Genomic DNA, 51,116 nt, shown 5'->3' on the forward strand with positions numbered 1-51,116 from the left:
GCTAACTCCTTAATTCCTATGTCAACGCCAATGGTCTGTCTGTCTGCAAGTATAGCAGGTTTTTCAACTTCGTATTTAACAGAAATAAACCCCACCTCTGGTTTAGAGAACGCAAGGAATCTAAATTAAGTGGTTTCCGTGAACCAAGAATCTCACAGGCTTTAGCCGCTGAGAGTGTCAATTGATGCTTTCCTATCTTACAACTATGCACGGATTGTCAGTTGTCATTAGGAATAAATATTCCCCCTGCCCCTTGCCAACTGCCTTCTGCCTGTTACCTAATTTACTAGCTAATGCGGGTTCTCTCACAGATTGCTGTAAAAGTTGGGTATAGAGTTCATCTAACTGACTCGCTACACCATGCCAGCTAAATTTATTAATAACACGCTTTTTAGCAGCTTTTCCTAATTCTTGCTGCCATGCAGGATTGCCCAGAATCCGATCAATAGCGTGGTTAAAAGCTGGGACATTTTGCGGTGGTACTAATAAACCAGTTTCTTCATTGACAACGGTAAATTGTAATCCACCGACATCACTAGCGACTACAGGTGTACCGCAGGCCATAGCCTCGATAGCTACCAATCCAAAGGGTTCATAGTGGCTAGGAACAACACAAATATCCGCGGCGGCGTAATAAGCTGGCAATATCTCCCGACTCAAACAACCGGGAAAAGAGGTACATTCATTCATCCCTAATTCGTTGACAATTCCGGTAAGGCGATCGCGTTCTTTTTCATCACTATTTCCCGGTGTGCAACCACCACCAATAATCAACTGCAATTGTTTGGATTCATAAAACTTAGATTCTCGCATTGCCCTGATCAAGGTTTCTATGCCTTTGCGGGGGTCAAATCTACCTACATATAACACCACTTTAGCTTCTGGATCAATTCCTAAAGTAGCCCTGGCAGCTTGTCTTTCCACTGAACCAAACTGCTGAATATCTGTCCCACAGGGAATAATATCAATTTTGCCTTTTTGGGAAACAAGCGATCGCATATGTTCCAGTTCTTGGGGACTGGTAGCCACAATTCTTTCCGCTGTTTCCAATACTTGTTTTTCGACTATTAAACGTTGACTAGCCACCAAAGGAATATTTTCTATGGTGTTATATTTAATCACCCCTAAAGAATGGTAGGTATGAACCTGTTTAGTTCCTTGTCTTTTCTTTAGTTCCATCCCTACCCAGCTAGATAACCAATAATTAGTATGCACTAAATCATAATTAATCCCAGCTTCTTTTTGAAATTCTAGTAACTGAAAGACGAAATCTGGCAAATATTGAAAACCCTGATCTCGTGGCACAAATTCCACCGGACCTGCGGTTAACCGAATAGTCCGACAATTAGGGTGATGTTGCACTATCCTTTCCTGATCAGCACTGACTCTCCGACTAAACATATCTACTTGCCATCCTAGCTGTGCCAGGGTTTCACCCACTTGGCGGACATAAACATTTTGTCCTCCTGCCTCTTCTCTGCCTATTTCAATTGCTGGATCGCCATGAACTGAAATTAAAGCAATGTGTTTTTTAGTGGTAGCTTTCATAAATTTGTTGTGTTCCTGATTTTAACAAGATAAAAGTGAGTTTTCAACTTGTGCTTATTAAACTGAAATCTGTGTTTTTCTGGGGAAATTTGCATAACTAATATTTATTCTATTTTAATTATTACCAAAATATTGGTTAATTTTCCCCACTTTCTATATTTATGTTTAATACCTTCGATAGATATTTTTCTCTATCTTTTTATGGCGACAAACGAATATTATCTATCATGATATATGAGTTAATTCATGATAAAACCTATCTGAAGTAGCAAAGCCACATCCTAAGTTAGATATTTACAATTCATTATTTACAAGGTTCAAGCAGTCAAAATTATTTCCATGAAAGTAAATACATCAAAATTAAATTGCTGAAAATATTACCTTAATTACCATCATTTTCAAAAGCACTGATTTAATCAAGACAAGTGTATTAGCTTATACTATTCCTACATTGTCAGAATTTTTGTTAATTTAGATACAGTTTTCCTAAAAAATCACAAATTTTGTGTAATTGCACCGTCAAACCTCAAAAATTGCCAAAACAAACAGTGCAGATAACCTGATGTGGCTACCTGCACTGCTTGTTGATTGGATTTGAAAGAAATTTCTAACCGCTGAAACTGATATCGAAGCAGCTTCAAGAATTACTCTCAAAGCACATTGATTGAATAGACAATCTAGTTGGTAGTTTGTGCTTCCAACATCTGTCTGAGCTTTTCTAAATCCGCTGCCCAACGGGGATCTGGACGAAAAGCTTCGTTATCAACGTTACCAACAGTCTCACGCGCACCACCACCACCACCACGGCGAGGTTTTTTAGTTCTCTCCCGACGGTTGCCTTCTTTGTTGCTGCTAGGAGCGGGGGAACTACTACCTTGGATGACTGGTTTAGGGACCTGTTGTTGTGGTTGTTCGTCCCCTTCCTCACCTTTAGTCCGTGGTAAAGCTTTTTCTAGCTTAATGGGTGTATCTTTGAACATTTGACCATTATATTTTTCAATAATTTGATCGGCTTGTTCGTCATTGTTCACCGTTAAAAACCCAAAACCACGGCATTTGCCTGTTTTACGGTCTTTAATTAGTTTAGTGGTGACAGCATCGCCTTCTTCTGCAAATACAGCTTGCAAATCTTGACGATCAATTTCTTCCTTGGGCAAATTTCCTATATATAGGCGAATGGACATGGAACATACCTCCAAATTGGGATTAAACAGGGCAAGACAAAAACAATCAATTGGCTTTGGTTTTTGAATAGATACTATGGACTAAAAACTGCCACAAACCAATTTCTGTAATCCGATAGTGTAGCGTGGCGTAAGTCATGCTATCAACTTATAGAATACAGTTTTTTGTTGGGATCAAGCTTATTTGCCACGAAAGCACTTATGCACTCGTGGGCTAATATCACTTTAATTTTCGGAATTGTTAATTTAATAGCCAACTATCCACCACAGTAAATTCATTCTTCTTAATTCTTGCCCGCAGAACAAAATACCATTGCTTAACATTATCATGGTATTTCCTACGTAGCTAGTTCCGCAGAAACTTTTCCGCCAATAGCCAATAGTATGAGCTTATCGTAACATAAAACACATTTTTAAAGCAAGAGGCAAAACAGGCAGGGAGCAGGGGGAATATTTCTTCCCACTAACAACTGTACGGGCGAAGCATTTGGAGAACTATTTTTGGCAATGACTGATAATTTATCTTCCAAATGCTTCGCCCCTACTGACAACTGACTAATATCTAAGAACCTGTGAGCATAATATAAGCACCCCAGGCTTGGGCAACAACTGCGATGACAGTGGAGCAGATAGAATGAGGGCTATTAATTTTTTTGCCACCTTTAGTTTCTAAAGTTTGGATATCAATCCAAGGAGTTGTCCCCCGTCGTAACCAACCTGTAACAGTGATTTGTCTGCCAATCAAGTCTTGAGGATTGAATGACTTTCCTAACCAGGGAATATGATGTAATTTCATTAAACCTTGGCTAGATTGCAGGATTAGGTCTTGTGCTAAACAATTGCCAATACCAGGGCGGCCTAATAGCTTACCAGTAAACCGAACTCTAATGCTATCAATTGGTAAAATAGCGGGATTTGCTAAGAGGTTGGTAAAGTTTTCATCTTTTTGAACATTGACAGGTGTAATATCGGGAAATAAAGCATTTATCCGCATAACTGTGCCAATGCTAAAGCCAATCAACATACAACCTCCGACAAAAGACCAATTATCATATATCCACTTGAGGTTTAACAAGTGTAAGGTGTATGCTGTTTGCCAAATTAACCAAGTTAGACAGGCAAATACAACACCGAGGGGGATTCCCAACCAAGGGGCAATTTGTAAATAGAAGGATTGGGGCTTGATGAGAATGGGTTGTGATGGCTTTGTTTGATATAATTCGGTGTCTAAATGCCAATGACGGGCTATTTGACAAAGGCGCTCGATGCGATCGCCTATTGTTGGATGACAACTATTAATTGTAAACCATTGCCGATAGGGATGAAAATTTTCCCACTTTAAAAATGATTCAAAAGGTAGATGACCGGCGGTGCTACCTAAAATTATGCTGTGTTGGTATGCAACTGGCGAGAGGAGATTCAGGCTTTCTAACTGCCAACAGGTTTGTTCTTTGAGGCTGATATCATGGGCTACACCAATGGATATTTTCAGTAAAGCGCGAATTAGTCCATTAGGATTACCGGTGATTTCTGCGGCCAGGCGATCGCTATGGTAAAGCCGCAATTGGCAATTAAGTAAGGCTGTACCCGTGAACAGACACCAAATTGCATAGTTGATGGCTGCTAAAACTGTACCTGGCCAACGCCAAATTTTACTGTCATGTTGATTTCCCCAAGCTGACACTTGCTGATATATTCCATAAAATGGCATGGCCACGAGTAAAACTAGGGACATGACCGCAAAATCCCAACGCCCAATTTGTCCTAAAGATAAAGCATAGATGGCAGCTATTTCGTCATCTGCCAGTTGTTCTAATAAACCTTGACTAACAGTTATTCTCGCTGTGCGGGGGAGGTTGCCATAACTGATAATCATCGGGGCGGAAATTGGTAAGATTCTCAGTTGAGGGGTTGACCAGTGCCGCTGTTGGCAAGCGCGTTGTAATACTCTGGGTGTTTCCCGGCTGTAGGAGTTTAATTTCTCTTTGGTTAACTCTTCTTGACCGGAAAATCTTGTTAGTACCCAGTCGAGCAACCAAGGAGACGATGCCATGAAGATGATCAACAATCCTAGCATCAAGGAACTAGGATCGCTATATAAAATCTGGATGGGTTCTAAGTAGGGCAGTTGATAGAGAATTTGATTGATTAAACCCAATACTAATTTAAGCACTTCTCGACAAGTCCAAAACAATGCCATGAATGTTCCCAGAGCAAGTAGTCGAGAGGGAATGATGTTAGGCTTGCCTAGGGGTTGCCACACTTTAGCGCGTCTAGCATTGCGCCAATAAACGTTAACGGGTTTGATAGTGTTGTTACCATCATTACCAGTATAAGCTGTTTGTAGCTGTGGTTGGGCAGGATTTAAACTAGAAACAAGTCCAGTATTGGTTTTATGGGATTTTTTCTTCTGGTTTTTGCGTTTATGCAGGTGTTCAAGAGCAAGTGTTGCCCACTCTTGAACTTGGGGATTACTATTAGCAATCAGATTTTGACACAGAGCGATCGCCTTAGAGACTTCACCCGTGCGGGCATAGGACATCACTAACCCAACTTGCGCCTGTAAACAAATCCTTTCTTGACTTTGATCTTTGGCTAGTGGTTGAAGGTTAGCGATCGCTGTGTAGTAATTCCCCTGCTTGAGAGCAGCTAAACCAGCCTCTAAACATGATTCAGCGTGGGAAGGCATACAAACTTTGGTACTCCAATCTGTTCTAAGTGACAAATAGCACGCTTATTGAGATACCCTGACAACGGACAACGGACAACGGACAACTGACAACTGCCTCTAACTTTCTGCTGATTGTTGATGGGAAAAGACGGGAGCGATGGCACTTAATTTCAACTCTGGATGATCACCCTCCAACTGTTGACAATTCCATTCATTGCGGAATAACAATACTGGTCGTCCCATGCTATCTTTAACAGTAGTGGTATTGAATAAACGTCCCACCTGCTTTAAAGCTTCCCAACCACCTTCAACCCAACGGGCGACACTGTAAGGTAATAAATCGAGAATAGTTTCCACACCATACTCATTTTCTAAGCGGAACTGGACTACTTCAAACTGCAATTGACCAACCGCTGCTAAAATTGGCTCCCGCTTGGCTTCATCGGTGGAGTACATAATTTGGACAGCACCTTCTTCTCGCAATTCGGAAACGCCTTTTTGAAACTGCTTAAATTTCGATGGGTTGGGGTTTCTCAAAGTAGCAAAAAGTTCAGGTGAGAAATAAGGAATTCCCTCATATTCTAATTTTTGTCCTGTGTAAATTGTATCACCAATTGCGAAAACACCTGGATTATTTAAACCAATCACGTCCCCTGGATAAGCGACATCAATAGATTCTCTTTCTTGGGCAAATAGTTTTTGCGGACGTGATAGACGGACAACTTTGCCAGTTCGAGCGTGATTTACTGTCATATCTTTTTCAAACTTGCCTGTGCAAACCCGGACGAAAGCCACCCTATCTCGGTGTTTTGGGTCCATGTTGGCTTGCAGTTTGAAAATAAATCCGGTAAATTCTGGATAGGTAGGAGGAATATCGCCGACACTGCTGCTATGTGTACCTGGTTTGAGGGCAAAGTCAAGGAAGTTCTTGAGGAATAATTCCACCCCAAAGTTAGTCATGGCACTACCAAAAAATACTGGGGTCATTTTGCCGGCGTGTACTAAGTCTAAATCTAGTTCTGGACAAACTCCTTCTAAGAGTTCTAACTCGTCTTTAAGTTGGTGGTATAGTTCTTTTTCTAGTAATTCTTCAAGTCGCTGATCGCCTATATTGAGGATAGTTTCCTTTGCTTCTTTACTACCATGAGAACTGCGCTCAAATAAATGAATTTGCTGCTGTTGGCGGTCAAATACGCCTTTAAAGCGATCGCCCATCCCAATAGGCCAATTCACTGCATAAGTCTGTAATCCCAATTCTTTCTCAATTTCATCTAACAAATCTATGGGTTCTCTGCCCGGACGGTCGAGTTTATTCACAAAGGTAAAAATTGGGATACCCCGCATTTTACACACTTCAAACAGTTTCCGCGTTTGGGGTTCTAAACCTTTAGCCGCGTCTATCAGCATCACCGCATTATCGGCTGCTGCCAAAGTCCGATAGGTGTCCTCACTAAAATCTTGGTGTCCAGGAGTGTCGAGTAAATTAATTTGACAGTTACGATAGGCAAATTGTAATACCGTAGAAGTTACGGAAATCCCCCGTTGTTGTTCCATTGCCATCCAGTCAGAAGTTACTTTGCGCTGGTCTCTGCGGGCTTTTACTGCTCCAGCTTCGTGAATAGCACCCCCGTATAATAATAGTTTTTCTGTCAGTGTGGTTTTACCAGCATCAGGGTGAGAAATAATCGCAAAGTTGCGACGCTGTTCCACCGCTTGACCTAATTCTGCTTGCAGTTCAATGGACATATCTGTAATTTCTTTGTAACTTCACTAAATGTAATCTTTTTCAGGACGGGGGAACAAATTTATAAATTCTCTAGCAGCTTTCAGTAAAACCCTTTGAATATAACGCTCTGGGATTAAAATTAGGATCTGATTCAAGTGCATACTGCTATATTAATTCTTGCCGTTAATTCAATCTTAATCTGGTTTATGTCAGACGACGCTATCAGAAATTTATGGGTGAGATAGTTGACAAATGCCGGACTTTCCCCTATTATAAGAGTATAGTGGAAATCCGTGCGCCCATATATATAGGGGTTGAATTTTTCCGAAAGTATTAATCTCTAAATTCACCGAACATAGGCAAAAACCTTGTGAATATCAACTGCTCCATGATAGAAATGTTGATAAATAACCATTTCATGCAACAGTGATCTAAAATAGAGTTTCACAGACAATGTCTTGAGATTTTTAACAAATCTACAACTGCAAATTTTGTGTAACCAAAAAAACAAATTTATTCTAGCTATTGCAATTCCATGAAAGCAGAAGTGATTGAATTAATAACAACGGTTTTCCATGTTTTACAAGTTAATCTGCGGTGGATGACTTGGAATTTATTTTTGGCTTTTATTCCTTTAGCTTTGAGTGTTTGGCTATTTCGCCGTCAGCGCAGTGGTTCATGGGTTTGGTGGCTAGGATTTTTGAGTTTCTATGCTTTTTTACCAAATGCGCCTTATCTATTAACTGATGTCATTCATTTGATAGATGATATCCGGCGAGTTCAGTCAATATGGATGATTACATTAGTCTTAATTCCTGTGTATTTTGTCGTCATTTTTGGCGGATTTGAAGCTTATGTTATATCTTTAATAAATTTGGGTTACTATTTACATCGAACGGGTAAAAGTCAATGGATTTTTCCTGTTGAGTTGATTACTCATGCTCTTTCTGCTATCGGTATTTATTGGGGAAGATTTTTGAGATTTAACAGTTGGGATTTTATTACTCAACCAGATGCCATAATCACAAAAGGTGTAGAAGAAATTCTTGGTAAACAACCCTTGATAATTATTACTCTCACTTTTATAATCCTTTGGGGTTTGCATTGGTTTATGAAACGAATTACTTTGGGTTTTCTTAATAAGGGTGTTAATTCACAAATAAAATAAATGATCATCATATTCACAATATTAACTAATGACATTAAATTAAAATCAAATATCCCCGACTTCTTTGAAAAGTCAGGGATCTATTTTTTGAATATTTAAGATTAATCGTATAATTTAGGATTTAGAATAGGAAAGCAAATATAAACAGCTATAAAAAGTGAAATTGGTTAAACAGCGATTAGATACATTATTAGTAGATTTGGGATTATGTCCCTCCCGTCAGCAAGCACAACGGCTAATTCAAGCTGGAGAAGTGACTGTAAATCAACAAATGGTTGATAAAGTCGGGACTGAAGTTGATATTACCGCAGAAATTCAAGTTAAAGAACGTCCTCCTTTTGTTTCTCGTGGTGGTGAAAAACTGGCTAAGGCTTTAAAATTTTTTGAGATTTCTGTAACTGACAGGATTTGTTTAGACGGGGGAATTTCTACAGGTGGCTTTACTGATTGTTTATTACAAGCCGGTGCAAAACAAGTTTATGGTGTAGATGTTGGTTATGGACAAGTTGACTGGAAAATCAGAAATGATCAACGGGTAATTTTAAAAGAACGGACGAATTTACGTCAACTACAACCAGAGGAATTGTATGCTGAAAATGCCATATTTCCTGATTTGATAGTTGTGGATGTTTCGTTTATTTCTTTAACCAAAATTTTGCCGGCGGTATGGCAATTAACACAAGCTCCCAGAGAGGCTATATTGCTGGTAAAACCACAATTTGAGGTTGGCAAGTCTCGCATCGGCAAAAAAGGCGTTGTCCGCGATTCTGATGACCAAGCTGATGCAATTTTTAATGTTATGAAAGGGGCATTAGAATTAGGATGGAAATATCAGGGTTTAACTTATTCACCCATAACAGGACCTGCGGGAAATATTGAATATCTTTTATGGTTGGGAATGGACAGCGAAATAATACCGCCAACTTTAGCAGCAATTCAAGAAATTACTAAACAAGTAATTCAGGAGTTTGGGAAAAAATGATGAGTATCAGTATAGGCAAAAAAAGTTGTGAAAATTGACAAATTAAAGCTATGATTTATTACATCAACGTAATATAATAGAAAGTGAGTTGGGAAATAGAATATACGAATGAGTTTGATATTTGGTGGCAAACTCTTAGAGAAGAGCAACAAGATGATATTGTCAGCGTTGTTCAACTACTTGAAGAAAAGGGAACACAATTACCCTTTCCTTATTCATCCGATGTCAAAGGTGCAAAAAACTCTCACCTGAGAGAGTTACGTATTCAAAGTCGTGGTAAACCAATCGGAGTATTTTATGCTTTTGATCCGCGACGAGTGGCAATTTTACTTATTGGTGGAGATAAAACAGGAGATAAGCGATTTTATGAAAAATATGTTCCCATAGCAGATCGTCTTTATGAAGAATATCTCCAAGAAATTAGTCGGGAGGGTTTAATATGACAGGACATAAAAAGTTTAGCAATCTTACTAAAGATTTCTCCGCAGAAAGAAAAGCCAAAATTGCCACTCAAATAGCTAAATTAAAAGAAGAAATGGCATTAGCTGAATTACGCCAATCTTTAAAAATATCTCAAGCTCAATTAGCTGAAAAGTTGCAAATTAAACAACCTGCTATTTCGAGATTAGAAAATCGTACTGATATGTATGTTAGTCATCTGCGAGAAGTTATTGAAGCTATGGGAGGAGAGTTGAAAATAACAGCAATATTCCCTGATGTAGAAGTAACAATTACTAATTTTGAAGATTTAGCGATGGATATTGATGAGTAGGAGTTAAAGATAAAGAAAAAACTGCGATTTTTTAACTTTTAGAGTTTTGCTAAACTAGAAATAGGTAGAAAACAAGGAAATATAAAGCTATGACAATTGCTAATTTATCAAGTCCTCAACAATACACACTTAATATTGAACCGGAAGGACGTTTAACTTTACCCCAAGAAATCCAACAAATACTTAATTTAGAATCTGGAGACAGATTAATTTTAACTCTTGAAGATAATGGTACATTACAATTAGTCAGTGTTAAACAACAAATTAAAAAATTAAGAGGTTTATTAAGAGATAAATCACCTGATAGAAATTTGGTAGATGAACTTATCACTGAACGTAGACAGGAGTATTTAAGTGAATAAATCTGTGTTAGATGCTTCTGCCTTTTTAGCTTATCTTAGAGATGAACCAGGAGCAGAAATTGTAGAAAATGCCTTAATTGATGGGTGCTATATCAGTATTATTAATTGGGTAGAGGTATTATCAAAAATTGTTGATTTAGGAGAATCACCAGAGGAAATTATTAGACGATTAAGAAATGAAGGATTATTAGAAAATAGTCTCGAAATTATTCCTTGCAATGAGGAAGATGCTATAAATATAGCTAAATTTCGAGCTTTAACAAAAAGTGCAGGATTATCATTAGGAGATCGTGCTTGTCTTGCTTTAGGTAAACGCTTGAATTTACCTGTATTAACAGCAGATAAAGTCTGGACTAGTTTATCTCTCGGAATTACTATTAATTTGATTCGTTAAAGTTTATCATCATTTGACAAATACTTTTTAACAACTGAAAATTTGGAACTGTGTTCAAACCAGTAATAAGGTGCGTTACATTTCATTAACTTTAGTAATAGCCAGAAAAATAGACTCGTTGCCCTTCTTCAGCAGCTTTCATGATTGTGGAAAACCTGCTCTGAATTTCCTCTTCACTCAAATCTGACTTTAGCTTATGTTGTAAATTGTTAATTTTCTTATTCTTTGAGCGTCGATCAATTTTCTTCTTTATTAGTTGATAACGATGGTCTAATAAGTAGAGTGGATGCATATAAATATATTGCGTATCAAATCTGACTACGTAATGGCTTTTGGGATCAACATAAGCAAATACAGCAGGATGGTATGTTAGGGTATGAACATTTCTATTTTGAAGAGTTTGTTCAAAAAAATGGATAAATTCATCCCAATCATCTTTTTTATCTAAAAGTTCTAACTTAAATAAAATAATATCTGTTTGAAACTTTCTATATTCGGTTTCGCTTAGATAGTTATCTTTCTTATAAATTTCATTTAATTTTTCTAGTTTTTCAACAACTATTAAGCCATCATCATAGCTTCTAGTTGAAATTACTATTGCACGAACATATATCCAATAGCGAGAAAATAAAGTCTTGAACTTGGCTAGAGAATCACCCAAATCAACAATTTGAGTAGCAAGAGTTAGCTTCATAAACTGAAATTCCTGATAAAAAGCTCTATCAATAGTTATTGATCGTTTTCTTTAATCTCTGATAAAATTTCTGCTTTAATCTCAGCTTTTAACTTTTCTTTAAATGATTTTAAAAACTCTTCATCTTGCAAAAGAGCTAATAATTCTGCCTTTGCTAATCCTCGTATTTTTGCATTTTCATTGGGATAATATTCTTCTTTGTGTGAATCTGAAATAAATTCGTGCCTGGTGAATGACATAGTTTTATACCCTTTAAAAAATTAATCCTTATCCTAATATAGTAGGATGCAATAAAAACAATTTTTTTAGCAAATTTTTATTTTTCTTGCTATTGAAAATGTTAAAATTACCTTCATACACTTCATACAAGGGACTTACATACCAAAGTTGCTAAACTCTATTCTGAGATAGTAGCTATAATATCCAGAAACTTAGCTGCAAAATCTGGGTGATCTTGTATAAGCACAAAACAATTACTATTAATATCTGGGCTAGGTGTGATAATTTTTTCGGCTTCTATTAATTCTCTTATACCATCTATTTTTATTAATTCTTCAAACTCAGATTTATCAACTATTAAATCTGATATTTCATCTATAGCAAATAAATAAGTTGATTTTTGATTTGATTTATTTTTTGGAGAATCAATATAAATAAATTGCCAACTTCCATCTTTTAGCCTACAAATATCTTCGTGTTCTATAGAAAGTAGTTGTCCCCCTAAAAAGCGTCCTCCTGGAAAAGGATTATTTTGAATATTTTGCTTTATTTCAATTGTTTGAGAAATTTTAATCTTCATTTTATTTTTTGGTATTTTAGTGATTACAGTAAAAACTTTACAGCATAGATACTATGTTTATTCCTCAACTTTCTTCTTTTCTTGGTAAACAATAAGCTTCAATTCTGAACCATCATCTCTTGTTTTATATATCGGAACATCTGCATCTGCAAAATTGATATATTCAATTTTCACTTTGTAGGGGTAATTCAATAGTTCGCTTAAAGCTTTAGAGATAGTCTCCTCTAATTGGCTAGTAGAAACGCTCTTAAGAGAGCATTTATTTCTTTCTTCCTTTATTCTACTATCTTCAGCAATCCAATCATTGTAATCATCGTTATTAGATAGATTATTATTCAAACTCATACGTTTTGGTACTCACTTATTTCAGTAGTAATTTTACTAGTATAACAGATCAAATGCTGCACGAGTCAGATTCAAGAGTTACATAAACAGATGTAGAGTGCGTCAGATATCAAGAATCAGTTTATTTACGTGATTTATACTGTCTGACGCACCCTAATAATGTGCTAATACCATTACCGATTTGCGTTCAGTGTGGAGACTGAACGCAATTTAGTATTAGTCTTCCTTACGGACACCCTTAAAAGGTTCACCATTCTGCTTTACGTCCATAAACTGTCCGGTTTCAGCATTACGCTTTACCCATTGTTCGGTTACAGGGTTGTAAGTTTGGCTGCGTTTGTCCACAGCACCACGACGATAACCGTTACCTGTATTCTTTGCCATATCTTTATCACCTCCTGGTAGTAGATGTAAAAAAGGTTTTTCATTATCTAGTATAGTATAAAAGTATTATATCAAAAGATGTAGAACAGACCTTAAGCCTCAGTAATATTTCAGAAAGAAAAAGCAAAATTTATAAATGCTTAATAATAGGTCAAATATTGAGTTATTAGTTATACTAAAATTCTCTCAACCAAAACCTGATTCATAATTTGCTGCTTCAACGAATCCGCCGCAACTGAAGCAATCATTTCCCAATCTTCTGCTGTCAACATTACCCCAAGCAGTTCGCGCAACACCTGATGATTAGAAATAAACTCTTCACCAAAAAGTTCATCCCTCTGCAACACAGTTTGAATATGTTCTTTAACAGTAGATGTAGGTAGCCTGAATCTTTCCAGCAACTTCTCTCTTGCGGTAGCAGATGCTATAGAAGTCGCAGTTCCTAAATTCCAATCTTTGAGCAACAAACGCACTTCTCGATTCAACGAAATCCGCAAAGTTTTTAAGCGATAAAACAATTCGGGATTAAGTAATAGTTGACTAAAACCAGAACCCCAATCTAAACCAGCACTAATATTACCCCCTACTTCTTCCTCAGCTTGGATGCTTTTTCTCAACCATTCTTCATTAAGTAATAAATCCATCGGGGTTGCTAATTCTTGGTTAGAGGCGAACGGAATATAATTAGATTCTTGCTGACTCATTACTTACCCTCACTGCTTTTGTTATAAGAACGCCATACACCGTACTCAAAATAAACCAGATCATCGTAATCTTCATCCTGACCCAAATCTAGCATTCCTTGATTATCGTAGAATTTTTCCGTTCCTGGTAAAGAATGCAAGCCTACCCTACCTTCATAACCTAGCTCGAAACTGCGGGTTCGGGCAAATACTAGAAATAGACTCCCAACACCTTTGTATCGTGGTGGGCGTTGGACATCCTGGCGATTCCAAGGTGCTGTAGCAATTCCATCAATATATACTAAGCGTTTACCCTCTGTGATGCGTGATCCGTGCATCTGAGTTTCCATCAGCATCAATCCTTGGGTTTCACCTTCGCACTCAATGGCATAACCTTCACGGTTTGAACTGCTGGCAATAAATCTCAGTTTAAACTCCCAGTCCCAAAATTTATCAGCTTGTACGTATAAATTTAGTCGGCTTTTCCACAGCGATAGATAATCATCAACGTGCTTTTGTGCCAGTTCCACTAAATACGCATTTACAAAAGTGCTATCGTCACCACGAATTAGCTGAACTTGCAGTTGCACTCGTTACTCCTTGTTGGTGAAAATGACTGTGGTAACAAACTAAAATAGTATCATTAATATAGGACTCCGGTTTGATTCCTGATAGCGTTCACGTAGTGTGCCGAAGGCATAGCGTGGCGTTAGCCATATTTTCCTGCGTAGGAAGGCAAGAGGATTTGAGAATATGAAGGTGTACCGAGTTTTGTATGGCTACGCCACGCAAGCTATCAAAAATCAAATATGAGTTCTATATTTAAATAAGAGAAGTTTATCTTATTTCTTTAAAATGAGAATTGCTGCCGATCTATATTAAAGATCGTAAATCAAACACTCCAAAGCATCTGGATACATTTCACAGTATTCTTCTAAGGCTGTTTTGCGGTGTTTTGCTTGTTTTTGATGGGCTTTTTCTGCTTGTAATTCTTCGACAATATCCCAAGCTACTGCACAATTAGCGGAATTATTACCATTTTCTGTACAGGTTGTCCGCGCTTCTGTAATGGCTTCAAGAATTGCTGCTTCAATGGGTTTTGGCTCTACCGCTCCCTTTATGATATTTTCGGTAAAATATCCCTGAAACCCCTACACCGATTGGATTTGAGGTTTTAATATTTTCAATTTTGGATATATTAAAAGGATGTTTGATCATAAGGGGAACGGTAGAACCTGGGTTTTTTACCATTGATAACTTCGTTTAGGGAGACCATGATCATGTTACCTTTTTTGAGGGAGATAAAGGTTAATTAGGAATTTTAAGGATTGCTAATGAAGAGAATTACTCATAGTTGGTAAACTCTTTTTCAGAGTAACAATTCAAATAATTATTTTTAGTTAATTTATATACTTTTTGATTCTATGATGATATAATCATGACTTAATTATTCACTAATGGAGTTTTAGCAATGCTAAATTATTAAATAATCCAAATATTTTAGTTATAATTTAAACAGAGTATCTGTAACTTATAATTATGCGTGAATTAGCACTTCAATCTCAATCTTTACGTGAAGCCTGGGAACAAGGGTTACAAGAAGGTTTAACTCAAGTTGCACTCAATATGCTACAAGAAGGTATTGATTTATCTCTAGTAGCTAAACTAACTAATCTACCACTTGAAAAGATTCAAAATTTGCAAGTTAGTAATGTAGATGATTTGGAAATTTTAGTAAAAGATTTTCTTGAGTTAAGTGAATCATCACTCAATAAAGTTTGGCTTGAACCAGAAGAAGACGAAGCTTGGAAGGATTTATAGAATTTATGCTTATGGAAAAATTTGCTAAAGGTGACGTTATCTCTGTACCTTTTCCATTTTCTGACGCATCTGCTACTAAAAGAAGACCTGCCTTGATTATAGCAGAATCAGATAGTAATAATATTATTCTCTGTCCTATTACCAGTAAACCAGGTAGAGAATATGAAATTAAGTTAGAAGACCAGGATTTTATGTTTGGTAAACTTAATTTAAGTCCCTGTTATATTCGTCCTAACATCATTGCAACAGTTGACAAAAGTAATGTTATTAGGAATATCGGAAAATTGAAGGATGAAAAAATAAATCAAGTTATTTCTACAATTATTGAAATTCTGCAAAAGCCATCTGAACCCTCACATAAACCTCCAGCAATAAAAGCATGGGAAAGAGGCAAAAAACAAAAGTCATGAAATAAAGTTAATTTTAGGTGATCAAACTATATTTCAAAACTCACCAAAATTACCGCCTAATTCTTGCTGTAAGCGATACAAAATAGTATTTTTATCAACTTGTGACAAAATTTCCTGAATGACGGTATTAGCGCCCAATTGTCCCCAAGTACAGCCTTTTTCTAGATATAACTGGGCGGCTTTACCGACTGTATAAGCACCATAACCGGCAATTCCACCTTGGGCGAACTGACAAGTCAGCGCTTGCGCTATCGCACTCCCGAAAAAAGTAGTAATATTAAAGGGATTATCACCACTAGCTATGGCTGCGGCACTTTTACCTAAACCTAATATAAAACTACTGCCAATTTCACTTAATAATAAACCACCAGAACTAAATAAAATTGTTTTTAATAATTCACTAGCTTCATAGCCAGTCATGGGTAAACCATACAATTTAGCTAATGCCCGAATTAAGGCTAAATCGGTAATTAAACCACCTATTATATCTAAGAAAGCAATAGGATTTAAACCAATGGCTAGGGCTTTATATTGGCTAAACCTCCAAATTATATCTTCTGCTTCTTTTTCGCGGATATGAACGGTTTTTTGAGCGATATTTTCTTCGGATTCTCTAGCTTGAATAAGTGCATTTAAAGCTAAAAGAGATCGTCCTTCTCGATTTAATATATTTAAGATTGTTTGCTTTAATTCATCTACTTGCGGTGGTGGTGTTTCCCATTCAGAAGTGATGCTTCCATCTGCATATTCTACTCTCACTTCCATTGGTGCAGGTTCAGCCGATATCATGACAATTTCATCAGGTAATAATGGCTGATTTTGGATATTTCCTGCCCCTAATTGTTGAAGATTTTTATAAATTGCATTTTTATCTGTATCGGGATATAAATCAATTTTATTAAATACTAAAATTAAGGGTTTTTGTGCTTGACGTAATTCTAATAATCCCTGATATTCAGTTCTCGTAATATCCCCAGAAACCACAAACAAGATTAAATCAGCTTGACGCGCTACATCTCTTGCCATTTGCGCCCGTGAATCGCCTTCAATTTCATCTAAACCGGGAGTATCAATTAATTCAACTAATACCTTATCTCCTGGTTTCCAAGGTACAGAACGCGGCCATTGAGTGACACCATTTAGGGGTCCGGTTTGCAGAATTTTTTCTCCTAATAAAGAGTTTAAGACTGCTGATTTTCCCCGACTGACTAAACCAAAAGCGGCAATTCTGATGACATTGGCATCTAATTTATTGAGTGTGGCATTTAAGGTTTCTATTTCTGGTTTTAGCAAACTTGCTAATTCTGGATTTGCTGCCATTTGTCCCGATTTACGGAGATATCCATACCAAGATAATGCTTGTCTAAGACTAGCACGGGCGCGGTTTAAATGAGTTTCTTGTAGGTTACGATTCATAGGATTCTGGATTTTGAATTTCCAGATACCCGACTTCTTTAAGAAGTCGGGTATCTAATTAATGCCGACAATTTGCGGTTCGGGTATTGGTTGTCCGTCTTCTAAATAAGATGAAATCAGCATTTCTAAAACTTCTTGGGCATTTTTCAAAGCCTCTTCATAAGTGTCTCCATGAGTACAAGGCTGCATGACATCTGTAAAATCTGGTAATGAAACTACATAACATTCATCTTCCTTAGACCATTGAATAACAATTGTATATTTCAGTTCTCTAATTTTTTTGGGCATATCTAATATAATATCATTGTCCTAAATATGCTTCTAAAACTTTGGTATTATTTTGGATTTCTGTAGGGCTACCAACGGCTAGATTTTGTCCTTCAGCTAATACCCAAACTCGATCACATAAGGACATAATTACGTCCATGTTATGTTCAATAATCAAAAATGTCATGCCGTCGTGACGATTCCACGCTAAAATGCGATCGCATATGTCATCAATTAATCTGGGATTTACGCCAGCAGCAGGTTCATCTAGCAATATTAACTTAGGATCAGTCATCAATGCCCGACCGATTTCTAAAAGTTTCCGCTGTCCCCCAGATAAACCACCGGCATAATCAGCGGCTTTTTTTTCTAAGCCTACAGATTCTAACAAAAACATTGCCCGTTCTTTTAGTTGCTTTTCTTCCTTAGCAATAATGTGGGGTTGAAATTGCACTTGCCAAAAATTCTCACCAGTTTGTTTTTGCGCTCCCAAAAGCATATTTTCTAATACTGATAACTTCGACAAAACCCGGGCAACTTGAAAGGTTCTCACTAATCCCTGTTGGGCAATTTGGTATGGTTGTAATTGATGAATGGGTTCACCATCAAAAATCACTCTCCCTTTATCGGGACGAATAAAATTAGAAAGTAAATTAAATAAAGTAGTTTTCCCAGCCCCATTGGGACCAATTAACCCAGTAATACTACCTTTGATAACTTCGATATTCGCTTCTTGAACTGCTTTAATTCCGCCAAAATTTTTACAAAGTCCAGTTGCAGCTAAAAGAGGTAATTGGGGTGATTCGATATTATTTACCATTTTTAGGTTTTTTGTTGGTTTTTAATTATTGTTATCAAATAAAAATTGTCGGAGTTCATCAAATTTCATCCCTGTAAAACCTCAGCGACAGTTAACTTTACATCACTAAATAGAGGCGAACAAATCATATCATCCCCGCTATATACTTGCTCCTCATAAAAACCCTCCACCCATTCTAAAACCGTCACTTTTTGCCCAATTGGATCAACAATCCAATACTCAGTAATTCCCCGCGCCGCATACTCAGAACGCTTATAACGATAATCACGATTTTCCTGATTTGGACTCACTACCTCAACCACCAACAAAGGCAGCGGCATATCCATTAAAATCAGCGAGCGTGTAGCCCCCTGCATCACCTGAGCTAATTCTTCAGAAAACACCACCAAATCAGGAACACGCACCCCCACCTGGCGACTATTCACAGCAATTTCTGTTTTCATACTCAAGCGGTAATAGGGAATACCCAATTGCAGAAAATAGGCAACTAAAAACATTGCTATGCGCCGATTTATCTCACTTTCTAAAGGCATAGGAATTAATTCTCCATTATCTAATTCATATAAATTATCTGTCCCATCGTCATAATTAAGAAATTCCTCAAAAGTCATCTTGTTAGCAGTTGCAACTATCATGGCTATTCCTCCCATAAACGGCTTGTATCAACTATTTTAACATCACAAATTTCTAATTATTTACCAAGAGTCAGTTCCTCCTTTTTCCCTAAAATACCTTGAGGTCGCCAAATCATCAATACCATTAACAGTAAGCCAATAAACATGATCCGAAACGCACCAATCCGTTCTACATCTAAAGGGACAATTTTGGGTAAAAATTCCCTAGTGAGGGCATCATAGGTAAAGAAAATGACTGCACCTAAAATAGTTCCTAGATTGTTGCCAGAACCACCTAAAATTACCATAATCCAGGCATCAAAGGTAAGTTGGGGTTGGAAGTTATCGGGGTAAATTGCGCCTAGTTGCCAAGCAAAAAATGCTCCAGCAATCCCGGCAATTGCCCCACCTAACATTAATGATTGTAGTTTATAGGAGAAAACGTTTTTACCTAATGCTTTGGGAACTTCTTCATCTTCCCGGATAGATTTTAGCACTCTTCCCCAAGGCGATCGCACTAAAATTTCTAACCGCCAAAAGACAAAAGCTAAAATTAACAATATGAACAACATTAACCCGGCTTTGGGATTATAATTATATAGTCCAATCACACCAGAAATATAAATTGCCCCAGTCAATAAACCTAAAGCAATTCCGACTATTAACCGGGAAATAAATTCTTGTTGAATACTACTATTTCTAACTATATTATTACTTGCAGAAATTTGAGCAGTTCGCACCCAACGCCATAGAGAAAATAATGTGATTCCTGCTAATAAAGTTAATACTCCAATCATTACCAAACGCAAAAATAAATTGGGAGTTGTTGATAAAGGGATAACATAACTTTGCACACCGAAAGATCCCGATGTCCACGTATTACCTACAGGCAAATCCTGGTTATTGACTATTAATCGAATTAATTCACCTGTACCAATAGTGACAATTGAAAGATAATCTTCGCGTAACCGCAAAGTTGCAAAGCCAATTACTAAACCTAGCATTGCGGCAACAACTGCTCCGATTCCCGCCGATAGCAGTAATGGTACGCCCTTGAGACTTAATAAAACAGTTGTATACGCACCCAAAGTCATGAAAGCAATATGACCAAAGTTAATTAAACCCGTAAAACCCCATTGGAGATTGAGTCCTAGTCCGAACAGGGCGAAGGTGGCGGTAGAAATGGCGAGAAAAATCAGGTATTCGATCATAATTTAGCTAGTTGTCATTGGTCATGTTTGAGTTGTCAGTTATCAGCCGTTAATGTAACGCAATGTAAACTGAAACCCCTCTATATCCGTTATTCTATTAAAAACTGTATAAGACAAAGCAGGGATCGCCAAAAGCATACATTAAACTTGTGTTTGACCAACACTTTATTTGAGATTTCCCTATGGATTCTAGGGTACTTTGGCAACGATACCAGGACTGGCTGTATTTCCATCCAGGATTAGGACTATATCTAGATATTAGTCGAATGAGGTTTGATGATGGGTTTGTGGCATCATTGCAGCCTAAGTTTGACAAAGCGTTTGCGGATATGGCAGAATTGGAAAAAGGGGCGATCGCCAATCCCGACGAAAACCGCATGGTAGGACATTACTGGTTGCGGAATCCAGATTTAGCCCCCACCCCCGAACTCACCCAAGAAATAGTTCAAACCTTAGAACAAATCGAAGCTTTTGCCGACCAGGTACACACCGGGGCAATTCATCCCCCCAAGGAATGCCGCTTTACAGATATCATTTCCATTGGTATTGGTGGTTCAGCCTTGGGTCCCCAATTTGTCACCCAAGCCCTATCCCCCGACGTACCACCCCTACAAATTCACTTTATAGACAATTCCGACCCCACCGGAATTGATCGGGTTCTTGCCCAACTTGGCGATAAACTAGCCACCACTTTGGTATTAGTCATTTCCAAATCTGGAGGCACACCCGAACCTCGCAACGGCATGATTGAGGTTAAACAAGCCTACACAGCCAAAAAATTAGACTTTGCTAAATATGCAGTCGCTATTACCGGACAAGATAGCAACCTGGATCAAGTCGCCAAAGCTGAAAATTGGTTAGCCCGGTTTTCCATGTACGATTGGGTAGGTGGACGTACCTCAGAAATGTCCGCTGTCGGGCTAGTACCTGCGGCATTACAGGGCATAGATATCCGTGCCATGCTGTCCGGGGCAAAAGAAATGGATGATGCCACCCGCGTCCCCAATCTCAAAAACAACCCAGCCGCTTTATTAGCCCTTGCGTGGTATTTCTCTGGAAATGGCAAAGGTGAAAAAGATATGGTAGTCCTCCCCTACAAGGACAGCCTGTTGCTATTTAGCCGCTATTTGCAACAACTGATCATGGAATCTTTGGGTAAAGAAAAAGATTTAGATGGGAACACTGTATTTCAAGGGATTGCAGTTTATGGTAACAAAGGTTCTACCGACCAACACGCCTATGTGCAACAGTTGCGCGAAGGTGTCCCCAATTTCTTTGCTACCTTAATTGAAGTTTTAGAAGATCGTCAAGGAAAATCCACAGAAGTTGATCCTGGAGTCACTTCCGGTGATTATCTCTGTGGTTTCTTGTTGGGAACTCGTCAAGCATTGTATGAGAATCACCGCGATTCGATTACAGTCAGCATTCCTCAAGTTAATGCTCGCACAGTTGGCGCGTTAATTGCATTGTATGAACGGGCTGTGGGTTTATATGCCAGTTTAGTAAATGTCAATGCTTATCACCAACCAGGTGTGGAAGCTGGTAAAAAAGCCGCTGCTGTGATTCTGGATTTACAAAACCGAGTTTTAGAAGTGTTGCAAACTCAGAAAAAAGCACTTTCTATTTCTGAACTTGCAGATATGTCCGGCGCTGCTGAGGAAGTGGAAGCAATTTACAAAATTCTCCGTCATTTACACACTAATAATCGGGGTGTGGTGTTAACTGGTGATTTAGCTAAACCAGGAAGTTTAACTGTTTCTCTCGGTTAAAAATTTAGATCCCCTTAATTTAGATCCCCGACTTCTTAAAGAAGTCGGGGATCTTGTTTTGTGGCTATAAATTATCAAAAATATTAAAAGTATCATTAGATAGAGATAAAAAAATAACATATTAGGTAAATATGATAGATACGCTAATAACTTATTTAAGCCAGAAAAAAGAATTTTTAATAAATTCAGTAAATTCAGGAGATTAAATTATGTCCAATATTGTAAAAATATCCAAAGAAGATATTATTTATCACCTCAAAATATCTTGTCAAATCCCTAGTTTGTTAGAAGCGATCGCTACCAGAACCATTATTACACAAACTGCTAAAAAAGAAAATATTACCATCGAAATAGCAGAATTACAACAATCCGCAGACAGTTTACGATTAGTTAATAATCTACTTAAAGCAGAGGACACATGGCAATGGTTACGAAAACATTATCTTTCCTTAGATAACTTTGAAGAAGTAGCAAATCTCAATCTCCTATCAGCAAAATTAGCCCATCATTTATTCGCTGAAAAAGTTGAACCATTCTTTTATGCTCACCAACTTGATTACAGCGGAGCAGTTACCTATGAAGTCATATTAGATGATGAAGATCTAGCTTTAGAAATATTTTATGCTCTTCAAGAAGGAGAAATTAGTTTTCAAGAAGTGGCTCGTCAATATATCGAAAATCCCGAAATTCGTCGCGCTGGAGGATATCAAGGTATCCGCAAACGTAGTGATTTTAGACCAGAAATTGCTGCCGCAGTTTTTGCAGCTAATCCCCCAGAAATTATTAAACCAGTGATTACACCCAAAGGAGTCCATATCATTATAGTTGAAGAAATTATTGCCCCCGAATTGAATGAACAAATGCGCGTAGCAATTCTCGGAGATTTATTTACCAATTGGTTAAAAGAGCAAATTAATAAATTAGAAATTGTTGCCACATTAGGAGATGAAATAAATTCTCCTCCTTCTCCCATAGAAATGTTTAGTGAAGCTAGTTAAAATTGAAAATAGTTAGATCCCCGACTTCTTAAAGAAGTCGGGGATCTGAGTGAGTATCATCCATCTAAAGTAGTATAAATATCTTTTGAATCGGGATTAAGATAAGGATATTGTAAATTAATTTTGTGCAATGCAAATTGTTCCAAAATAGCTTTCATACGACTTTCAGGATGATTATTCCCCCCTTGCCAAGCAGCAATTAAACCATTAGCAATCATTTGACAACGATTAGTCCCAAAACTTTCTTTTTCTGCCAGTTTATTAGTTGGTTCTTCAGCACAACCTAATCCCGGTGCTAGTTGCTTAGTAAATAACGGTACTTCTTGAGAAAAACTAGCTTGATTTTCTAAATATATCTTTTGTAAAATTGGGTAAATAGTTTTATATTCATGTTTACTAAAATAAAGCACTGCTGAATCATACCGGCTATATTCATCAGGAGCATATAGAGCTTTAAATGAGAAAGCAATGTGCATATTATTGAATTCTCTAGTCACATTATCCATCACTGATACCGCCCCATCAGGTGATACATTAAAGTAGATTCTAACAATATCTTGATTATCTTGAGTGCCTAGATTAGATACTGCCATATAAAACCCATTTTGAACTAGATTTTTAGGCATTTTGATTGCCACCAAATCACCAACATTAGCTGATTTATCAATTTCTGATAAATATAGATCTCGCTCAATATGCAAAGTCAACCCATTTTTTTGGACTGCTAAACAACCATCTTCTTCTCCATTAACTACTAACCAATTTTTACTCCAATAACCTCCACCTGTATTACTCGTATGGAGTCTTTCATAAAATGCCAAATCCATGCCAAATAAGCTATTATTACTGAGGTTATTTATTTGATTGTCATCACCAAGAGAATCATGCCAAGAACCATTGTAATAAGCACTATAGAGAAAATTACGTAAGTGAATACGCAAATGCTTCTCTTGAATATCTAAGGATAGATTTTTAAACCGAGCGATTACTGATTCTGGCAATTCTAATAATTTGTAATCTGGATGCTTAATAGAATAAAATGATTTAATTTCCAGATAATCAACAATATTTTGCAGTGCTATTTGTAGTTCTTTTGGAAGTTGAAAAAGTTGATTATAGATAGAATCTAATACTTGCATATAAGCCTTCCTTCTCTAAACAAGAGATAAATTTTTAGCAGTTATTGTTGACAATTCCATCCCCAAAATTGTGGGAATAGATGCTTGAGGACGACATAATAAACTCTTAGCAACTTGGAGCATACAAATACCTGAATTATCAAAGGTTTTTTCATGTTGAAGTCTAGCTTGAATAGCTCTAATTAAAGCTAAACCGCTAAACTGCATCACTAATTGTAAGAAATCTGGACGCAATTCTAAAATCTCTGGAAAAGCAGTTAAATAAGCATTAACTAATGTTGATAAAGAAGGTTGAATCATTGATAAGGGAATTGCAGCTAAACGCAAACATTCCTCCATTGGTATGGTTTTACTAGAGACTATGCTATATAACCAAACTTGCAGATAACTAGCAATTATTGTGCCTAAATCATTAGCAGGATCTCCCCAACTGCCTCTTTCCCAATCAATTAATCGGATGATATTTTCATTTTCAGGTAATTTATCTTCTATTTCTATTTCCCAGTTCAAAGATACAAGAATATTATTAAGTTTGAGATCATTATGGGTGAGACAAGCAGGAGTAAAAGCTTGATTTAATTGTGTAATTGCTTTTCCTAAATTATCGTAACGTTGATAGAGAGTAAAAAACTTTAAACCATCAGCCGGAAGTTGACCAAATATTTCTGGTGTAATTCTATCTAATCCTTTGTTAATATTTTGAGATTTCAAAGAATTTTCAAAGAACTTTTGATAGTTATTATTGTCTATTGTCATGCGATGAATAGCTGCAATAGTTGTTCCAACTACCTGAGCAATTTCCTCCGGAAATTCCTGATCTTTGGCGTAAAATTCAGCTAAGTCTTGATATTGATTTAGATAGTTAAAAACAATGATAGAGTTTTCTAAATCAAAATGAATTGCTTCTGACAAAGATGCTCGTAAATGAGTTATTTCTGGGAATTTTTGCCAAAAAGCATGAACTCTCCACTCATCTATAAATTCACCTAAAGTTTTACCATTTTGATCATAACGCTCTTGTTTTACTAATAGTTGACGACCATCTGATAAAGTGATTAATAGGTTAAAATTTTTAGCAGATTTTAATTCGATTTTACTTAGGGACTCCTCTTGTGGCTGACAAATTTTGTTTTCAACAAGGTAATTGAAAACATTTGCAAAACTTATTAAGAATGGCATGATTTCAAATGATAATAGTATGTGTGTGTAAAATTGCTATTGCTCAGTTAATTTCAGTTTTAGTAAAATCATTAACTTGATAGGTTGAAAATTATTTATTTTCTAAATGTCTTCGTTAATAGTGAAATGGCATCTATAGCATAAATTATTAAGACAAATTCTAGAGCCTTAACGCCATAATTAAGTATTTGATTAGCATTATTATATTCACCTCCAAATACAGATACTGCGTCCAAATTACTTAAATTAATAATAAACTTTTTTTCATCAGTATTCTCTAGATTAGAAATCCTAATGTTTGCCATTTCTTACCTCTAGAAAGATTCAATTTTTGTGTACTGCAATTTTATTAACTATCCAGAATTATTAGTAATCAATCTCATGTAAGTAACATAGATTAGTTTTTACTTTTACTCCTGGATAGTTATATCGGCTTTGTAGTTGACTACAAAGCCAAGTAATTAGTGGCCGTAGTGAGAATCATTGCTGAAGGATTTAGCGATATGCTTAATACTAGCGATCGCATAGCCATCAACTAAGAATTCTAGATATTTAACACCAAAGTCACCATAAGCACTAAAACCGCTGAAATCACCACCACCACCATTGATTGATACAGAAGCTGCATCATTCAATTCATTAAGATAGCTTTCAGAATCTGCAAATAATTCAGAACCAGTTGTATTTAGTTGAGAAAGGGTAATAGTTGCCATAATTTCCTCCAAGAAGATTTGTTTTTGTAAGTTAGAATTTGTGAGTCGGTTAAGTTGGTGTTTCCTTAACCGTTACTCCTATTTTTATTCATAAAAAATAGAAAAATCAAGGCTTTGAACCTAGTAAAAAAGACACAAATATCTGAATTCTGTCTTTTATAAAAACTGCAAATTATGGAATTAACCTCCATAAGAAATCGTGTATCTTCAGGTTAATAAATCTGAAAACACACGAAAATAAGTAAAATATTGAATTTTTTCACAGCAGATATTAAAAATCGAATTTGCTTCTTAGGCTATCTGTTGTATCTTTGAGGCTGATTTTCCACTTTTCCATACTACTGTCTAGTTCTTTGAATACTGTTGAAAGATCAGTTGTATTGGTTATATTGGTTGTTGGCGGATTTATTCTGTCTTTTCTCATCACGTAACCACCTTTAAGAGTCTTCATTTCCCAAGGTGTTAGTTGATCCAGAATCGGTTCTGCAAGCCTAATTTCTAATTCAGAAATTGTAATTCTCATTGTTGATTCACCTCCTTGAATGCTCCATTTATATGGAATCAGGCTATAAATTTATCCTGCTCTTATATTCTGGAATAGTATCTGACAAAATAAATGATTTGAAACTAATTTATTAGACAGAATCAAGGGTATTTTGTCTATGGAAACAAAAAAAGCAAAGGAAGTTTCATAAAAGTAACTTCCCTTGCCTTAGATGAATTAAAAACTATAAACCTCTATCAAAAGATTGAAGTTTATCAGTTAATTAACCAACAAATGCTAACCGAGGTGCAACCGCAGCAGGACGTTCTACACCTTTGAGGTAAGCAAGAACGGTATCAGCATCAGATACTTCAAAAGGATCACTACCACAGTTATCTTCAAAACCTGGTTCAATGAACATTTTTTCAATTTCGCCGTTATTAACAACCATTGCATAACGCCAAGAACGCATTCCAAAACCGATGTTAGATTTATCAACTAACATTCCCATTTTGCGGCTAAATTCTCCACTACCATCTGGTAACAAGAAAACATTTTTAGCGCCTTGTTGTTTGCCCCATTGGAACATTACAAATGCGTCATTAACTGACAAACAAATGATTTGATCAACACCTTGCGCTTTGAATTCCTCAAACAGTTCTTCATAGCGAGGCAAATGAGTAGAAGAACAGGTAGGAGTGAAAGCACCAGGAAGCGCAAATAATACTACTTTCTTACCGGCAAAAATTTCTTGTGTGGTGACATCTTTCCAAGTGTAAGGATTTGGTCCACCGATAGATTCATCCCGCACACGAGTCTTGAATACTACATTTGGAACGTGAGTAATAGCAGTCATAAATACCTCTTTTTTAGATGGAAGATTTTAACTCGTGTTGCTGCTTTTGCTTAGAGCATCAGTAGCTTATCTCATAAATCAGAATAATTCTGATTTAGGAATTAGTCAATAGTCATAAATACTTATTTTATAATGTATTTATTAAAAAATATTAGTTCTTAAAAAATGAACGTTATAATAAGAGATTATATTTTTATATAGCTAAGTAAATCCTATGCAGCAAAAAGCTAATGATATTGTCAAAACCTTGAAAACTAGAGGGTTGCGAGTCACACCCCAGAGATTTGGCGTTTATGCCAACCTATTAGCCAGACGAGATCACCCGACGGTTGATCAAATTATGAGAGACTTGAATCATGAAGCACCCACTTCTTCTCAAGCAACCGTATATGCGGCACTTCAGGCACTGCGAGAGGTGGGTTTGGTGCGAGAAGTGCTATTAGAGGAAGGTGTCTCCCGTTATGATGCTAACGTTGCCCCCCACCATCATTTTCGCTGTAACTGCTGTGGTGCAATTGAAGATATCAACTGGAATACTTTCCCGGATATTGATGTCAGTCAATTGCGACAGGGGTTAAAAGTGGAACGGTATGAAGTGACAGTTGAGGGAGTGTGCGATGTTTGCAGCACCCATGTTTGATATAATAATTAACTAGAATTGCATAGGAGTAGACAATGTACGACAGCGATAAACGGAAACTCTTATCAGCATTGTGTCATGGAGCAATTTTTTTTAGTACCACAATTGTCTCCGTTGGCTTACCCATAGCCATACTATTTGTATCAGATGATCCTGTTGTCAAAGACAATGCCAAAGAATCTATCAATTTCCATTTTAACGTTTGGTTATATGGAGCAATTCTGGGAGCATTGTTTTTTCTGTTTGGTTGGTTGATTTTACCATTATTCATCTTGTTTCCACTCGCAGGTTTAGGTTATATCCTCCACTGGGGATTGACAATTTGGGCGCTAATTGGCGTTTTTAGTGATCCTAATCAACCTTGCCGTTATCCGTTTATTTTTCGAGTTTTTTAGCTCATATCAGGAAAGACATGGTAGGTTAATTAATCATAGACCTTTGATTAAACAACTTACCAAAATTAATTCCATGATTTTTTAAGATTGTTTTTTGCAAATTTGTTATAAGCAAATGTCTATCAAGTTGTAAAATATAAAATTGCCCCACAGCTTCATCAACAGTAGGGCAAAAGACAGTTACGCACTGCTTGTAGTTTGTCTGAATAGAGCAAGTTAAAAACTTGCTTTTATGACGCTTTATTCTATGTCCATTGTATTATTTGGTCTGCACAAAATTTATGTTTCCTATACATCGCCCTCGTCGTCTGCGTAGCCATACCCAATTGCGTCGGATGGTACGTGAAACCGTTTTAACTACTAACGATTTGATTTATCCATTGTTTGCAGTACCAGGAGAAAGTATTGCCAAGGAAGTCAAATCTATGCCCGGTGTCTATCAACTTTCAGTAGATAAGATTGTTGAAGAAGCTAAGGAAGTTTATGATTTAGGAATTCCGGCAATTATCTTATTTGGAATTCCGGCAGATAAAGACATAGATGCTACCGGGGCGTGGCATGATTGTGGCATTGTCCAAAAAGCAGCAACCGCAGTTAAAAATGCTGTTCCTGATTTAATTGTGATGGCAGATACTTGTTTATGTGAATATACAAGTCATGGTCATTGTGGTTATTTACAAGTTGGTGATTTAACTGGACGGGTTTTAAATGATCCAACTTTGGAATTATTAAAGAAAACCGCAGTTTCTCAAGCTCAAGCTGGTGCAGATATTATCGCACCTTCGGGGATGATGGATGGTTTTGTGCAAGCTATTCGCGCAGGTTTGGATGAGGCGGGATTTGAAGATATTCCGATTATGTCCTATGCTGCTAAATATGCTTCGGCTTATTATGGGCCTTTTAGAGATGCGGCGGACTCAACACCACAATTCGGGGATAGACGCACTTACCAAATGGACCCCGGTAACGCTAGGGAAGCACTAAAAGAAATTGAGTTGGATATTGCTGAAGGTGCTGATATGCTCATGGTAAAGCCAGCTTTGGCATATATGGATATTATTTGGCGCGTCAAGGAAGCTACTAATTTACCTGTGGCGGCTTACAATGTTTCTGGTGAGTATGCCATGGTGAAGGCTGCGGCTTTAAATGGTTGGATTGATGAGCAGCGCGTTGTTATGGAAACCTTGACTGGTTTTAAACGGGCTGGTGCTGATTTAATTTTGACTTACCACGCTAAGGATGCGGCTCGGTGGTTGTAATAAGATAATGTCTCACGCAAAGGCGCAAAGACGCAAAGATGATTTTGACTGGCTTTGTGTTTGGGCGTGAGATTTTTTGGTATATTTTACAATACCTTGTCCATTTTTTGTAGGTCGGGTTAAGCGACAGCGCAACCCGACGCATTTGTTGGACAGGAAGCCCACACTGTACCGTCAGGTCAGTTTGGGTAGTTCACCCTTTAATAAATCACCTGGCAGAAAAGCCCCATTTTCAGTAATAATGGCGGTAATTAAATCCGCAGGTGTGACATCAAAAGCCGGGTTATAAAATTCCACTCCTGGAGGTGTGAGAACAGTTTCACCTATTTGATATATTTCCCTTGGGTGACGTTCTTCAATGGGAATTTGACTACCATCAATTAATTCAAAATCTACTGTAGATAAAGGTGCAGCGACAAAGAAAGGAATATTATGAGCTTTGGCGACAATAGCTAAACTATAAGTTCCGATTTTATTGGCAGTGTCACCATTAGCAGCAATTCTATCAGCACCCACAACTACAGCATCAATTAAACCTTGTTTCATGCAGTGGGCAGCCATATTATCGGTAATTACTGTCACTGGAATGCCTTCTTGGACACATTCCCACGCGGTGAGTTTTGCACCTTGTAACCGGGGACGGGTTTCGTCAGCAAATACCCTGGCTAAACGTCCTTCTTTCCACGCAGAACGGACTACACCTAATGCTGTCCCATAACCGGCAGTGGCTAATGCCCCAGCGTTGCAATGAGTGAGTATAATTAGTTGGTCTGGGGTTTGCGGTAATGCTGCCAAACCATGATCACCTATAGCTTGACAGGTTTGTAGATCTTCGGCATTGATCTTTTGGGCAGTTTCTAAAAGAACTTGTTTAATTTCTGCGACTGTTCCCACGGTTTCATAAGCCGTTTTCATCATTCTGCCAATAGCCCAAAACAAATTTACCGCAGTGGGACGGGTAGAACGCAACAAATTAGCTACTGTTTCCAGTTTAGTCAAAAACTCTTGGATTTCGCTTGTTTCAATTTCCCTTGCACCTAAATACATTCCATAGGCCGCAGCCACTCCTATCGCCGGCGCACCTCTCACAATCATGGTTGTAATGGCTTGTGCCATATCTTCACTGCGGTGAATCTCCACCACTGTATATTCATTAGGTAAGCGAGTTTGATCAATGAGTGATACTGAATTATTGCGCCAAATAACGGGATAAACCATATTGTTAGTTGTTAGTTGTTAGTAGGGGCGAAGCATTTGGAAGATAAATTATCGGTCATTGCCAAAAATAGTTCTCCAAATGCTTCGCCCGTGAACTTTTAGATATAGTAATTCTCAATCATTATTCAACAGATTCATGCTCTTTTGCCTGTTCTCTTTTGCCTGTTCCCTCCTTCCCAAATTAAGTTAAAAAAAAAAGATGAAAATTACCAAAAAAATCAACAATTGGCTGGAAACCCATGCTGCTGCACCTGCTTATGGTGGTTGGGTATTGGCGGGAATTTCTGTGTGTTATTTGGGTGCAGGGATTAATACCATGGCTGGCTGGCTGTATGTGATTAGTGGAGTCAGTTTTGCTCTTTTGGGTGTGTCCGGGTTTGTTGCACCGCGATCGCTTGCAGGTATAATTGTCAAACGTCGTCCCATTGAACCAGTAACCGCAGGTGATGACCTAAAAATTGAGATAGAAATTCACAATCAGAGAAAACAATCGGCGACTTTATTACAAGTTAGAGACATTCTGCCATTTATTTTTGGTCAGCCAGTCCAGCAAAGTATTGAATCTATTCCACCACAGGATAGTTATCGCTGGGTATATTATCACCCTACCCAACAGCGAGGCCTTTACCGCTGGCATACAGTAGAATTAGCTACGGGTGCGCCTTGGGGTTTGTTTTGGTGTCGTCGTCCCCGTCAGTGTGAAGCTAGGGCAATTGTTTATCCCACCGTTTTACCCCTGACTACCTGCCCTTTAATTGATGAAATCGGAGAAGATGACAGCCACCGGGGAGATCCTCGTGGTAAACCTTTACAAATGGCAACAACGGGATTAGTGCGATCGCTGCGTCCCTATCGTATAGGTGATCCTACCCGATTGATTCATTGGCGGACAAGCGCCCGTTATGGAGAACTACGAGTGCGGGAATTAGAAGTAATTACCGGGGGACAAGAAATTATTATTGCCATAGATAGTTCCTTCCAGTGGCAACAAGAATTATTTGAACAAGCCGTAATTACCGCTGCTTCCTTGTATTTTTATGCCCAACAGCAACAACTGCAAGTACAATTATGGACATCAGCTACAGGTTTAATTACAGGCAATATCGCAGTTTTGGAAACCTTAGCAGCCACCAACCCTATCGAAAAAAACAGCTTACCACCGGATAACTGTCCCCTAATTTGGCTGACACAAAACTCCTTTACCACATCCACCTTACCCCTGGGTAGTCGTTGGGTACTCTGGCAAAATTCAGATTCAGCAACAGAAACTGTCATGAATCGGGAATATCCCGGTATCATTATCCAAAACGAACAAGAGCTACAACCCCAATTGCAAAAAGCTCTCAATTTATTTTCAGGCGATTTCTCACACTGAGCCTGATGTACAATGCAAAGAAACATTAAAATTTATCAACAGCACAGCCCATGGTGACATCAGAAGTGAATTCACAATCCAGCGATAAAAGCCTAGAAGCAATGCGGCATTTTTCCGAACAATATGCCAAACGGACGGGAACATACTTCTGTTCTGAACCTTCTGTTACCGCAGTTGTAATCGAAGGACTAGCCAAGCATAAAGATGAACTCGGTGCGCCTTTATGCCCTTGTCGTCACTACGAAGATAAGGAAGCCGAAGTTAATGCCGCTTTTTGGAATTGTCCTTGCGTCCCCATGCGCGAACGCAAAGAATGTCACTGTATGCTATTCCTTACCTCTGATAATGAGTTTTCCGGCGACAAACAAGAAATCTCTATGGAGACTATCAAAGAAGTTCGGGATACTATGGGATGAACGAAACCATGTCTGAAGAGTTTTGGCAAGGTGTAGAACAGTTCAATGCTGGACAGTTCTACGCTTGTCATGACATTCTTGAAGCACTCTGGATTGATAGTATCGAACCAGATAAAACTTTTTATCAAGGTATTCTCCAAATTGCCGTGGGACTGTATCATCTGGGTAATCATAATTTAAGAGGAGCAATGATTCTTTTAGGAGAAGGTAGCAATCGTCTTCGCCGTTATCTACCCAGCTACGGCGGTATTAATGTGGAAGAATTATTTACTGAAAGTGTGGATTTGTTAAAGGCTCTACAACAAGAAAGTCTACAACCAATGGCAAATAATAAATTGGCTGAAAATCAAGCTCGACTTTTACCCAGTATTTCCCTGTCTAAACTATGATTTGTGGGATTTATTTGTTTAATTTTTGGTGGGTGTTTCCAACTTAATCATTGTCTAAACTATGATTTGTGGGATTTTGATGATTTATGGGATTTATTTGCTTAATCTTTTGTGGGTGTTTCCAACTTGATCATTGTCTAAACTATGATTTGTGGGATTTTGATGATTTGTGGGATTTATTTGCTTAATCTTTTGTGGGTGTGTCAGACTTGATAATTCGGTAACAATTAACAAATTTTTGCCAGTTGTGAGCAAAGGTTCTGGAAGCGAAACTTAAAGTTTAAAAAACCGTCCATTTTTGCTATAGGACTCATATTTGATTTTTATCTCCCTGTTCCCTGTTCCCCGTTCCCTAATTACTATGATACCTCCTTATCAATTGCTAAAATCACAGATCCGCCGCTTAGGATTGGCCTTGGTACTGCCAATTTCCCTTTTAGGTGTATTAGGATTGCCTACCCAATTGCCACCAGCTACAGCCCAATCTGGGGGGAATCGTCCCCTGACTATCCGCTCTGATACTCAAGAATATGACGCGAAAACCCAAGTAATTACTGCCCGTGGTAATGTGCAAATGGTGTATCCGGCTCGTCAAATTCAAGCCACATCTGCTCAAGCTCAATATTTTAGTAAAGAAAAACGGATTGATTTCAGTGGGAATGTTTACATTTTGCAACAAGGTAGCAATAGTATTCGCGCGGAAAAAGTCACTTATTTAATTGATGAAGGTAAATTTATCGCCTTACCCCAATCTAATCGTCAGGTAGAATCTACATATATGGTGGAGGATGCCAATCTCAGTAGACAAACTACTAAACCGGCACCAAAAACTCCAGCCCTAAAACGTTCTAATTAGTATCTACAACCTAAATAAAACCTCATAGTGAAAATTGTTTTAGAGAATATTCACAAATCTTACGGTAAACGATTAATTGTGAATCGCGTTAATCTTTCCGTTAGCCAGGGTGAAATTGTCGGTTTACTAGGTCCCAATGGGGCTGGGAAAACGACAACATTTTATATTGCTACAGGTTTAGAAAAACCCAATCATGGCAAAGTTTGGTTAGATAATTTTGATATTACTAATTTTCCTATGCACAAAAGGGCTAGATTGGGTATTGGTTATTTAGCTCAAGAACCAAGTGTATTTCGTCATCTTTCAGTGCAAGATAATATTCTCCTAGTATTTGAGCAAACTCAAGTTCCCAGGAGGGAATGGAGACAACGACTACATACTTTATTGCAGGAATTTCGCTTAGAAAAGGTAGCTCTTAGTAAAGGTATTCAACTTTCTGGTGGGGAACGACGACGCACAGAATTAGCGAGAGCTTTAGCCGCAGGTAGAGAGGGACCGAAATTTCTGTTTTTAGATGAACCTTTTGCTGGAGTTGATCCCATTGCTGTATCTGAAATTCAGGAGATTGTCAGCCAATTACGCGATCGCGGTATGGGCATTTTAATTACAGATCATAATGTCCGCGAAACCCTGGCCATTACAGATCGGGCTTACATCATGCGCGAAGGACAAATTCTCGCTTTTGGTAATGCTGATGAACTTTACAATAACCCGTTGGTACGACAATATTATTTAGGTGATAATTTCGCAGTTTAAACTTTGCGCCTTTGCTCCTTCCCGTCTTTGCGCGAAACATAAATTATGATATATAAACAGTTTAAACCCTTCTCTAATTTCATTTCCCTATTTTCATTTTCCATCATGGATCGCTACTTGGCGATGCAATTAATTTCACCATTTTTATTTGGTGTCGGTGCATTTACTTCTGTAGTTTTAGCAATTGATAGTTTATTTGAATTATTACGAAAAGTTGTAGAATCTGGGCTACCGCTGAATATTGCTTTAGAGATTTTCTTATTAAAGCTACCTTATGTCATGGTTTACTCCTTTCCCATGTCCACTTTGTTAGCTACTTTAATGACCTATAGCCGTCTGTCTAGCGAAAGTGAATTAATTGCTTTGCGTGGGTGTGGAGTTAGTGTTTATCGGATGGTTTTTACGGCGGTAGTGTTAAGTTTTGCAGTCACGATCATGACTTATATATTTAATGAGCAAATTGCCCCTGCGGCAAATTATAAAGCTACTATTACCCTAGCACAAGCCCTCAAGTCAGACCAACCTTCCTTTAAACAACAAAATATTTACTATCCTGAATATCGAGAATTTAAAGAAGCAGATGGTAGTAAAAATAAAATACTTTCTCGCTTATTTTATGCTGACCAATTTGATGGTAAGCAAATGAAAGGTTTAACAATTATAGATCGTTCTCGCGGCGGAGTTGATCAAATTGTTGTTTCCGAATCAGCTAAATGGAACGGTCAAAAACAAGTTTGGGATTTTTACAATGGGACTATCTATTTGGTAGCGACTGATCGCTCTTATCGGAATATTTTACGCTTTGAACATCAGCAATTACAACTCCCGCGCACTCCTTTAACCTTAGCCGAAAATAGTCGAGACTATGGCGAAATGAATATTTCTCAAGCCCTAGAACAACTAGAAATAGAACGTTTGGGTGGTAATGATCAGAAAATTCGCAAGCTACAAGTGCGAATTCAACAAAAAATCGCCTTTCCCTTTGTTTGCGTTATTTTTGGTTTAGTTGGCTCAGTTATGGGTAGCATCCCTCAACGCACTGGACGCGGGACAAGTTTTGGTATTAGTGTGATTGTGATTTTCAGTTATTATTTACTATTATCTGTTTCTGGAGCTTTAGCACAGGCTGGTATACTTTCTCCCATAATTGGTGCTTGGTTGCCCAATTTATTTGGATTAGTAACGGGTTTATTTTTATTAATCCGAGTGGCCCAGAGATAATGTAAATTTATAAGTCAGTTATCTGGATATTAAGTTTTTTTAGTCATAATTTCAGCAACAAAAGGCTATATATTATTTAATATCTAGCAGCATTTCGATATGAGTAAAATTCGCATTGTCGTTATTGAAGATCATTACCTCACTCGCTTCTCTATTTGCAAAGCATTACAACAAAAAAACGAAATTGAAGTAGTTGGAGAAGCTGGTAATGCCCGTCATGGTCTAATAATGTTAAAGAAGCTACAGCCAGATGTGGCAATTGTGGATATAGGTTTACCAGATCAAGATGGGATTGAATTAACCAAGGAAATTAAAGCGATCGCTAATCATCGTCAATTATCAAATACAAAGGTATTAATTCTAACGTCATCTGATAATAAAGCATCTGTACTTGCAGCCTTTAGCGCTGGTGCAGATTCCTACTGTATGAAAGATATCCGGTTTGATAATTTACTCGAAGCTATACGGGTAACTGCTGATGGTAATCCTTGGATTGATCCGATGATTGCTCGGATTATTTTAGAAAAGGCACAGCAGAAGACAGATTTTGTCCAATCCAATGATAATAAACCACCTGTTAACTCTAGTATTCTCTCAGACAGAGAATTAGAAGTGTTAAAATTGGTTACCAAAGGTTGTAGTAATGATGATATCGCCAAGAGACTTTATATTGTAACTGGAACTGTGAAAACACACATTAGCAATATTATGAATAAATTATGTGCTAATGATCGTACAGAAGCAGCAGTAATTGCTCTGCGTTCTGGCTTAGTTACATAATTATTAAATTAAGGACATCTTGCCATTCAAGGATGTGGAAAGTTGAGTCAAATTATGACCGATAAAAAGTTAGATAAGCTCAAGCTCATGGTGGTAGATGATGAGTTAGATAACTTAGAATTACTCTATCGCACATTTTGGAAAGATTTTAAAGTCTATAGAGCTAATAATGCCAGTGAAGCCTTGGCTATCTTAGAAAAAGAAGGTGAAATGGCTGTGATTATCTCTGACCAGAGAATGCCCGACATCAACGGTAGTGAATTATTAAGTTTGACGGTTGAGCGTTTTCCTGATACAATTCGGATTTTGCTAACTGGTTTTACTGATGTGGAAGATTTAGTAGATGCAATTAACTCTGGTCGCGTATTTAAGTACATTACTAAACCTTGGAATCCCAACCAACTTCAATTGTTAGTTAAGCAAGCTAGTGACACATATCGCTTAGTTAAAAAACGGGTAGCAGAATTATCTCGGGCATTGCGACGGGAATCTTTATGCAATGGTATGATAAAGGCAATTAGAGAATCTTTAGACTATAACAGTATGCTGCAAAAAATTGTTGCCACGATGGGAGAGACATTTGCGGCTCATAATTGTTTACTCAAACCAGTAGAAGATGATTTATTAATACAAAAGCCATTTTGCTATCAAAATCCTCAATCTGAAATCTGTAATTTACTTCCAGACCCTAGTGAGTTAATTGCTGAAGTTTTCCAAACCCAACATTATCAAATAACAGAAAATTTTTATAAAGATATCCCTTATCAATACTTGGTTATTCCCCTCATTTATAAACAACATTCACTAGCTATTGTTGCTATTTGTAAGTTAGGAAGCGATCAGATTTGGCATCAAGAAGATATTCAACTAATTACAGATGTGTCCGAACAAGCTGCTTTAGCAATTTTCCAAGCCAAACTCTATCAAAGTCTGCAAGAAAAACAACAACAAATTCAGATGGAGTTGGAAGTAGCTCGCCAAATTCAACATAATATATTACGGCAAACCTTACCGGAAATCACAGGTGTAAAAATCCAAGCTTGTTGCTATCCAGCAAGAGAGGTTGGGGGTGATTTTTTTGAGGTATTTGTCCATGCTAATGGTGATTTGTGGTTAGCAGTTGGTGATGTTTCTGGTAAGGGCGTGCCAGCGGCTTTGTTTATGGCTAGTACGATTTCTCTGCTGCGTCGGGAACTATCTCAAGAAGTACCTGTAGAGCCAAATGTGATGATGCAGAATCTGAATTATGCTCTGCGTGATGACTTAATCATCAGTAATTATTTTATCACAATGGTTTTAGCCCGTTATCACCCAAGCACAAGAGAACTTGTCTATGCTAATTCTGGGCATATTTATCCTTTTGTGTGGTCACAAAAAACAATTTTTAATGATTCTCCCCATTATCTGAAAGTTCGGAGTATTCCCTTGGGAATATTACCTAAATGGCAAGCAGAATCTGGCCGTTTGATTCTTGCTCCCGGAGATACATTACTGCTGGCTAGTGATGGAATTACGGAAGCAACTGGATGGGAAAATTTAGACAATTCCCAAACAACTAATCGTTCTATGCTCAATCAAGCAGGTTTGTGGCAACTGATTAAAAAACAAACTCAATCACTTAATCTCGATAATTTATTAGCTGTTATTCAAGGCAATAATGATCTCCAAGAAGATGATCAAACTATACTCTGTTTGGAGATTTTATAGGTTATGAAAAGTGAACTTCATGTTCCTAGTGACCTGAGTTTTATCCATATTGTAGAAAACTGGTTATTGGGATGTTTACAATTGCATCTAGGGGAATCTGTTGATTGGACAAAACAATCAAGTCTGTTACGATTAGTTTTGATAGAAGCATACTCTAATGCTGTTCGTCATGCTCATAAAGAAAAGCTAAATTTACCAATTTTACTGCGTTTAGAACTGAAAGACCGAGATATATCAATAGAGATATGGGATCATGGGGAAGGTTTTGATCTGTCTACTTATTTTCCACCGAACCCCCTTGACAGACAAGAAGGTGGTTATGGTTGGTTAATTATGAATCGGTTGATGGATAAGGTAGAGTATAAATTACAGGTAAATGGTGCTAATTGTCTGAAGCTAGAAACGACTCTCACAGAACTATTTCCTGATGTTTTAAGACATTGACAATCTCAGGTATAAATATACTGAGATTGTTTAATCAAAGATATGACTTGCTCTACCAAGTTTTCACTAGGCAAAGTAAAGAAATCAATTCAGAATAAGTTGCAGAAAATTATTTGCTAATACCAGGAAATTCTCTAATTTACACACCATATTTAAATAAAATGATGGTGAGATGGGAATATTGCCTGTCCAAATTTCATCTCATTAAGAATCTTCGGGAAATACCCATGTTGGTGGTTCTGTGATTTTTTTCCGCAATCTTTCTTCAGCTATTTCTAGCATTTTGTCTAAAGAAGTTTCTTCAATAAACTTTGAAGTTGATTCTCTAAACTCGATATTGGGACATTTATCACCTAAAACGCAACCGTTAACACAGGCTTCAGCACAGTTAATTTTTTGCTCCACAATTAATTCCTCTCTAATTTGGGTGTTGTCACTTGGCAAATAAATTTGCCCTAATTTGTTTCATGAACTACCCCTGGCTAACTTCGTTTGAGCCAGGGGTTTCTACATCCCCTAGCGGAGCCTGAGATTTTTGACGCTTCGCACGACCCAGTTGCTTCATACTTCCAGCATTCTTGCGTTTGCTGGTGTTTGAAGTAGAGCTAGAATCATCCACGTCTGAGAGGCTAGTTCCTAACCCCTGTAGATTATTTGAGTACCAAAGTAGCATTACTTCTGCGGCGGCGATATCACGCTGTTGGGTATATCCGCAGTTATGGCAAACATGAGTTCTTTCGGCTAAACTCTTCTTTTCTTGATTTCCGCATTTTGGACAGGTTTGAGATGGTTTTACTTGGCGAGTAGGTACTTCTACAAACAAGCCACCAATGTCTGATAATTTCGCTTTTAGAGCGGACTTTATCATCCCCATTCCCACATCAAGAATTGATTTATTTAGTCCTGCCTTTTGCTTTTTACGTTTACCTTTCTTAGCTTTGGCACTCATTTTTTTGACTTCTAGTTTTTCAGTAACTACCGTGCTATTACAGCTAATTATTCGTGTAGTTTCTTGGTGAACAAAATTCTGACGTTGGTTAGCAACTTTTCTATTCAACTTACTAACTAACTTTTGTGTTTTCTTCCACCTTCTAGAAGCCTTAACTTTCTTTTTGAAGTTAGGAGCGCGTTTTCTGCGTTTAGCTTTTCCTAATTGTTTATTTCTTTGTTCTGCCTTTCGGAAAAACCGAGGTGCAGCCACTAAACCATTTTCTTCACCATTTGTCCAAGCAATTGCATCATTACAACCTAAATCAATGGCAATAACACCATTATCAGTTTTGCGGCTATTCTTTAATAAAATATCGTCAATTTCTAGCACGAGGGAAGCGTACCATTTACCATTACGGTAAACGATATCTAAAGCTTTAGGATGCCCCCAAAGTCTAGCCTTACCCCGCATTTGGATTTGACCAATCTTTGATAATTCTAAATAGCCGTTATCCCCTGTGCTATGTACTTTCCAGCCTGTAAAAGATGGGTAAGTCCAACCAGAATAATGACGGATTGGCTTGAATCTAGGATACTTTCCTAGTCCCTTGAAAAACCTTTGAAAAGCAAAATCAACCCGTTTTAATGTGGCTTGTAATGCTTGGGAATTTATTTCTTTATATTCTATCCAGACTTCTTTGAAATCCGGTAAACAGTTCTGTTGTTCAAAGTAAGAAACAGTTTTACCAAACTTTTTATATGAAGTAATGCGGTTAGATACAGCAGCATTATACAAATCTTTATGAAGTTGGCGGTGGTAGTGCAACATTTCACTGACTTGTTTATTTGGATATAGTCGGAAAGTTGCTCTACGTAACGCCATTGATGTTTTTGCCTCTTGTTTTTTTTGACTCTAAATACTATTATATATCTATCTAAGTAGGTGAACACAATAAAACCAATCTGTGTAAAGAAAAGTAAAATCGCCCAAACCCTCTTCACTCTTGCCTCTTGCCTCAAGCCTAGTGCCATAACGACGATTTTCAATGCTAACCTACTTACATAGATATGTCAACTCATGAAAAAACCAAGAACACAAACTGAATGGCAACAGAGAAACAAAGACAAAGTTAACAAGTATAATGCTAGATATAGAAAGAGTAAAATTCGGATTGGGCTAACGATAGATAAAGAAGTTGCTGAAAGGATATCGGCAATAAAAGACCCAAGTCAAAGTTATGGTGAATGGTTGCGTCAGATAATAGATAATTTACTTGCGAACCAATGCTAATATTTTGTCAAAAACTCAACTGTCCTCAAAATTCTTTTACTTGCAGTAAAAAACATTTTAAGAACGTTTCGTTTTTGACTTGCTTACATCCCCACCCTATGAGTACATTGAGGGTGGGGAATTACACAAAACTGTTAAAATAGTGTACTGTAGGGGTTTAAGATTGCGCTTTCCTCCTACTTCTAAATTTGTAGAAAAACGGCTCATGTCGGAATTATTAGCTAATACTGGAACTATTGCGGCGATCGCTACTGCTGTTGTCCCTCAGCAAGGTAGTGTAGGTATTGTGCGGGTTTCTGGTGATCAGGCAATGGCGATCGCGCACACTCTATTTTACGCCCCAGGGCGACAAGTTTGGTCAAGTCATCGCATCATTTATGGTTATATTCGTCAACCCCAAACTCAGCAAATTGTTGATGAAGCTTTATTATTAATAATGAAAGCCCCTCGGTCTTTTACCCGTGAAGATGTGGTAGAATTCCATTGTCACGGGGGAATTATGGCGGTGCAACAGGTATTACAACTATGCTTGGAAAATGGCGCAAGATTAGCTCAACCGGGAGAATTTACATTAAGAGCATTTTTAAATGGCAGATTAGACTTAACCCAAGCGGAAAGTATAGCAGATTTAGTGGGAGCAAAATCACCTCAAGCTGCTCAAACGGCTTTGGCTGGATTACAAGGTAAATTAGCCCAACCTATCCGCAAATTACGGGCTAATTGTTTAGATATTTTGGCAGAAATTGAAGCCAGAATTGATTTTGAGGAAGATTTACCACCTTTAGATCAGCAAAGAATTATTGCAGATATTGAGCAAGTGACGGCGGAAATTAGTAAATTATTAGCCACAAAAGACAAGGGTGAATTACTGCGAACTGGTCTAAAAGTGGCGATAGTGGGGCGACCAAACGTGGGAAAATCGAGTTTATTAAATGCTTGGAGTCAGAGCGATCGCGCCATTGTCACCGACTTACCAGGAACAACCCGCGACGTGGTAGAATCTCAATTGGTTGTGGGAGGAATCCCCGTCCAGGTATTAGATACAGCGGGGATTCGGGAAACAGTAGATCAGGTAGAAAAAATCGGTGTAGAGCGATCGCATCGTGCCGCTAATGATGCTGATTTGGTATTATTTACCATAGATGCGTCCTCCGGTTGGACACCCGCAGATCAAGAAATTTATGAACAAGTAAAACACCGTCCGGTAATTTTAGTAATTAATAAAATTGACCTGATTTCATCAGCAGAACAAGAAAATCTTCAATCCAAAATCCAAAATCCAAAATCCAAAATTGTCACAGCCGCAGCCATAAATCAAGGAATTGATAATTTAGAAACAGCGATTTTAGAAATAGTTCAACAGGGAAAAGTTCAAGCCGCTGATCTGGATTTAGCAATTAATCAAAGACAAGCAGCAGCTTTAACAAAAGCCAAGATTGATTTAGCACAAGTGCAAATGACAATCACCGATAAATTACCCTTAGATTTTTGGACAATTGATTTAAGAGGAGCAATTCAAGCATTAGGAGAAATCACCGGAGAAGAAGTTACAGAATCAGTTTTAGATCGGATTTTTAGTAGATTCTGTATTGGTAAATAAGATCATTTATTGTTTGCAGTCCCCTAATAAAATCTCAAAATTGCAGTATTTTAGACCGTGATGATTTCTTTGATGATCACATAAGGTTCAACAATCAGAGCATTAAATCGCTTCTCACGGTTGAGATTCCATTCTCCAACTTGATCTATTGTCGGTTTGGCTAATAATTGTTCATCTATCCAATGTTGCACTGAAAGAATATTATCACTAGCGATCGCTTCTCCCACATCCAGTAAATCCAAATTATCTGCTATCACAATTACTGCATCTTTTTGGACATGGGGAATTAACCACTCCCATTCTGCTTCATCGAGATTTTGTTGTAATTTTTCGCGTAAATCCGACATAATTCCCCACTTTATTGATTATTACTTTAATTTTACAATATTAGAAACCAATTTTATGTGAGGCTACACAGAATCATAAAATCCATGACTTCATCCGTCTTCATCTGCGTTTATTTGCGTTTATCTGCGTTCAAATCTTATTCTATTTAGTATTACAATCATTTTAATGTCAAAGCCGAGATTATGTCCAACTAGAAAAGCATCTTGGATAAATTCTAGAAACTCTGTAAATACATCAATTGCATTTTTGCCATTTGCTGCTAAAAATTCATCACTATAACCGTGTATTTGTTCTGAATCTCCCACAGAAACAGTATTTTGAATATAAGCATGAGATTTTGATTTTATCTCACCATTGATTAATTTAATTGCTGCAATTTCAATTACTTCATCTTTACCAGCTAAAAGTCCTGTAGTTTATACATCAAAAACTACAATTGTTCCCGAATTATAAGCGGTAATTAAATTAATATTAATAATGCTCCGTTGACGTGGTTGATGATTTTTAGTTGTTCGGGGTTGAGTTGAGTTTGTGACATAGGAAATATGACAATTTAGACAGTTAACAACGAAACATCAGATATGTGATATTTATTTTTATCTTGAATATACATTAGCAGACATTTAGCAACATATTCTGCTAATTTAACGGGTACAGCATTACCAATCATCTGTTCTAAATCTGTTTTTGAACCTGCAAAAATAAAATTATCAGGGAAAGTTTGAAGATAACTTCTTTCAAGAGTAGTTAATGGACGCAAATCTGGTGTTAATGGTGCAACATCTCCGGGGTGTTGTTGATAAGTTTTAGGTATTGGTCTATTTACACCTCTAATAGTCGGACTTGGTTCATCAATACTAAAAATAGCCCTTCTTTGATAACTTCTAGGATGACGATAATAATATTCAATCCCTAAACTATTCCCTAAATAATCTCTAATAGTTGTCGGTTTTTTAGATAAATTAGCTTCTAGATAAGTCTTGAGATTATCATCTTGACCACCAAGTTCTCCTATACAGAAAAATCTCTTCCTCTTTTGTGGTACACCACATAAACTAGCATCTAATACCTTTTCAGTTAAACAATAACCAGCAGATTTAAGAATTTGCTTAAACTCTTGATATTTGTGAGATTTTCTAAACAATTCTACATTTTCTAAAACAAACCATTGACTAGAAACACTAGCTACTATTTCAGCAAATGTAATACTTAAATCACCTCTCCCTAAATCTTCATTGCGCTTACCAGCACTCGAAAAATCTTGACATGGTGGACCACCAATAATTACATCAGGTAAAAATTGTTTAAATATTGAATAATTATTATTTACCTGACTCAAATCATATTCAAAAATCGGATGATGAAAGTTTTGCTTATAAACGTTTATGGCAGATTTCCAGTTTTCAAAAGCAGCAACAATTTCAAATCCACTATTCTGAAATCCTAGTGATAATCCACCACAACCGGAAAATACATCTATGACTTTTAAAGGAGAGGATTTCATGCGTGTATTCATTAAATTTCCTTTAGTCTATCATCAAAAATTTCTGGATTGCTGAAAATAATAGCATCAAATCTTCTTTCAGGACTTAAAAAGTTTTGTCCTCCTCCTAAAATGATGTTTTTAATTTCTTCTTTGGTAATTCTGGGTTGAACCAAATTATCACAAGTCATATAAGGACGAGTATTAGAACCACTTAAAGCAAAGGCTTTATCATTCTTAGTGTTATAGGTTAATGTATCAATAACTAATTTATGATTTATTTTACCAACCAGAGCAAATTCATATAACATTTTTGCTAACCAGACAACAGAACGCATAGGTCTTTGGATGGTTTCTTCTGATTTAGCTAATCTTTTAGTGATATCAAAGAAAAGCCGGGTAAAACCAAAGTTACTCCAGACAAAAATATCTAAACAGTTTTGATAAAGTTTGGAAGTCTTACCTACCGTTTTCCATATTGGTTGCATGACCAATGGAGATTGAATTGCTATATTTTCACTTATTAAAGTATCTAAACTATCTACAATTTGAGGAATAAAAGGCAATACCTGACGGATACTTGACCAATCTTCAATTTGACTACATACCGGTTGAAGATAATTGAGTAATTTATCTCTTGAATTTTCAAATTCATGAGCAATACTCAAAGCAAGATAGACAATAGTATCTGGTCTGGTAACAATTTCACAGCCGTATTGATGATCTGGTAACCGATAAGTGGAATTATCAGGTAATGCAGTTAATTTAATTTCTATACTTCGTAAACAAGCATTATCTCTACTAAGATCATGGGTTACTAAATCAACTCGCGGTAATTTACCAACAACTATTTTTCTATAAGGTACATAGTCACTTTCAAAGGAGAAGAATAAATGATCAGAAAGAGGAGTGATACCAAATATTTGAGAAATATCTATTTCTTGATGCTGAATTTTTAACTGCTTGTCCAAGGTTAAATAATTGAGTTTTAAACCTTTCTGATACATATAACAAGCTAAGGATGCAGGAAAAGAATTATTAAATTGATTCTTGCCCCAACTTTCTCTTTGAGAAAAATCTCTATTAGAATGATTTAATCCAAATAAACCTACTTGTAAATTTTCGGGTTGCATTAGGCTGAATTTGATAATTAACTTACATAAAAACGCACGCATTTATTATTTATGCTGAAAACTCTTGTAGGGTAAGCATCTTGCCTGCCCTATAATAAATTCTTACCTACCCAAATCGTGCATTGCATTAATTGCGTCCGCACACATTTGAGTAACTCTTTCCAATTCCTCCTTCTTAGTAGAAATAGGAGCATCAATTAATTTCCCAATTCTCAGAGTCAAAGGGACTGAACGAGGTACAGAAGAACCGGGTTGTAAAATCTTCTCACTTCCCCATAAACACACTGGTAAAAAAGGAGCTTTGGCCTTGGCTGCGAGGAGGGCTGCACCTCTTTTAGGGTCATGAATGCGACCATCTGGGGTGCGTGTACCTTCTAAAAACACACCCACAGCCCAACCATTATCTAAATATTCTAAAGCGGAACGGATAGCATTGCGGTCAGCACTACCGCGACTTACAGGATACGCACCGTATAATTTAATTGCTTGTGATAAAACAGGAACTTTAAATAATTCTTCTTTAGCCATATAAGCAACTGGACGACGCACAGAAGTAGAAACTATCGGGGGGTCAAAGTAACTAGCATGATTACTAACTACTATTAAAGGTCCAGTTTGGGGGACATTTTCCGCACCATAAATCTTGCCGCGAAAGTATGTGTGCAGCAAAGGGCTAATTACCGACCACTTAAAGGCGTGATACAGTGCTAAACTAATTAAGGGTTCGCGAGTTCTAGTCACAGAAGATAATATAAATAAAATAGAATCCAAAAGTCAGAATTCAGGAGTCAGAACTTATTTTAACCTCTAACTCCCAAATCTAACTGCTGATTTTGCCTACATCAGTTTCCTACCGTTAAAGCCTGTTGTCCTTGAGGTGAAGTAGCATAACCTAGAAATGCTTGTACTCCAGCACTAGCAGGGTCTTTATAGATATAATACAGCGATCGCTGATAAGGATAACTACCTGCATCTGGAGTCAAACCATCTACGGATAGAACTCGCGCCTTTGTTTGATTAGCAACTTGAGCAAAGGTAGCATAACCAATACCATCAGTTCCCAAGGCTTGAATTAGGGGAGTTGTGGCATCTCGCGGTAATGTCCTAATATTGGGTGTAGTTCCAAAATTAGCTCCTTTTAGCACCAATTCTTTAAACCCTTGGTGTGTACCACTAATTGCTGGACGATTAATGACGCGGATAGTTGCGGCTGAACCACCCACGGCTGACCAATTATTAATTTTTCCCTGAAATATATCTGCAATTTGACTACTGGTTAATCCTTGCTTAAAAGGATTTGCTGTACCGACCATCAAAGCGATCGCATCTTGTGTTACAGTAATAGCCTTTAATCCCTGACTTTGCTCCTGTGCTGTCAATGGTCTAGAAGCCGCCGCAATCTCAACTTTACCAGCCAATAGATCCTGAATCCCCTTATCTGTCCCATTCCCCACAGCCTCCACCTTTGTACCGGGAAACTTTTTCTCAAAGCCATTTTTGAGACTTTGGTTAATTGTCACCATACTCGTAGAACCGTCTATTTTGACAGTCGTACCACTAGCCACTGTCTTTGGTAACGGAAAAGCCCCAGAGGTCGCACCAGCAGGAGAATTACTTTCTGGCTGCGTAGCTGTCGGATTTGGGGCAGGATTACGCATAAAAAACCACCAGTAACCACCACCCAAAAACCCTAAAAATAGCAAAATAAACACAATAGGAGGTGGACCGCTTCTCTGACTCATAAATTCCTAATTATTCTGGTAATTGTTTAGATTGGGAATCTTGTAATCTGTGCAAACGACGAGCAACTTCGTCATCTAATGTCATGTTTTCGATTTCAGCCTGTAGTTTTTCCGCTGGATTTTCCGACAATTCTGCTAAAGCTTCTGTCTTCAGATTCCGACGTTCAACTGCACCTTTTGCCTTTTCAAAATCACTTTTAGCCGAGCCAATATCAAATTCATTATTAACTTTAGCAATCATAGCCAGAGCTTCATTTACCTCTGACATATCCTTCATATTCTGCATATCGGCTTTGTAGCTTTCTAACTTCATGCGCTCACGGTTAAGTTTATCTTTAGAAGCTTTGACCGCAGTTTCTGCCTGTTTAACCATTTCCTCCAGTTTAGGCAAGATTTGCTCCGTTTGAATCGCCTTACTCATGGCCATTCGTGCAGCTTCTTCATTACCACCTTTTTGAGCAGTCATAGCTTGCTGCTCTAAGGTATTAAATTCTTTAATTTTGGCCTCATATTTATTTTTCGCAGTCTTATATGCGCCCTCTTGAGCCGCAACTGCTCCCGCTAGTTTCTGAACGGCTTCTTGCATTGACTGAAGGGATTCTTCAGCAACTGCTACAGCCACTTTACCACCAGACTCTACAGGCATTCCCCATAACCAGTTCCAAGTCCCAACTATGGTTCGTCCTGCTTTTTCACCCATTATCCAGTAGACAGCTTTTTTCATAACCGAAAGTTATTTCAGTAAGGATGCTTATGGTAATATTTTTACCTTAAACTTGACATATATCCCAGTTGTATGTCAACTTTTTTCATCATTTTTGATTTACTTTAACAGTTTTGCGTAATTCCCCACCCTCAATGTACTCATAACTTGCCTGGGAATGATAGCGCAGCGTGGCGTAAGCCATATTCCCAGTCTGATAGCAAAAGTTGTCTTTTGATGACTAAATAAGCAGAATATTTTTTAAATTGTTGAGTTTACTTTAGTAAACTTTGGTTATAAAGTTCAAATCTCAGCCGTTTCGGATATCCCTACTTACTATCATCACTTAGATGATTTGTGCATAAGATTGGACAATCTACAGATTTGTTTCCCGACCAATCTGTGAAGATATTATCATCTTTGTAATGTCTGGGTGTTTGCAGCATCAATTCCCATACTTTGCCAGCATTCAACAAATTAAATTTCTCAGGATAATGTGTTTGTAATAGTGCTTGCACCATTGGCGCATAATCTGAATTTATGCCGGGAAAAATGTGATGTTCTGTATGGTAAGAAAAGTTTAAATGTAAAAGATCAAATAGTTTAGGAACTCGAATAGAGAGACTATTGATCAGCACATCATTTACACTTGTCATGGGACATAACATATGATTAGTATAGATATAAAATATCAACCCTGCATAGCCTATCCAAATGGGTAAAAAGTAGCTAAGAAGCAGTTTGATGGGATGGAATTCCAGGTAGGTTAAGATACTCGCATGAATGCCGACAATCATTAATAATTCTAGTGCTATTGCTCGTCGTTCTTTCCCACTAACTGTAAAAGCCACCACAGGATATTCGGCTTTACCATTATTGAATAATAAAACTGAGGTGAGATTACGAAATGCGTGAACTCCCCAAGCATGACCCATTCCTATAAATAATAAAATAGGATTTACCTCAGCCGAAGGCACAAAAGCATTCTGAATCCATTTACCCCAATTTTTAGGTTGACTGTCTAAATAATTGCGATCTGGATCTTGTAAAGAATTTGTTTTATTGTGATGTTCTCGATTGTGTATAGCCTTCCATAAAGTTGGTGGCATCCATAACATTGTCAATCCCAATAAACTAATTACTTGTCTTAACCAGGGATTTTTAACCGTGCGGCTGTGCAGCAAATTGTGGGTGCTAAATAGGAGAACAATCACACTATTAGCCATCACTAATGCTAATGGCAAATACAGCCAAAGAAAATACCAATTCCAGTCATCAAGATGATTGGCGATTCCCCAGCCCAGAATCATAATTGCTAGATTAATTAAAAGAATCCAGAGTTTATTAGTATCAGGAAGAAATGCCTCTGGTGGTAGTAAAGGACGCAGCTTTTTAGCATATTCTGCTTGGGTCATCCAAGTTTTTTGTGCAAGTGTATTCATGAATCTTTGTAGTTTTCTTTACAGGGTTATTAGTCCAAGTTTTGAGCAATTTTAAGTAGGGTTTGCTGAATAAGTACCCAAAGCGAACCTAGATGCCACACAGTGCTAAAAATGGTGGTTTGGGAGATTGGTTTCCAAATTCACCCCCTGATTTTCCATAGAAATGCAAGGATTTTGAGGCTCTAAATGCCATAGCCTTGCACTTTTTTGTTCTCAAAATCCGCGAAACCCTTATTGAGAAGCGGTTCTAGCTTTACTCAGCAAGCCCTAAGTACAAGGTTGACTTTTTGGCGTTATCTTACTTTAATCCTGACAAATTAATGAAGTTTATCAAATAAATTTTGAGACAATAAAAATAGACATCATAGAAAGGTTATGTTGCCAATTTCATCTACATAATGACTTATTTAATTGTGAATTAATTTGTGCAATTACCTATTCAGGTAACTCCCCAGCATTACGAATGTTCTCTAAAATCAAGCCAGTTGCAGTCCGTTTAATCAAACCTGTTAAGACGTTCCCAGGACCAATTTCCACAACTTTCTCAATGCCATTTTCTGGTAATTGTAAAGAAATTTCTCGCCAACGCACAGGACCTGTCATTTGTTGAGAAAGACGCTGTTTTAAAGTTTCCGCTGCTACCGCTGGAATTGGATCTACATTAGACAAAACTGGGACGGTTGCTGACTGAAAAATTACTGAATCGAGAACTTGTTGAAATTCTGTTGCTGCTGCTTTCATTAAATGGGAATGAAATGCGCCCGAAACCTTTAAGGGAATAGCGCGTTTAGCTTTGACTTGTGACATGACAGCCTGTACAGCTTCAGGAGTTCCAGAAATAACAACTTGGGCTGGACTGTTATCATTTGCTAAAACTACATTAGGTGTTTCGCTAATAACTTTTTCTAATTCTTCTCGGTCAAAGTTCATTAGTGCGGCCATCATTCCCCCAACAGCACTATCCATTAATTCTGCCCGTCGTTTTACCAAATGTAACCCAGCAGACCATTCAAAGACACCAGCCACATAAAGGGCGATATATTCACCTAAACTATGACCTGCAACTAAGTCTGGTTGCTGTCCTTTTTCCCGCAAAATATCAGCAATAATACTTTCGATTACATATAAACTAGGTTGGGTATAAAGTGTCCGTGATAAGGTTTCAATATCACTTTGGCAGATATCTGTGACAGACCAGCCCAAAATTTCCTCAGCTTGAATAAATTTTTCTTTGGCAGATGGTAGATTTAACAAGTCTATTCCCATTCCCAGCGATTGAGAACCTTGTCCGGGAAACACCCATGCAGTTTTAGTCATTTGTTCTTTGTCAGTTGTTAGTTGTCAGTAGAGGCGAAGCATTTGGAAGATAAATTATCGGTCATTGCCAAAAATAGTTCTCCAAATGCTTCGCCCGTACAGTTGTCAGTTGTTCGTTGTTATTAATTTTCTGATTTTTAATTTTTAATTCTCAATTTTGAATTGTTTATCTTCCGTTCTATAAAACTTACCCAAAATTACCAAAGTCTAGACACATCTGGACAGCGATAACCTTAGTGTTTACTTCCTGCTTCATCACGGT

58 protein-coding genes are annotated in these 51,116 nt (G+C 37.5%); 23 read left to right on the forward strand and 35 right to left on the reverse strand.

Going from position 1 to position 51,116, the window contains the following annotated elements; translation table 11 throughout:
• Nucleotides 1-192: 192 nt before the first annotated feature.
• From AN490_RS04665 to AN490_RS04685, 5 genes are all read right to left on the reverse strand, one after another.
• On the reverse strand, nt 193-1,548 hold the full coding sequence (locus AN490_RS04665; protein WP_300000445.1) for a glycosyltransferase family 1 protein: 1,356 nt from the start codon (nt 1,546-1,548) through the stop codon (nt 193-195).
• 677 nt (nt 1,549-2,225) lie between these two features.
• On the reverse strand, nt 2,226-2,732 hold the full coding sequence (locus tag AN490_RS04670; protein WP_015078674.1) for an RNA-binding protein: 507 nt from the start codon (nt 2,730-2,732) through the stop codon (nt 2,226-2,228).
• A 413-nt stretch (nt 2,733-3,145) separates the two neighbouring features.
• Nucleotides 3,146-3,283: a hypothetical protein gene (locus AN490_RS04675; RefSeq protein ID WP_300000448.1), complete on the reverse strand. Its 138-nt coding sequence runs from the start codon at nt 3,281-3,283 to the stop codon at nt 3,146-3,148.
• Nucleotides 3,284-3,294: 11 nt separating this feature from the next.
• Complete coding sequence (locus AN490_RS04680; protein WP_300000529.1) at nt 3,295-5,421, reverse strand: zinc metalloprotease HtpX; 2,127 nt, start codon at nt 5,419-5,421, stop codon at nt 3,295-3,297.
• Between the two features lie 99 nt (nt 5,422-5,520).
• Nucleotides 5,521-7,149, reverse strand: a complete 1,629-nt coding sequence (locus AN490_RS04685) for a peptide chain release factor 3 (protein ID WP_300000450.1) — start codon at nt 7,147-7,149, stop codon at nt 5,521-5,523.
• A gap of 515 nt (nt 7,150-7,664) precedes the next feature.
• On the opposite strand from AN490_RS04685, the gene AN490_RS04690 reads away from it, so the two are divergent.
• From AN490_RS04690 to AN490_RS04715, 6 genes are all read left to right on the forward strand, one after another.
• Nucleotides 7,665-8,297: a DUF1361 domain-containing protein gene (locus tag AN490_RS04690; RefSeq protein WP_190384233.1), complete on the forward strand. Its 633-nt coding sequence runs from the start codon at nt 7,665-7,667 to the stop codon at nt 8,295-8,297.
• 163 nt (nt 8,298-8,460) lie between these two features.
• Nucleotides 8,461-9,279, forward strand: a complete 819-nt coding sequence (locus tag AN490_RS04695; RefSeq protein WP_300000531.1) for a TlyA family RNA methyltransferase — start codon at nt 8,461-8,463, stop codon at nt 9,277-9,279.
• 83 nt (nt 9,280-9,362) lie between these two features.
• Complete coding sequence (locus AN490_RS04700) at nt 9,363-9,722, forward strand: type II toxin-antitoxin system RelE/ParE family toxin (protein ID WP_300000454.1); 360 nt, start codon at nt 9,363-9,365, stop codon at nt 9,720-9,722.
• Nucleotides 9,719-10,051: an XRE family transcriptional regulator gene (locus AN490_RS04705; RefSeq protein ID WP_300000456.1), complete on the forward strand. Its 333-nt coding sequence runs from the start codon at nt 9,719-9,721 to the stop codon at nt 10,049-10,051. Before AN490_RS04700 ends, AN490_RS04705 begins: the two co-directional genes overlap by 4 nt.
• Nucleotides 10,052-10,140: 89 nt before the next feature.
• Nucleotides 10,141-10,413, forward strand: a complete 273-nt coding sequence (locus tag AN490_RS04710; protein ID WP_300000458.1) for a SpoVT/AbrB domain-containing protein — start codon at nt 10,141-10,143, stop codon at nt 10,411-10,413.
• Complete coding sequence (locus AN490_RS04715) at nt 10,406-10,807, forward strand: PIN domain-containing protein (RefSeq protein WP_213799772.1); 402 nt, start codon at nt 10,406-10,408, stop codon at nt 10,805-10,807. Before AN490_RS04710 ends, AN490_RS04715 begins: the two co-directional genes overlap by 8 nt.
• A gap of 91 nt (nt 10,808-10,898) precedes the next feature.
• Here the strand turns inward: AN490_RS04715 and AN490_RS04720 are convergent, their stop codons facing one another.
• From AN490_RS04720 to AN490_RS04755, 8 genes are all read right to left on the reverse strand, one after another.
• Entirely contained in the window at nt 10,899-11,501 is a 603-nt protein-coding gene (locus tag AN490_RS04720) for a hypothetical protein (protein WP_300000460.1), read from the reverse strand.
• A gap of 35 nt (nt 11,502-11,536) precedes the next feature.
• Nucleotides 11,537-11,740, reverse strand: coding sequence for a hypothetical protein (locus AN490_RS04725; protein WP_213799770.1), 204 nt, complete (start codon nt 11,738-11,740; stop codon nt 11,537-11,539).
• A gap of 158 nt (nt 11,741-11,898) precedes the next feature.
• Nucleotides 11,899-12,300, reverse strand: coding sequence for a hypothetical protein (locus AN490_RS04730; RefSeq protein ID WP_213799769.1), 402 nt, complete (start codon nt 12,298-12,300; stop codon nt 11,899-11,901).
• Nucleotides 12,301-12,357: 57 nt separating this feature from the next.
• A complete protein-coding gene (locus AN490_RS04735; protein ID WP_213799768.1) occupies nt 12,358-12,645 on the reverse strand; it encodes a hypothetical protein in 288 nt (95 codons plus the stop codon).
• Nucleotides 12,646-12,861: 216 nt separating this feature from the next.
• Entirely contained in the window at nt 12,862-13,029 is a 168-nt protein-coding gene (locus tag AN490_RS04740) for a hypothetical protein (protein ID WP_199784910.1), read from the reverse strand.
• 170 nt (nt 13,030-13,199) lie between these two features.
• A complete protein-coding gene (locus AN490_RS04745) occupies nt 13,200-13,733 on the reverse strand; it encodes a hypothetical protein (protein WP_300000464.1) in 534 nt (177 codons plus the stop codon).
• Nucleotides 13,733-14,302, reverse strand: coding sequence for a GNAT family N-acetyltransferase (locus AN490_RS04750; RefSeq protein ID WP_300000466.1), 570 nt, complete (start codon nt 14,300-14,302; stop codon nt 13,733-13,735). Before AN490_RS04750 ends, AN490_RS04745 begins: the two co-directional genes overlap by 1 nt.
• A 288-nt stretch (nt 14,303-14,590) precedes the next feature.
• The gene (locus AN490_RS04755) at nt 14,591-14,836 is read right to left on the reverse strand and encodes a Calvin cycle protein CP12 (RefSeq protein WP_300000533.1); all 246 of its coding nucleotides are present in this window, start codon (nt 14,834-14,836) and stop codon (nt 14,591-14,593) included.
• A 415-nt stretch (nt 14,837-15,251) separates the two neighbouring features.
• On the opposite strand from AN490_RS04755, the gene AN490_RS04760 reads away from it, so the two are divergent.
• Both AN490_RS04760 and AN490_RS04765 read left to right on the forward strand, forming a co-directional pair.
• Nucleotides 15,252-15,533, forward strand: a complete 282-nt coding sequence (locus tag AN490_RS04760) for a hypothetical protein (RefSeq protein ID WP_027402973.1) — start codon at nt 15,252-15,254, stop codon at nt 15,531-15,533.
• The gene (locus AN490_RS04765) at nt 15,518-15,943 is read left to right on the forward strand and encodes a type II toxin-antitoxin system PemK/MazF family toxin (RefSeq protein ID WP_300000471.1); all 426 of its coding nucleotides are present in this window, start codon (nt 15,518-15,520) and stop codon (nt 15,941-15,943) included. Before AN490_RS04760 ends, AN490_RS04765 begins: the two co-directional genes overlap by 16 nt.
• A gap of 33 nt (nt 15,944-15,976) precedes the next feature.
• On the opposite strand, the gene AN490_RS04770 is transcribed toward AN490_RS04765, so the two are convergent.
• From AN490_RS04770 to AN490_RS04790, 5 genes are all read right to left on the reverse strand, one after another.
• Nucleotides 15,977-17,359, reverse strand: a complete 1,383-nt coding sequence (locus tag AN490_RS04770; protein ID WP_300000473.1) for a GTP-binding protein — start codon at nt 17,357-17,359, stop codon at nt 15,977-15,979.
• Between the two features lie 54 nt (nt 17,360-17,413).
• Nucleotides 17,414-17,626, reverse strand: a complete 213-nt coding sequence (locus tag AN490_RS04775) for a type II toxin-antitoxin system HicB family antitoxin (RefSeq protein WP_300000535.1) — start codon at nt 17,624-17,626, stop codon at nt 17,414-17,416.
• 34 nt (nt 17,627-17,660) lie between these two features.
• Nucleotides 17,661-18,446 carry an ABC transporter ATP-binding protein gene (locus AN490_RS04780; RefSeq protein ID WP_300000475.1) on the reverse strand — a complete coding sequence of 262 codons (786 nt, stop codon included), beginning with the start codon at nt 18,444-18,446 and terminating at the stop codon, nt 17,661-17,663.
• A gap of 65 nt (nt 18,447-18,511) precedes the next feature.
• Nucleotides 18,512-19,081: a Uma2 family endonuclease gene (locus AN490_RS04785; protein WP_300000477.1), complete on the reverse strand. Its 570-nt coding sequence runs from the start codon at nt 19,079-19,081 to the stop codon at nt 18,512-18,514.
• Nucleotides 19,082-19,137: 56 nt separating this feature from the next.
• Nucleotides 19,138-20,271, reverse strand: coding sequence for a branched-chain amino acid ABC transporter permease (locus AN490_RS04790; RefSeq protein ID WP_300000479.1), 1,134 nt, complete (start codon nt 20,269-20,271; stop codon nt 19,138-19,140).
• 182 nt (nt 20,272-20,453) lie between these two features.
• Between AN490_RS04790 and AN490_RS04795 the strand changes: the two genes are divergently transcribed.
• Entirely contained in the window at nt 20,454-22,040 is a 1,587-nt protein-coding gene (locus AN490_RS04795; protein ID WP_300000481.1) for a glucose-6-phosphate isomerase, read from the forward strand.
• 209 nt (nt 22,041-22,249) lie between these two features.
• The gene (locus AN490_RS04800; protein ID WP_300000483.1) at nt 22,250-23,038 is read left to right on the forward strand and encodes a peptidylprolyl isomerase; all 789 of its coding nucleotides are present in this window, start codon (nt 22,250-22,252) and stop codon (nt 23,036-23,038) included.
• Between the two features lie 56 nt (nt 23,039-23,094).
• Here AN490_RS04800 and AN490_RS04805 read toward each other — a convergent pair whose 3' ends face one another.
• The 5 genes from AN490_RS04805 to AN490_RS04825 form a co-directional block, all read right to left on the reverse strand.
• Nucleotides 23,095-24,177 carry a T3SS effector HopA1 family protein gene (locus AN490_RS04805; protein ID WP_300000485.1) on the reverse strand — a complete coding sequence of 361 codons (1,083 nt, stop codon included), beginning with the start codon at nt 24,175-24,177 and terminating at the stop codon, nt 23,095-23,097.
• A 15-nt stretch (nt 24,178-24,192) separates the two neighbouring features.
• On the reverse strand, nt 24,193-25,356 hold the full coding sequence (locus AN490_RS04810) for an aminoglycoside phosphotransferase family protein (protein ID WP_300000487.1): 1,164 nt from the start codon (nt 25,354-25,356) through the stop codon (nt 24,193-24,195).
• 461 nt (nt 25,357-25,817) lie between these two features.
• Nucleotides 25,818-26,069 (reverse strand): hypothetical protein, encoded by a 252-nt coding sequence (locus tag AN490_RS04815; protein WP_148763421.1) that lies wholly within the window; start codon nt 26,067-26,069, stop codon nt 25,818-25,820.
• A gap of 271 nt (nt 26,070-26,340) precedes the next feature.
• On the reverse strand, nt 26,341-26,592 hold the full coding sequence (locus tag AN490_RS04820) for a hypothetical protein (RefSeq protein ID WP_015078653.1): 252 nt from the start codon (nt 26,590-26,592) through the stop codon (nt 26,341-26,343).
• Nucleotides 26,593-26,836: 244 nt separating this feature from the next.
• Entirely contained in the window at nt 26,837-27,409 is a 573-nt protein-coding gene (locus tag AN490_RS04825; protein WP_015078652.1) for a peroxiredoxin, read from the reverse strand.
• Between the two features lie 214 nt (nt 27,410-27,623).
• On the opposite strand from AN490_RS04825, the gene AN490_RS04830 reads away from it, so the two are divergent.
• The 3 genes from AN490_RS04830 (at nt 27,624) to hemB (ending at nt 29,703) form a co-directional block, all read left to right on the forward strand.
• On the forward strand, nt 27,624-28,049 hold the full coding sequence (locus tag AN490_RS04830; RefSeq protein WP_015078651.1) for a Fur family transcriptional regulator: 426 nt from the start codon (nt 27,624-27,626) through the stop codon (nt 28,047-28,049).
• A gap of 35 nt (nt 28,050-28,084) precedes the next feature.
• Entirely contained in the window at nt 28,085-28,444 is a 360-nt protein-coding gene (locus AN490_RS04835) for a DUF4870 domain-containing protein (protein ID WP_168650840.1), read from the forward strand.
• 281 nt (nt 28,445-28,725) lie between these two features.
• A complete protein-coding gene (gene hemB / locus AN490_RS04840) occupies nt 28,726-29,703 on the forward strand; it encodes a porphobilinogen synthase (protein WP_213799757.1) in 978 nt (325 codons plus the stop codon).
• Nucleotides 29,704-29,877: 174 nt separating this feature from the next.
• On the opposite strand, the gene mtnA is transcribed toward hemB, so the two are convergent.
• Nucleotides 29,878-30,921 carry an S-methyl-5-thioribose-1-phosphate isomerase gene (gene mtnA, locus AN490_RS04845; protein ID WP_300000493.1) on the reverse strand — a complete coding sequence of 348 codons (1,044 nt, stop codon included), beginning with the start codon at nt 30,919-30,921 and terminating at the stop codon, nt 29,878-29,880.
• A gap of 199 nt (nt 30,922-31,120) precedes the next feature.
• Between mtnA and AN490_RS04850 the strand changes: the two genes are divergently transcribed.
• The 9 genes from AN490_RS04850 to AN490_RS04890 all read left to right on the forward strand — a co-directional run bounded on the left by AN490_RS04850 (nt 31,121) and on the right by AN490_RS04890 (nt 38,865).
• Nucleotides 31,121-32,296, forward strand: a complete 1,176-nt coding sequence (locus tag AN490_RS04850) for a DUF58 domain-containing protein (RefSeq protein WP_300000495.1) — start codon at nt 31,121-31,123, stop codon at nt 32,294-32,296.
• A gap of 50 nt (nt 32,297-32,346) precedes the next feature.
• Entirely contained in the window at nt 32,347-32,712 is a 366-nt protein-coding gene (locus tag AN490_RS04855; RefSeq protein ID WP_168695069.1) for a ferredoxin thioredoxin reductase catalytic beta subunit, read from the forward strand.
• Entirely contained in the window at nt 32,709-33,101 is a 393-nt protein-coding gene (locus AN490_RS04860) for a DUF309 domain-containing protein (protein ID WP_300000497.1), read from the forward strand. The genes AN490_RS04855 and AN490_RS04860 overlap by 4 nt, the downstream gene beginning before the upstream one ends.
• Nucleotides 33,102-33,462: 361 nt before the next feature.
• Nucleotides 33,463-33,957 (forward strand): LptA/OstA family protein, encoded by a 495-nt coding sequence (locus tag AN490_RS04865; protein ID WP_300000500.1) that lies wholly within the window; start codon nt 33,463-33,465, stop codon nt 33,955-33,957.
• A gap of 27 nt (nt 33,958-33,984) precedes the next feature.
• Nucleotides 33,985-34,713, forward strand: coding sequence for an LPS export ABC transporter ATP-binding protein (gene lptB / locus AN490_RS04870; RefSeq protein WP_168652967.1), 729 nt, complete (start codon nt 33,985-33,987; stop codon nt 34,711-34,713).
• A gap of 105 nt (nt 34,714-34,818) precedes the next feature.
• Nucleotides 34,819-35,934: an LptF/LptG family permease gene (locus AN490_RS04875; RefSeq protein ID WP_168634642.1), complete on the forward strand. Its 1,116-nt coding sequence runs from the start codon at nt 34,819-34,821 to the stop codon at nt 35,932-35,934.
• Between the two features lie 99 nt (nt 35,935-36,033).
• On the forward strand, nt 36,034-36,714 hold the full coding sequence (locus AN490_RS04880) for a response regulator transcription factor (RefSeq protein ID WP_300000504.1): 681 nt from the start codon (nt 36,034-36,036) through the stop codon (nt 36,712-36,714).
• Between the two features lie 54 nt (nt 36,715-36,768).
• A complete protein-coding gene (locus AN490_RS04885) occupies nt 36,769-38,421 on the forward strand; it encodes a SpoIIE family protein phosphatase (RefSeq protein WP_300000506.1) in 1,653 nt (550 codons plus the stop codon).
• A gap of 3 nt (nt 38,422-38,424) precedes the next feature.
• Complete coding sequence (locus tag AN490_RS04890; protein ID WP_300000508.1) at nt 38,425-38,865, forward strand: anti-sigma regulatory factor; 441 nt, start codon at nt 38,425-38,427, stop codon at nt 38,863-38,865.
• 204 nt (nt 38,866-39,069) lie between these two features.
• On the opposite strand, the gene AN490_RS04895 is transcribed toward AN490_RS04890, so the two are convergent.
• Together AN490_RS04895 and AN490_RS04900 are read right to left on the reverse strand one after the other, a co-directional pair.
• Entirely contained in the window at nt 39,070-39,270 is a 201-nt protein-coding gene (locus AN490_RS04895; RefSeq protein WP_015078302.1) for a hypothetical protein, read from the reverse strand.
• A 67-nt stretch (nt 39,271-39,337) separates the two neighbouring features.
• On the reverse strand, nt 39,338-40,678 hold the full coding sequence (locus tag AN490_RS04900; RefSeq protein ID WP_300000511.1) for a transposase: 1,341 nt from the start codon (nt 40,676-40,678) through the stop codon (nt 39,338-39,340).
• A 613-nt stretch (nt 40,679-41,291) separates the two neighbouring features.
• Here AN490_RS04900 and mnmE point away from each other — a divergent pair.
• The gene (gene mnmE, locus AN490_RS04905; RefSeq protein WP_300000513.1) at nt 41,292-42,686 is read left to right on the forward strand and encodes a tRNA uridine-5-carboxymethylaminomethyl(34) synthesis GTPase MnmE; all 1,395 of its coding nucleotides are present in this window, start codon (nt 41,292-41,294) and stop codon (nt 42,684-42,686) included.
• 50 nt (nt 42,687-42,736) lie between these two features.
• Here mnmE and AN490_RS04910 read toward each other — a convergent pair whose 3' ends face one another.
• From AN490_RS04910 to fabD, 9 genes are all read right to left on the reverse strand, one after another.
• On the reverse strand, nt 42,737-43,033 hold the full coding sequence (locus AN490_RS04910; protein WP_168695063.1) for a DUF2288 domain-containing protein: 297 nt from the start codon (nt 43,031-43,033) through the stop codon (nt 42,737-42,739).
• 120 nt (nt 43,034-43,153) lie between these two features.
• The gene (locus AN490_RS04915; RefSeq protein ID WP_366925020.1) at nt 43,154-43,417 is read right to left on the reverse strand and encodes an exonuclease domain-containing protein; all 264 of its coding nucleotides are present in this window, start codon (nt 43,415-43,417) and stop codon (nt 43,154-43,156) included.
• A 170-nt stretch (nt 43,418-43,587) separates the two neighbouring features.
• Complete coding sequence (locus AN490_RS04920) at nt 43,588-44,550, reverse strand: DNA cytosine methyltransferase (protein WP_300000516.1); 963 nt, start codon at nt 44,548-44,550, stop codon at nt 43,588-43,590.
• The gene (locus AN490_RS04925) at nt 44,550-45,650 is read right to left on the reverse strand and encodes a HindVP family restriction endonuclease (protein ID WP_300000518.1); all 1,101 of its coding nucleotides are present in this window, start codon (nt 45,648-45,650) and stop codon (nt 44,550-44,552) included. The genes AN490_RS04920 and AN490_RS04925 overlap by 1 nt, the downstream gene beginning before the upstream one ends.
• 102 nt (nt 45,651-45,752) lie before the next feature.
• The gene (locus AN490_RS04930) at nt 45,753-46,391 is read right to left on the reverse strand and encodes a 1-acyl-sn-glycerol-3-phosphate acyltransferase (RefSeq protein WP_300000520.1); all 639 of its coding nucleotides are present in this window, start codon (nt 46,389-46,391) and stop codon (nt 45,753-45,755) included.
• A 101-nt stretch (nt 46,392-46,492) separates the two neighbouring features.
• Nucleotides 46,493-47,392 (reverse strand): phosphate ABC transporter substrate-binding protein, encoded by a 900-nt coding sequence (locus AN490_RS04935; protein WP_300000522.1) that lies wholly within the window; start codon nt 47,390-47,392, stop codon nt 46,493-46,495.
• Nucleotides 47,393-47,402: 10 nt separating this feature from the next.
• Entirely contained in the window at nt 47,403-48,116 is a 714-nt protein-coding gene (locus AN490_RS04940; protein ID WP_300000524.1) for a PspA/IM30 family protein, read from the reverse strand.
• A gap of 308 nt (nt 48,117-48,424) precedes the next feature.
• Nucleotides 48,425-49,537: a fatty acid desaturase gene (locus AN490_RS04945; protein ID WP_213717737.1), complete on the reverse strand. Its 1,113-nt coding sequence runs from the start codon at nt 49,535-49,537 to the stop codon at nt 48,425-48,427.
• A 435-nt stretch (nt 49,538-49,972) separates the two neighbouring features.
• Entirely contained in the window at nt 49,973-50,854 is an 882-nt protein-coding gene (gene fabD / locus AN490_RS04950; RefSeq protein WP_300000527.1) for an ACP S-malonyltransferase, read from the reverse strand.
• Nucleotides 50,855-51,116 lie beyond the last annotated feature (262 nt).

This window comes from Anabaena sp. AL09 (genome assembly GCF_001672255.1).
Lineage (GTDB): Bacteria > Cyanobacteriota > Cyanobacteriia > Cyanobacteriales > Nostocaceae > Dolichospermum > Dolichospermum lemmermannii.

What these genes read in the sequence shown, in the direction of transcription:
- AN490_RS04875 (WP_168634642.1), top strand. Translation starts at nt 34,819, where the DNA reads ATGGATCGCTACTTGGCGATGCAATTAATTTCACCATTTTTATTTGGT.
- AN490_RS04910 (WP_168695063.1), bottom strand. Translation starts at nt 43,033, where the DNA reads ATGTCGGATTTACGCGAAAAATTACAACAAAATCTCGATGAAGCAGAA.
- AN490_RS04820 (WP_015078653.1), bottom strand. Translation starts at nt 26,592, where the DNA reads ATGAGAATTACAATTTCTGAATTAGAAATTAGGCTTGCAGAACCGATT.
- AN490_RS04925 (WP_300000518.1), bottom strand. Translation starts at nt 45,650, where the DNA reads ATGCAACCCGAAAATTTACAAGTAGGTTTATTTGGATTAAATCATTCT.
- AN490_RS04830 (WP_015078651.1), top strand. Translation starts at nt 27,624, where the DNA reads ATGCAGCAAAAAGCTAATGATATTGTCAAAACCTTGAAAACTAGAGGG.
- AN490_RS04790 (WP_300000479.1), bottom strand. Translation starts at nt 20,271, where the DNA reads ATGATCGAATACCTGATTTTTCTCGCCATTTCTACCGCCACCTTCGCC.
- AN490_RS04665 (WP_300000445.1), bottom strand. Translation starts at nt 1,548, where the DNA reads ATGAAAGCTACCACTAAAAAACACATTGCTTTAATTTCAGTTCATGGC.
- AN490_RS04685 (WP_300000450.1), bottom strand. Translation starts at nt 7,149, where the DNA reads ATGTCCATTGAACTGCAAGCAGAATTAGGTCAAGCGGTGGAACAGCGT.
- AN490_RS04945 (WP_213717737.1), bottom strand. Translation starts at nt 49,537, where the DNA reads ATGAATACACTTGCACAAAAAACTTGGATGACCCAAGCAGAATATGCT.
- AN490_RS04710 (WP_300000458.1), top strand. Translation starts at nt 10,141, where the DNA reads ATGACAATTGCTAATTTATCAAGTCCTCAACAATACACACTTAATATT.
- AN490_RS04705 (WP_300000456.1), top strand. Translation starts at nt 9,719, where the DNA reads ATGACAGGACATAAAAAGTTTAGCAATCTTACTAAAGATTTCTCCGCA.
- AN490_RS04740 (WP_199784910.1), bottom strand. Translation starts at nt 13,029, where the DNA reads ATGGCAAAGAATACAGGTAACGGTTATCGTCGTGGTGCTGTGGACAAA.
- AN490_RS04725 (WP_213799770.1), bottom strand. Translation starts at nt 11,740, where the DNA reads ATGTCATTCACCAGGCACGAATTTATTTCAGATTCACACAAAGAAGAA.
- AN490_RS04940 (WP_300000524.1), bottom strand. Translation starts at nt 48,116, where the DNA reads ATGAAAAAAGCTGTCTACTGGATAATGGGTGAAAAAGCAGGACGAACC.
- AN490_RS04810 (WP_300000487.1), bottom strand. Translation starts at nt 25,356, where the DNA reads ATGCCATTCTTAATAAGTTTTGCAAATGTTTTCAATTACCTTGTTGAA.
- AN490_RS04800 (WP_300000483.1), top strand. Translation starts at nt 22,250, where the DNA reads ATGTCCAATATTGTAAAAATATCCAAAGAAGATATTATTTATCACCTC.
- AN490_RS04795 (WP_300000481.1), top strand. Translation starts at nt 20,454, where the DNA reads ATGGATTCTAGGGTACTTTGGCAACGATACCAGGACTGGCTGTATTTC.
- AN490_RS04885 (WP_300000506.1), top strand. Translation starts at nt 36,769, where the DNA reads ATGACCGATAAAAAGTTAGATAAGCTCAAGCTCATGGTGGTAGATGAT.
- AN490_RS04720 (WP_300000460.1), bottom strand. Translation starts at nt 11,501, where the DNA reads ATGAAGCTAACTCTTGCTACTCAAATTGTTGATTTGGGTGATTCTCTA.
- AN490_RS04670 (WP_015078674.1), bottom strand. Translation starts at nt 2,732, where the DNA reads ATGTCCATTCGCCTATATATAGGAAATTTGCCCAAGGAAGAAATTGAT.
- fabD (WP_300000527.1), bottom strand. Translation starts at nt 50,854, where the DNA reads ATGACTAAAACTGCATGGGTGTTTCCCGGACAAGGTTCTCAATCGCTG.
- hemB (WP_213799757.1), top strand. Translation starts at nt 28,726, where the DNA reads ATGTTTCCTATACATCGCCCTCGTCGTCTGCGTAGCCATACCCAATTG.
- AN490_RS04835 (WP_168650840.1), top strand. Translation starts at nt 28,085, where the DNA reads ATGTACGACAGCGATAAACGGAAACTCTTATCAGCATTGTGTCATGGA.
- AN490_RS04730 (WP_213799769.1), bottom strand. Translation starts at nt 12,300, where the DNA reads ATGAAGATTAAAATTTCTCAAACAATTGAAATAAAGCAAAATATTCAA.
- AN490_RS04900 (WP_300000511.1), bottom strand. Translation starts at nt 40,678, where the DNA reads ATGGCGTTACGTAGAGCAACTTTCCGACTATATCCAAATAAACAAGTC.
- AN490_RS04805 (WP_300000485.1), bottom strand. Translation starts at nt 24,177, where the DNA reads ATGCAAGTATTAGATTCTATCTATAATCAACTTTTTCAACTTCCAAAA.
- AN490_RS04825 (WP_015078652.1), bottom strand. Translation starts at nt 27,409, where the DNA reads ATGACTGCTATTACTCACGTTCCAAATGTAGTATTCAAGACTCGTGTG.
- mnmE (WP_300000513.1), top strand. Translation starts at nt 41,292, where the DNA reads ATGTCGGAATTATTAGCTAATACTGGAACTATTGCGGCGATCGCTACT.
- AN490_RS04680 (WP_300000529.1), bottom strand. Translation starts at nt 5,421, where the DNA reads ATGCCTTCCCACGCTGAATCATGTTTAGAGGCTGGTTTAGCTGCTCTC.
- mtnA (WP_300000493.1), bottom strand. Translation starts at nt 30,921, where the DNA reads ATGGTTTATCCCGTTATTTGGCGCAATAATTCAGTATCACTCATTGAT.
- AN490_RS04865 (WP_300000500.1), top strand. Translation starts at nt 33,463, where the DNA reads ATGATACCTCCTTATCAATTGCTAAAATCACAGATCCGCCGCTTAGGA.
- AN490_RS04890 (WP_300000508.1), top strand. Translation starts at nt 38,425, where the DNA reads ATGAAAAGTGAACTTCATGTTCCTAGTGACCTGAGTTTTATCCATATT.
- AN490_RS04880 (WP_300000504.1), top strand. Translation starts at nt 36,034, where the DNA reads ATGAGTAAAATTCGCATTGTCGTTATTGAAGATCATTACCTCACTCGC.
- AN490_RS04860 (WP_300000497.1), top strand. Translation starts at nt 32,709, where the DNA reads ATGAACGAAACCATGTCTGAAGAGTTTTGGCAAGGTGTAGAACAGTTC.
- AN490_RS04850 (WP_300000495.1), top strand. Translation starts at nt 31,121, where the DNA reads ATGAAAATTACCAAAAAAATCAACAATTGGCTGGAAACCCATGCTGCT.
- AN490_RS04760 (WP_027402973.1), top strand. Translation starts at nt 15,252, where the DNA reads ATGCGTGAATTAGCACTTCAATCTCAATCTTTACGTGAAGCCTGGGAA.
- AN490_RS04920 (WP_300000516.1), bottom strand. Translation starts at nt 44,550, where the DNA reads ATGAATACACGCATGAAATCCTCTCCTTTAAAAGTCATAGATGTATTT.
- AN490_RS04780 (WP_300000475.1), bottom strand. Translation starts at nt 18,446, where the DNA reads ATGGTAAATAATATCGAATCACCCCAATTACCTCTTTTAGCTGCAACT.
- AN490_RS04815 (WP_148763421.1), bottom strand. Translation starts at nt 26,069, where the DNA reads ATGGCAACTATTACCCTTTCTCAACTAAATACAACTGGTTCTGAATTA.
- AN490_RS04690 (WP_190384233.1), top strand. Translation starts at nt 7,665, where the DNA reads ATGAAAGCAGAAGTGATTGAATTAATAACAACGGTTTTCCATGTTTTA.
- AN490_RS04785 (WP_300000477.1), bottom strand. Translation starts at nt 19,081, where the DNA reads ATGATAGTTGCAACTGCTAACAAGATGACTTTTGAGGAATTTCTTAAT.
- AN490_RS04770 (WP_300000473.1), bottom strand. Translation starts at nt 17,359, where the DNA reads ATGAATCGTAACCTACAAGAAACTCATTTAAACCGCGCCCGTGCTAGT.
- AN490_RS04935 (WP_300000522.1), bottom strand. Translation starts at nt 47,392, where the DNA reads ATGAGTCAGAGAAGCGGTCCACCTCCTATTGTGTTTATTTTGCTATTT.
- AN490_RS04745 (WP_300000464.1), bottom strand. Translation starts at nt 13,733, where the DNA reads ATGAGTCAGCAAGAATCTAATTATATTCCGTTCGCCTCTAACCAAGAA.
- AN490_RS04855 (WP_168695069.1), top strand. Translation starts at nt 32,347, where the DNA reads ATGGTGACATCAGAAGTGAATTCACAATCCAGCGATAAAAGCCTAGAA.
- AN490_RS04735 (WP_213799768.1), bottom strand. Translation starts at nt 12,645, where the DNA reads ATGAGTTTGAATAATAATCTATCTAATAACGATGATTACAATGATTGG.